Origin of the sequence: Parasphingorhabdus sp. (genome assembly GCF_039977335.1) — a bacterium.
Taxonomy (GTDB): Bacteria; Pseudomonadota; Alphaproteobacteria; order Sphingomonadales; family Sphingomonadaceae; genus Parasphingorhabdus.
In genome coordinates, this window is the sequence record NZ_JBDWDI010000001.1 from 56789 (window position 1) to 114459 (window position 57671).

At 52.0% G+C, this 57671-nt stretch carries 54 protein-coding genes and 1 tRNA gene (2 of these 55 running past the window's edge); 28 read left to right on the top strand and 27 right to left on the bottom strand.

The features are described from left to right. The 3 genes from ABJM21_RS00280 to ABJM21_RS00290 form a co-directional block, all read right to left on the bottom strand. Nucleotides 1–771 carry the 5' portion of a DoxX family protein gene (locus ABJM21_RS00280; protein ID WP_348301750.1) on the bottom strand. The gene continues 165 nt to the left of window position 1, outside the view, so 771 of the gene's 936 nt are visible here — the first part of the coding sequence; the start codon lies at nt 769–771; its stop codon lies off the left edge, out of view. A gap of 807 nt (nt 772–1578) precedes the next feature. Next, a complete protein-coding gene (locus ABJM21_RS00285; protein ID WP_348301752.1) occupies nt 1579–2028 on the bottom strand; it encodes a (2Fe-2S)-binding protein in 450 nt (149 codons plus the stop codon). Between the two features lie 3 nt (nt 2029–2031). Then, complete coding sequence (locus ABJM21_RS00290) at nt 2032–4428, bottom strand: molybdopterin cofactor-binding domain-containing protein (protein WP_348301753.1); 2397 nt, start codon at nt 4426–4428, stop codon at nt 2032–2034. 445 nt (nt 4429–4873) lie between these two features. On the opposite strand from ABJM21_RS00290, the gene ABJM21_RS00295 reads away from it, so the two are divergent. Next, nucleotides 4874–5050, top strand: coding sequence for a hypothetical protein (locus tag ABJM21_RS00295; RefSeq protein WP_348301754.1), 177 nt, complete (start codon nt 4874–4876; stop codon nt 5048–5050). A gap of 110 nt (nt 5051–5160) precedes the next feature. Here ABJM21_RS00295 and ABJM21_RS00300 read toward each other — a convergent pair whose 3' ends face one another. Further along, on the bottom strand, nt 5161–9732 hold the full coding sequence (locus ABJM21_RS00300) for an autotransporter domain-containing protein (RefSeq protein ID WP_348301755.1): 4572 nt from the start codon (nt 9730–9732) through the stop codon (nt 5161–5163). A 287-nt stretch (nt 9733–10019) separates the two neighbouring features. Continuing rightward, nucleotides 10020–10970, bottom strand: a complete 951-nt coding sequence (locus ABJM21_RS00305) for a LysR substrate-binding domain-containing protein (RefSeq protein WP_348301756.1) — start codon at nt 10968–10970, stop codon at nt 10020–10022. 252 nt (nt 10971–11222) lie between these two features. On the opposite strand from ABJM21_RS00305, the gene ABJM21_RS00310 reads away from it, so the two are divergent. Both ABJM21_RS00310 and ABJM21_RS00315 read left to right on the top strand, forming a co-directional pair. Further along, nucleotides 11223–11801 (top strand): methyltransferase domain-containing protein, encoded by a 579-nt coding sequence (locus ABJM21_RS00310; RefSeq protein WP_348301757.1) that lies wholly within the window; start codon nt 11223–11225, stop codon nt 11799–11801. Nucleotides 11802–11928: 127 nt separating this feature from the next. Beyond that, the gene (locus ABJM21_RS00315) at nt 11929–12879 is read left to right on the top strand and encodes a DUF547 domain-containing protein (RefSeq protein ID WP_348301758.1); all 951 of its coding nucleotides are present in this window, start codon (nt 11929–11931) and stop codon (nt 12877–12879) included. Here the strand turns inward: ABJM21_RS00315 and ABJM21_RS00320 are convergent. Then, on the bottom strand, nt 12876–14855 hold the full coding sequence (locus ABJM21_RS00320; protein ID WP_348376459.1) for a glycosyltransferase: 1980 nt from the start codon (nt 14853–14855) through the stop codon (nt 12876–12878). The two genes, ABJM21_RS00315 and ABJM21_RS00320, sit on opposite strands and share 4 nt — an antisense overlap. A gap of 38 nt (nt 14856–14893) precedes the next feature. Next, nucleotides 14894–15226: a hypothetical protein gene (locus ABJM21_RS00325; protein ID WP_348301760.1), complete on the bottom strand. Its 333-nt coding sequence runs from the start codon at nt 15224–15226 to the stop codon at nt 14894–14896. 194 nt (nt 15227–15420) lie between these two features. Between ABJM21_RS00325 and ABJM21_RS00330 the strand changes: the two genes are divergently transcribed. After that, nucleotides 15421–16005, top strand: a complete 585-nt coding sequence (locus ABJM21_RS00330; protein WP_348301761.1) for a TIGR04282 family arsenosugar biosynthesis glycosyltransferase — start codon at nt 15421–15423, stop codon at nt 16003–16005. After that, nucleotides 15984–16730: a glycosyltransferase gene (locus tag ABJM21_RS00335; RefSeq protein ID WP_348301762.1), complete on the top strand. Its 747-nt coding sequence runs from the start codon at nt 15984–15986 to the stop codon at nt 16728–16730. The genes ABJM21_RS00330 and ABJM21_RS00335 overlap by 22 nt, the downstream gene beginning before the upstream one ends. Here ABJM21_RS00335 and ABJM21_RS00340 read toward each other — a convergent pair. Then, nucleotides 16727–17809, bottom strand: coding sequence for an SDR family oxidoreductase (locus ABJM21_RS00340; protein WP_348301763.1), 1083 nt, complete (start codon nt 17807–17809; stop codon nt 16727–16729). The two genes, ABJM21_RS00335 and ABJM21_RS00340, sit on opposite strands and share 4 nt — an antisense overlap. 4 nt (nt 17810–17813) lie before the next feature. After that, on the bottom strand, nt 17814–18869 hold the full coding sequence (locus tag ABJM21_RS00345; RefSeq protein WP_348301764.1) for a methyltransferase domain-containing protein: 1056 nt from the start codon (nt 18867–18869) through the stop codon (nt 17814–17816). Nucleotides 18870–18977: 108 nt separating this feature from the next. Here ABJM21_RS00345 and ABJM21_RS00350 point away from each other — a divergent pair, with 108 nt between their 5' ends. Next, nucleotides 18978–19937: a radical SAM protein gene (locus tag ABJM21_RS00350; protein WP_348301765.1), complete on the top strand. Its 960-nt coding sequence runs from the start codon at nt 18978–18980 to the stop codon at nt 19935–19937. On the opposite strand, the gene ABJM21_RS00355 is transcribed toward ABJM21_RS00350, so the two are convergent. The 3 genes from ABJM21_RS00355 to ABJM21_RS00365 form a co-directional block, all read right to left on the bottom strand. Further along, nucleotides 19934–20803 carry an S-methyl-5'-thioadenosine phosphorylase gene (locus tag ABJM21_RS00355; RefSeq protein ID WP_348301766.1) on the bottom strand — a complete coding sequence of 290 codons (870 nt, stop codon included), beginning with the start codon at nt 20801–20803 and terminating at the stop codon, nt 19934–19936. The genes ABJM21_RS00350 and ABJM21_RS00355 overlap by 4 nt on opposite strands. 119 nt (nt 20804–20922) lie before the next feature. Beyond that, nucleotides 20923–21486 (bottom strand): rhodanese-like domain-containing protein, encoded by a 564-nt coding sequence (locus tag ABJM21_RS00360; RefSeq protein WP_348301767.1) that lies wholly within the window; start codon nt 21484–21486, stop codon nt 20923–20925. 9 nt (nt 21487–21495) lie between these two features. Then, nucleotides 21496–22437, bottom strand: coding sequence for a sterol desaturase family protein (locus tag ABJM21_RS00365; RefSeq protein ID WP_348301768.1), 942 nt, complete (start codon nt 22435–22437; stop codon nt 21496–21498). Nucleotides 22438–23019: 582 nt separating this feature from the next. Here ABJM21_RS00365 and ABJM21_RS00370 point away from each other — a divergent pair. The 5 genes from ABJM21_RS00370 (at nt 23020) to ABJM21_RS00390 (ending at nt 29568) form a co-directional block, all read left to right on the top strand. Further along, entirely contained in the window at nt 23020–23457 is a 438-nt protein-coding gene (locus ABJM21_RS00370) for a prolyl oligopeptidase family serine peptidase (protein ID WP_348301769.1), read from the top strand. After that, nucleotides 23454–24686 carry a DUF819 family protein gene (locus tag ABJM21_RS00375; RefSeq protein ID WP_348301770.1) on the top strand — a complete coding sequence of 411 codons (1233 nt, stop codon included), beginning with the start codon at nt 23454–23456 and terminating at the stop codon, nt 24684–24686. Before ABJM21_RS00370 ends, ABJM21_RS00375 begins: the two co-directional genes overlap by 4 nt. Further along, the gene (locus tag ABJM21_RS00380; protein ID WP_348377217.1) at nt 24683–24952 is read left to right on the top strand and encodes a hypothetical protein; all 270 of its coding nucleotides are present in this window, start codon (nt 24683–24685) and stop codon (nt 24950–24952) included. Before ABJM21_RS00375 ends, ABJM21_RS00380 begins: the two co-directional genes overlap by 4 nt. 108 nt (nt 24953–25060) lie before the next feature. Then, nucleotides 25061–25960 carry an ABC transporter ATP-binding protein gene (locus ABJM21_RS00385; protein WP_348301771.1) on the top strand — a complete coding sequence of 300 codons (900 nt, stop codon included), beginning with the start codon at nt 25061–25063 and terminating at the stop codon, nt 25958–25960. Between the two features lie 14 nt (nt 25961–25974). Then, nucleotides 25975–29568 carry a M1 family aminopeptidase gene (locus ABJM21_RS00390; RefSeq protein WP_348301772.1) on the top strand — a complete coding sequence of 1198 codons (3594 nt, stop codon included), beginning with the start codon at nt 25975–25977 and terminating at the stop codon, nt 29566–29568. Between the two features lie 526 nt (nt 29569–30094). On the opposite strand, the gene ABJM21_RS00395 is transcribed toward ABJM21_RS00390, so the two are convergent. Beyond that, complete coding sequence (locus ABJM21_RS00395) at nt 30095–30526, bottom strand: MAPEG family protein (protein WP_348301773.1); 432 nt, start codon at nt 30524–30526, stop codon at nt 30095–30097. A gap of 215 nt (nt 30527–30741) precedes the next feature. Between ABJM21_RS00395 and rpmF the strand changes: the two genes are divergently transcribed. The 4 genes from rpmF (at nt 30742) to ABJM21_RS00415 (ending at nt 34156) form a co-directional block, all read left to right on the top strand. Further along, nucleotides 30742–30921 carry a 50S ribosomal protein L32 gene (rpmF, locus tag ABJM21_RS00400; protein WP_229954500.1) on the top strand — a complete coding sequence of 60 codons (180 nt, stop codon included), beginning with the start codon at nt 30742–30744 and terminating at the stop codon, nt 30919–30921. A 68-nt stretch (nt 30922–30989) separates the two neighbouring features. Continuing rightward, on the top strand, nt 30990–32033 hold the full coding sequence (plsX, locus tag ABJM21_RS00405) for a phosphate acyltransferase PlsX (RefSeq protein ID WP_348301774.1): 1044 nt from the start codon (nt 30990–30992) through the stop codon (nt 32031–32033). Then, nucleotides 32030–33001 (top strand): beta-ketoacyl-ACP synthase III, encoded by a 972-nt coding sequence (locus tag ABJM21_RS00410; protein ID WP_348301775.1) that lies wholly within the window; start codon nt 32030–32032, stop codon nt 32999–33001. The genes plsX and ABJM21_RS00410 overlap by 4 nt, the downstream gene beginning before the upstream one ends. 114 nt (nt 33002–33115) lie before the next feature. Next, complete coding sequence (locus ABJM21_RS00415) at nt 33116–34156, top strand: helix-turn-helix transcriptional regulator (RefSeq protein WP_348301776.1); 1041 nt, start codon at nt 33116–33118, stop codon at nt 34154–34156. 18 nt (nt 34157–34174) lie between these two features. Here the strand turns inward: ABJM21_RS00415 and ABJM21_RS00420 are convergent. After that, nucleotides 34175–34249: transfer RNA gene (locus tag ABJM21_RS00420), tRNA-Val, on the bottom strand. 43 nt (nt 34250–34292) lie between these two features. Continuing rightward, a complete protein-coding gene (locus ABJM21_RS00425; RefSeq protein ID WP_348301777.1) occupies nt 34293–34670 on the bottom strand; it encodes a response regulator in 378 nt (125 codons plus the stop codon). A gap of 134 nt (nt 34671–34804) precedes the next feature. Between ABJM21_RS00425 and ABJM21_RS00430 the strand changes: the two genes are divergently transcribed. After that, a complete protein-coding gene (locus ABJM21_RS00430; protein WP_348301778.1) occupies nt 34805–35695 on the top strand; it encodes an N-formylglutamate amidohydrolase in 891 nt (296 codons plus the stop codon). A 396-nt stretch (nt 35696–36091) separates the two neighbouring features. On the opposite strand, the gene ABJM21_RS00435 is transcribed toward ABJM21_RS00430, so the two are convergent. Both ABJM21_RS00435 and ABJM21_RS00440 read right to left on the bottom strand, forming a co-directional pair. Continuing rightward, a complete protein-coding gene (locus ABJM21_RS00435) occupies nt 36092–36871 on the bottom strand; it encodes a SapC family protein (protein WP_348301779.1) in 780 nt (259 codons plus the stop codon). 48 nt (nt 36872–36919) lie between these two features. After that, nucleotides 36920–38380 (bottom strand): FAD-binding oxidoreductase, encoded by a 1461-nt coding sequence (locus tag ABJM21_RS00440; protein WP_348301780.1) that lies wholly within the window; start codon nt 38378–38380, stop codon nt 36920–36922. Nucleotides 38381–38521: 141 nt separating this feature from the next. Here ABJM21_RS00440 and ABJM21_RS00445 point away from each other — a divergent pair, with 141 nt between their 5' ends. Beyond that, the gene (locus tag ABJM21_RS00445) at nt 38522–39016 is read left to right on the top strand and encodes a hypothetical protein (protein WP_348301781.1); all 495 of its coding nucleotides are present in this window, start codon (nt 38522–38524) and stop codon (nt 39014–39016) included. A gap of 140 nt (nt 39017–39156) precedes the next feature. Continuing rightward, nucleotides 39157–40503 (top strand): DEAD/DEAH box helicase, encoded by a 1347-nt coding sequence (locus tag ABJM21_RS00450; protein WP_348301782.1) that lies wholly within the window; start codon nt 39157–39159, stop codon nt 40501–40503. 35 nt (nt 40504–40538) lie between these two features. On the opposite strand, the gene ABJM21_RS00455 is transcribed toward ABJM21_RS00450, so the two are convergent. Further along, a complete protein-coding gene (locus tag ABJM21_RS00455) occupies nt 40539–41153 on the bottom strand; it encodes a hypothetical protein (protein ID WP_348301783.1) in 615 nt (204 codons plus the stop codon). A gap of 72 nt (nt 41154–41225) precedes the next feature. Continuing rightward, the gene (locus ABJM21_RS00460; protein WP_348301784.1) at nt 41226–42653 is read right to left on the bottom strand and encodes a sigma-54 dependent transcriptional regulator; all 1428 of its coding nucleotides are present in this window, start codon (nt 42651–42653) and stop codon (nt 41226–41228) included. 179 nt (nt 42654–42832) lie between these two features. Here ABJM21_RS00460 and ABJM21_RS00465 point away from each other — a divergent pair, with 179 nt between their 5' ends. The 5 genes from ABJM21_RS00465 to ABJM21_RS00485 all read left to right on the top strand — a co-directional run bounded on the left by ABJM21_RS00465 (nt 42833) and on the right by ABJM21_RS00485 (nt 46637). Next, on the top strand, nt 42833–42958 hold the full coding sequence (locus tag ABJM21_RS00465) for an aa3-type cytochrome c oxidase subunit IV (RefSeq protein ID WP_348301785.1): 126 nt from the start codon (nt 42833–42835) through the stop codon (nt 42956–42958). 12 nt (nt 42959–42970) lie between these two features. Further along, complete coding sequence (locus ABJM21_RS00470) at nt 42971–44101, top strand: Re/Si-specific NAD(P)(+) transhydrogenase subunit alpha (protein WP_348301786.1); 1131 nt, start codon at nt 42971–42973, stop codon at nt 44099–44101. Between the two features lie 11 nt (nt 44102–44112). Beyond that, nucleotides 44113–44409, top strand: a complete 297-nt coding sequence (locus tag ABJM21_RS00475; protein ID WP_066743604.1) for an NAD(P) transhydrogenase subunit alpha — start codon at nt 44113–44115, stop codon at nt 44407–44409. 62 nt (nt 44410–44471) lie between these two features. Then, nucleotides 44472–45893 carry an NAD(P)(+) transhydrogenase (Re/Si-specific) subunit beta gene (locus tag ABJM21_RS00480; protein ID WP_348301823.1) on the top strand — a complete coding sequence of 474 codons (1422 nt, stop codon included), beginning with the start codon at nt 44472–44474 and terminating at the stop codon, nt 45891–45893. A gap of 48 nt (nt 45894–45941) precedes the next feature. Then, nucleotides 45942–46637: an amino acid racemase gene (locus ABJM21_RS00485; RefSeq protein ID WP_348301787.1), complete on the top strand. Its 696-nt coding sequence runs from the start codon at nt 45942–45944 to the stop codon at nt 46635–46637. 227 nt (nt 46638–46864) lie between these two features. Here ABJM21_RS00485 and ABJM21_RS00490 read toward each other — a convergent pair whose 3' ends face one another. Continuing rightward, nucleotides 46865–47362 (bottom strand): Lrp/AsnC family transcriptional regulator, encoded by a 498-nt coding sequence (locus ABJM21_RS00490; protein ID WP_348301788.1) that lies wholly within the window; start codon nt 47360–47362, stop codon nt 46865–46867. A gap of 81 nt (nt 47363–47443) precedes the next feature. Here ABJM21_RS00490 and ABJM21_RS00495 point away from each other — a divergent pair, with 81 nt between their 5' ends. Further along, the gene (locus ABJM21_RS00495; RefSeq protein WP_348301789.1) at nt 47444–48055 is read left to right on the top strand and encodes a LysE family translocator; all 612 of its coding nucleotides are present in this window, start codon (nt 47444–47446) and stop codon (nt 48053–48055) included. 45 nt (nt 48056–48100) lie between these two features. Continuing rightward, nucleotides 48101–49051, top strand: a complete 951-nt coding sequence (gene pip, locus ABJM21_RS00500; protein WP_348301790.1) for a prolyl aminopeptidase — start codon at nt 48101–48103, stop codon at nt 49049–49051. Between the two features lie 208 nt (nt 49052–49259). Here the strand turns inward: pip and ABJM21_RS00505 are convergent, their stop codons facing one another. The 5 genes from ABJM21_RS00505 to ABJM21_RS00525 all read right to left on the bottom strand — a co-directional run bounded on the left by ABJM21_RS00505 (nt 49260) and on the right by ABJM21_RS00525 (nt 52929). Further along, a complete protein-coding gene (locus ABJM21_RS00505) occupies nt 49260–49757 on the bottom strand; it encodes a DUF3299 domain-containing protein (protein ID WP_348301791.1) in 498 nt (165 codons plus the stop codon). A gap of 8 nt (nt 49758–49765) precedes the next feature. Continuing rightward, a complete protein-coding gene (locus ABJM21_RS00510; protein WP_348301792.1) occupies nt 49766–51046 on the bottom strand; it encodes an FtsX-like permease family protein in 1281 nt (426 codons plus the stop codon). Between the two features lie 3 nt (nt 51047–51049). After that, a complete protein-coding gene (locus ABJM21_RS00515; RefSeq protein ID WP_348301793.1) occupies nt 51050–51703 on the bottom strand; it encodes an ATP-binding cassette domain-containing protein in 654 nt (217 codons plus the stop codon). Nucleotides 51704–51707: 4 nt separating this feature from the next. Further along, the gene (locus ABJM21_RS00520; RefSeq protein WP_348301794.1) at nt 51708–52034 is read right to left on the bottom strand and encodes a hypothetical protein; all 327 of its coding nucleotides are present in this window, start codon (nt 52032–52034) and stop codon (nt 51708–51710) included. Between the two features lie 442 nt (nt 52035–52476). Continuing rightward, nucleotides 52477–52929: a MerC domain-containing protein gene (locus tag ABJM21_RS00525; RefSeq protein ID WP_348301795.1), complete on the bottom strand. Its 453-nt coding sequence runs from the start codon at nt 52927–52929 to the stop codon at nt 52477–52479. Nucleotides 52930–52955: 26 nt separating this feature from the next. Here ABJM21_RS00525 and ABJM21_RS00530 point away from each other — a divergent pair, with 26 nt between their 5' ends. Both ABJM21_RS00530 and ABJM21_RS00535 read left to right on the top strand, forming a co-directional pair. Beyond that, nucleotides 52956–54191, top strand: a complete 1236-nt coding sequence (locus ABJM21_RS00530) for a GTP-binding protein (protein ID WP_348301796.1) — start codon at nt 52956–52958, stop codon at nt 54189–54191. Further along, nucleotides 54188–54811 carry a DUF1826 domain-containing protein gene (locus ABJM21_RS00535; protein ID WP_348301797.1) on the top strand — a complete coding sequence of 208 codons (624 nt, stop codon included), beginning with the start codon at nt 54188–54190 and terminating at the stop codon, nt 54809–54811. Before ABJM21_RS00530 ends, ABJM21_RS00535 begins: the two co-directional genes overlap by 4 nt. Before the next feature lie 218 nt (nt 54812–55029). On the opposite strand, the gene ABJM21_RS00540 is transcribed toward ABJM21_RS00535, so the two are convergent. Beyond that, nucleotides 55030–55731, bottom strand: a complete 702-nt coding sequence (locus ABJM21_RS00540; protein WP_348301798.1) for a DJ-1/PfpI family protein — start codon at nt 55729–55731, stop codon at nt 55030–55032. 71 nt (nt 55732–55802) lie between these two features. Here ABJM21_RS00540 and ABJM21_RS00545 point away from each other — a divergent pair, with 71 nt between their 5' ends. Further along, the gene (locus ABJM21_RS00545) at nt 55803–56789 is read left to right on the top strand and encodes a DJ-1/PfpI family protein (protein ID WP_348301799.1); all 987 of its coding nucleotides are present in this window, start codon (nt 55803–55805) and stop codon (nt 56787–56789) included. 100 nt (nt 56790–56889) lie between these two features. Here the strand turns inward: ABJM21_RS00545 and ABJM21_RS00550 are convergent, their stop codons facing one another. Beyond that, nucleotides 56890–57671 carry the 3' portion of an acyl-CoA dehydrogenase family protein gene (locus tag ABJM21_RS00550; protein WP_348301800.1) on the bottom strand. Its footprint extends 481 nt past the window's final position, so the window shows 782 of its 1263 coding nt (coding positions 482–1263); its start codon lies off the right edge, out of view; its stop codon occupies nt 56890–56892.

Below are 57671 nucleotides of genomic sequence, written 5' to 3' on the forward strand. Positions count from 1 at the left end.
ATCGATCTTACCGAAGCAATAGTAGACAACGATCAGACCGGCGATGATCGCAAAGATGCGAGTGCCATGTCCGGCAACGAGGCCAATGCCAACCACTGCCAGCAAGAACGGCACGTCAAACCAAACCTTGATGTGGTCGTAGCCTGCAAAAAAGCCTGCAACCAAGAAAGTCAGGGCAAGCGAAACTCGCAGTACCAAACCAATATCATCCCATGTGGCTCGTTCAGAATGTGCGCCGCGTCCGAACAACTTCCGATCGAGTGAGTAGGCTCCAGAGCCCAAGGCTATCAGAGTGAGAAACATTCCCGACATTGCAATGTCTCGAATTTGCACAAGGATAGCAGGCGAGAAGTACCCAGCTTCGTCAGGGCCAGCAGAGCCGATCACATCAACTGGGAGAGCGATCACAAAAGTCCACAATAGAAATGCATATAGAATGCTGAGTGGACGAACCAGCAGTCCGGCCAATAGAAGAATGCCACACAGCAGTTCGAAGGCCGAGAGCATCGTCAAAAAACTCAGCGGTGTGAGAACAGCGTCTCTTGACGCAAACAGATAGTCAGCAAAGAAGCCGTTGATGTAACCATTGTCAGCCATGTACCGAGCAACAAAATCACCGGATTGCGTGGAATCAATGGCGCGTGAGAGTTTCCACCATCCCCCGGCAACAAATACGAGACCGAGGCCTACCCGTAGTATTGCGGCAGCCTTGTTGGTGATATCAGGGAGCGACGCAGGATTCTGTGTCTCACTCAAAAGTGATTTAAGCATTTTATTTTCCTATTCTAATTGTTTGAAACAAATTTGGCTTGTCAGCCACTCAGTTCAAACAATCAGACGTGGAGGCGGATAATCAGGTTGTCCGTACTTGTCCAACAGAGCGCTTAAGGGGCGCTGTACTTGAGGCTGGCGTAGAAAAGCGCCCGGATTTGACTGGATACTTGCAATCAACCCTGAGCAGAGGCTTTCATCACAGTCAGCGCCTTCGATCATCGTCGGGCATGGACAGATATCGTGCAATAGACTGGCAGACTTGCCTGACTTAGAAACTTCCATTTGCACCGATAAAGGCGTTGATTGATCGCTGCGGATGTGAGCGAATAGCGGCGCGGCCAGCAGGTTGAAAGCCAAAGCAAAAACCATAACCGAGGTTAACCAGGCTCGCTTGCCTCGACACCCAAACCCAGCCGCTGTGCCTCTCGCTCTATTCATGATTGAGTCCACCCCTCTTCATTTGCGTGTTGACGCCAATGTTATCAATTCGCAGTATTCCTTCAATTGGTTACAAAAAAACTCATTGCCTTGAAGACTGCTAGAACTGAGTAGAGACGGATCGTCAGCGGACTTAGCGTTTCAGTGTTTCTAACGTCCGCTTTTGCGCCCTTGACGGACGTTTAGAGAAGTAAGCCGAAATGTCCGAATTTGGGTCGTGAGCGGAATGGCAGCCTTCTTATCTGTAATGTCCGCTTTTGCGCCCATAGCAGACATTAACGTTATGACTATTCTATCCTAAAAAAGAATATCAAATAGAATTTCTAGACGACGTTGCAAGGCCGTCGCATCAATCCGTGAGCGGTTTTAGCCAGCCGCTTCTTTGATCGCCCGGCGGATGCTCATATAGGTAGCGCAGCGGCAGATATTACCGCTCATCGCAGCGTCGATATCTTCATCACTCGGACTGGAATTTTCCGCCAATAGCGCCGTTGCCGCCATGATCTGACCCGATTGGCAATAGCCACATTGCGGAACATCATTTTTTACCCAAATCTCCCGAATGGCATCAGCCGCACTTCCTGTCACACCTTCAATAGTTGTTACCTTAGCGCCTTCAAGTGAGTCATGCACTGTAATGCAGGACCGAGTTGGGGCCCCGTCAACATGCACGGTACAGGCACCACATTGCGCAACGCCGCACCCAAATTTTGTACCTGTCATTTTCAGATGATCGCGCAAGATCCAGAGCAATGGTGTACCAGGCGCTGCATCCACCGTTTCGTCTTTTCCATTGATGTTCAGTGTTGTGGTCATGACCTATTCCTCTACTTGTGCGGTTGCTTCAGTTGGCAAAGTCAGACGACTGCCGCTTGCGCCAATAATCGGTAGTTTTCTGATCCGATGGCCGGTGGCATTGAATATTGCGTTAGTCAGCGCTGGTGCGGCAGGCGGCGTTGCTGGTTCACCGACACCGGCGGGAGCGCTATTTGATTTGACGATTTCCACCTCGAATGCCTTAGGAGCCTCACCCATTCGTAGTACCCGCCAGGATGGAAAGTTATCCTGCACTACAGCGCCGTTTTTGGCGGTTATTTCACCGAACAGCGCGTTGGATAGGCCATAAATTGTGCCACCTTCCATTTGCGCGCGAGCGTGGCGAGGATTGATAACTGTACCGGAATCAACGGCAAGCCAAACACCCGGAATGGTCAGGGCGCCTTCCGGCGTGACTGCCACCTCAATTATGGTTGCGATGTAAGAAAGAAATGACCGATGGACGGCAATCCCTAAACCATGTCCAGACGGCATCTTGCGACCCCATTTTGCCATGCTGGAGACTCTGTTCACCACATTGGTAAGCCGTGCCGTTTCGATTGGATATTCTTCGAGAGAGGCGTCATAATTTGGGTAAGTTGCTCCTTCAGCATTAGGGTCTATCGTGCGGGCATCTCCAATTAGCTCCAGCAAATAGTCTTTCTGATCCTTCCCAGCCGCATGCGCCATTTCCGCAGCAAAGCTCTGGACCGCGAAAGCATGATAGATATTGGATACAGAGCGCAGCCATCCGATCCGGACATGGCCTTTCGCGTTACCGGATTCCACTTGTAGGTTGGGCATCGCGAACGGCACATCAGTCGCTCCCAAGCCCATTTCTCCATCTGTTGGTACATCCATGCCGGGCACGAAGGTGGAGGCAATGGGCGGAAAAACGGTGCGATGGAGGTAGGATGTACATTTTCCGTCTGTATCTAATCCGGCCTCGAGCCGTTGCGCACTCACCGAGTGATAATATCCGTGACGAACTTCATCTTCCCGTGTCCAAGTCACTTTGACAGGTTTACCGACTTCCTTGGCGATCAGCGCCGCCTCGACGACAAAATCCGGCTTGGATTTGCGACCGAAAGCGCCGCCCAACCAGGTAGCGTGAACAGTGATATTTTCTTTGTCGATTTTTAGCAGATCGGACAAGGTCTGGCGCGTCGCCTGTGGGTCTTGCACACAAGCCCAGCATTCCAATTTTTCACCATCCCATTCAGCCGTCGCCGCTGGCGGTTCCATTGGTGATTGTGAAAGATGCGGTGCGTAATATTCTGCTTCAACCCGCTGCGCAGCATTTGCTAGGCCCGAAGCCACATCGCCCCGTTTGCGCCTAACTGTACCAGACCGCTTTGCGGTCGTCTTCATCTGTTCGGCGAATGTTTCAGAATCATAACCAGCGTTGGGACCGTCGATCCAGTCTACCTCCAGTGCATTGCGCCCCTGAATGGCAGCCCATGTATCGGTCGCCACAACCGCCACACCGCCTAGTGGTTGAAAAAGAGCTGGTGGCTTGGCGTCGGGTAGCTTCACGGTTTGCAGCACCCCCGGGACCGCCAATGCGTCCGCGTCACCGACCGCACCAGTTTTGCCAAACAGTTGAGGCGGCCGGGCTACGACAGCGTAGACCATCCCTGGTCTATCAACATCGATACCAAAAGTGCCTTCTCCGCGAGTGATAAGCGGAATGGTTAGCGATGGGATTTCCTTGTTGATGTAGCGCCAGTCCTTAGGATCTTTGAGGGCAACATCTGCTTCCTCTGGAACTTGCAGTCTGGCCGCCAATTTCGCTAGATTGCCATAGGACAGAGTATCACTATTCTCGCTATTGCTGACGAGGCCCTGCGAAGCGGTGCATTGTGACGGTTTCATTTTCCAATAGGTTGCCGCTGCCTCGGTCAACATCTGTTTCATGGCAGCTCCAGCGATGCGCAACCGGTGGAAATTATATCGCACCGACCGCGACCCATCGGTATTCTGATCACCATAGCGTTCATGCCCCTCGGCTTGTACGATTTTGACTTTGTCCCACTCGGCCTCTAGCTCATCGGCAACAATCTGCGCCATTGCAGTCCATACCTGCTGGCCCATTTCCGAGCGGTGACAGGTGATTTTGACGGCACCGTTCTCTTCAATTGCAATCCACAAAGCCGGAGTCGCGTCGCCGCCTTTAACCTCCGTCAATGGGCTAGGGCCTGCTTCCGGCAAGTTTATCGCATCGGGGTCAATTTTGGGTTCTTCATAGCTGGAGCAGCCGACAAGAGCGACGCCGACGACAAACAGGCTGGATCCGACAACAAAACCGCGACGCGACAAATTTGTAATTGCGTGTTTGTCGGAACTTGGTGAGCTACCTTTTGTACTGTCGGGAATAATCCCGATATCGTGCAAGAACATGAATAGTCTCCTGTCTGGTGTGTCAGTCTGTCGTCAATATTGTTAACTCGCAATGGTTCAACGTCGCCGAATTGATATCTGAGCTAGAGAAAAATTCCAATTCAGGCGACCAATAATATATCCGTCTAAGAGTATCATTGATCACCCGCTCGAAGCAATGTCCGCTTTTGCGCTCAAAGCGGACACTAGTGTTTGGTTGAATCAATCTCCAATGGGCGAAGGAGTCAATCTAGCCGTTCCCACTACTGACGATTTAAACCGTCATCCCCGCTTGCGCCGACAATCCGAAAACTTGCGCTCAGGCCGCCGATGGCTCGCCAATTTCCTTGAGACGGCGGACAATCATATCGCCGCGGTCTGCCGATCCACTATGGTCGGAGGCGTGGTTCTTGAGTTCCGTTTCGTCAATCCAGCACAGGTCATCCAGGCCTAAAACCCTGTCATCATGTGCACGAATGGTGATCCGGCTAATCGGCTGACGGTCCTTGGCGCGGTAAATGTGTTGCGTAAAGATGCGACGCCTTTGGCAAAGCCCTATCGCGGTGATCTGGACGTTGTGCAGGTATCAAATGATGTTGGGAATGTGCGGAATAATTGTCTGGAGCTGCTGGTCACTATTTGAACTTTCGATGTTACAACCGCTACATTCCGAAAGCGGACATAGAAAAACCGGCTGATGCACTGCACCAGCCGGTCCCCCGTTCCTCTCCCGAGAACACCATATTGCTTTGATTAAAATTCAAAGCGGACCCGTATGTTACCCGAGTGAGATTGGTAATCAGAGGCGAAGCGGCCCTGATATTCAGCTCCGATGCTGAACCCGCCCTTGTTGACGAGGTTCAGTCCGGCACCAAGATCAAAACGGGATTCAGAAGGTTCTGCTGAGGTTAGACGGAATGTGTCGAGCCCGGCATTGAAGCTTCCGTTTACGCTCAGACCATCACCGATAAAGTCATAGACATAGGCGACGTTAGCGTAAGGCACGATGGACAGGTCTTTACTGTCATCAACCTTACCGGCCAAACGCAGACCCAATGTACCTTCGAGGAAGTCTGTACGATCCGTATCTAGAGTCAGCCCCAACCCGCCAGTCTCGGTCAACGCATCCTGAGACAGGCTGGCATAGCGCAGTCCGGCATGCGGCGTGATCGAGAATGATCCGGTTTCCAGCGTATATCCGCCGTTAACGGCGGCGATAACACCATCCACATCCGATTCACTGGAGATCAGACCGGTAATACCGTTACGGCGACTATCAACATCGCTGAATGAATATCCCAGTTCAGCATTTACAAAGGCAGCGCCAAGATCCAAACCAGCATAACCAGATATCTGATAGCTGTTTATGTCGCTTTCTGCGCCAACAACACCATCTGAATCCACATCGATATCAGAATAGTTGAGCAACAGACCAACAGTCAGCTTCTCGTTCAGTTTGGTGTCGAGCCCAAGGGTGAAGCCCAAGGCATCGCCATCATATCCAACCGCAGATTGACTTTGCGCGTCTCGGTCAGAGGTCCGGTAAAATGCCTGACCCCATATTCCGGTTGCATCACCATCTAAACGGCGTGAGAGCAAGGAGCTAGAGAAACGCTGGGTTTCAAAAATTTCCCTTGCAACACCATCATTGATAGCGGGCAACAAGCCAAGCGCCGATGCTTCAAATGCTGCCAGATCAGCCGAACTGTTTAGGCTGTTTGCTACGTCACCGGCCAAACGATTGTTGGACAATGCCGATGTCAGCGCTCCTCCAAAAGAAGAAATATTGGCATCAGCACTCACCGCAGACAGATCAACAGCAGTTGGCGTTACAGTCACCGAACCCAGTTGCACTGTGTAATCAAGCAGGAAGTCATCATCAGCCACATTCACGGTTAGACCATTATCTGTGAACGTGCCTGTTTCCGTTACCACATTAATTGGCGCACCAATGGTGAGATTGGCAACGTCCGTTGGAGTTTCAATATTGATCACACTGTCCGCGCCAAAGCTGCTGTTGCCAGCAATAGCCAGGCTATCATTGCCCAATTCGAACGCCAACGTACCATTGGATGTAAAGTCACCATCAACGGCCCGAATGCCCGAAATGGCCAATTCTGCTCCGCTATCCACAGTAACATCGACACCGCCTTGTACATCACCGGCCAAAGTCGACGAGCCGCTTGTAAAAGCAAGACCGTCGGCAAAAGCCGAACCAACAAAGTTACCATTAAGCGCACCGCCGTTTTGAACGAATGTTAATCCGCCTAATGCCGTCGATGCATCAACCGCACTCGTCCCGGTCAAGGTTCCGTTGTTGGTGAAAGTGCCCGTAAAATTGACATTCTCGATCAACAGTGCCGCCGCTGTTTCTGAAGTGATTGTGCCGCTATTATCAATGTCGCCATTGACCGTTACGCTGGTCCCAGCGCCCGCACCGTTGAATAACCGCAGACCGGCAGTCGCGCCAGATGCCAAGGCATCACCGCGACCGTTAATCGTTCCCGCATTGGTCAGTGAGATATTTCTCACGTCACCATCAGCATTACCAAGTTGCAGAGATACACCAGACCCCTGATTGCCGGCACCCGCGTCAATGATGCCGCTAGCAAGATTGTTCAATGTGAAGTTATTGGCTGTGCCATCGGCATAAACTGTACCATTGCGTTGGTTACCTGTTCCAAGAATGGAACCAGTGTTGTTTACAACCAGACCCGTGCCATCAATGTTCAGTGCGCGGCTGCTCGATGAGATAGTGCCCGCGTTGTTCACAACAGCACCGGTAAAGTCACCGCCGCCTGCTGGCGTTGCGTTACCGAAGTACAGGCCGTTTTGAATACCGGAAATCGTGCCGCCGACTTGATTGTCGATGGTTCCAGAGAATGACACTCCGTTCACAAAACGAACACCGGCAGTTGTGCCGCTATCGCCTTCACTGTCGATGGTTCCCGAATTGGTAATGTTGCCTGTGAACAGACCAACAGAGCTTCCGTCCAACACTCCGGCATTGCGAGCGCGTTCAAAACGCACGCCGTCGCCAGCAGCAGTCAAACCAGCACCGGCCGTACCGCGACCTTGAATGGTACCAGTGTTGTTAATGTCAAAAGCATTGCCTGTTGCCGAAAGCTCGACCGAGAAGCCAGCACCTTGGTTGCCAGCACCTGCATCAATGGTCCCGTCGTTGTTAAGAGTGAAGTCTTGAGCCGTGCTGTCCGCATAGACGGTACCGTTACGCTGGTTGCCTGTTCCAAGAATGGAACCAGTGTTGTTTACAACCAGACCCGTGCCATCAATGTTCAGTGCACGGCTGCTCGATGAGATAGTGCCCGCGTTGTTAACAACAGCGCCGGTAAAGTCACCACCGCCTGCTGGCGTTGCGTTACCGAAGTACAGGCCGTTTTGGACACCGAAGATGGTTCCGCCGGCTTGGTTTTCGATGGTACCGTTAAAGCTAACACCGTTTACGAAACGGATACCGGCGGTTGTGCCGCTATCGCCTTCACTGTTGATGGTACCAGAGTTGGTGATGTTGCCCGTGAACAGACCAACACTACTTCCGTCCAAAACACCGGCATTGCGGGCGCGTTCGAAGCGTACGCCATCACCAGCAGTGGTCAGACCAGCACCAGCGGTGCCGCGACCTTGGATCGTACCGCTATTGTTAATGTCGAAGGCGTTGCCTGCGGCAGATAATTCGGTTGAGAAGCCCGCGCCTTCCAGCCCGGCGCCTGCATCAATGATGCCATCATTATTCAGAACAAAATCCTGCGCAGTGCTGTCGGCATAGACCGTACCGTTGCGTTGGTTGGCTGTACCAATGATCGAGCCGGTGTTGTTCACTACCAGACCCGTACCATCAATGTTCAGCGCTCGGCTGCCCGATGAGATGGTACCAGCATTGTTCACGACAGCGCCGGTGAAATCGCCGCCGCCGGCTGGTGTTGCGTTACCGAAGTATAGGCCGTTTTGAACGCCAGAGATCGTGCCGCCAGCTTCGTTGGTAATTGTTCCATTGAAGCTTACACCGTTCACGAAGCGGATACCGGCAGTTGTACCGCTATCGCCTTCGCTGTCGATTGTTCCGCTGTTGGTAATGTTGCCCGTAAACAAACCAGTAGTCGCACCATCTAGCGCGCCAGCAACCCGCTCACGTTCGAAACGTACGCCGTCACCGGCTGTGGTAAGGCCAGCACCGGCAGTGCCGCGACCTTGGATGGTTCCGGTATTGTTGATGTCGAAGGCGTTACCTTCAGCAGCCAATTCAACAGAGAAGCCAGCACCTTCATTGCCAGCGCCTGCATCAATGATGCCGTCGTTGTTCAGGGTAAAGTCTTGCGCAGTGCTATCGGCATAGACCGTACCGTTACGCTGGTTTGAGGTACCGATGATTTGAGCACCGGCGATGTTGTTCACAACCAGACCTGCGCCATCAATGTTCAGCGCGCGGCTGTCAGATGAAATCGTACCAGAGTTGTTGACAATGCCGCCGGTGTGATCGGCATCATTACCAAAATAGAGGCCGTTATTTGCGCCTGAAATTGTGCCGCTATTGTCTAATGTGCCTTGGAAACCGATACGGTTGGCAAAGCGGACACCTGCAGTAGGACCTTGGAGCGATTCAGAGTTGATTGTTCCGCCATTTGTTATGTCGCCATTGTAGACATATTCAGGAGCCAATCCTGGACCGAAAAAGCGCAATCCGTCACCGGCAGTTCCGCCCGTTGGAGCCGCTTGACCGCGACCTTGAACAGTACCGTTGTTGACGATCGTGCCGCCACGTGGCGCTCCGCCACCGCCGACTTCAATCGCGATGCCAGCGCCTTCGATGCCTGCATCAATAAGGCCGGTTGCACTGTTGTTAATATTGATATTATTCGATGTCCGGTTGCCGTAAACGGCCCCGTTACGCTGACTACCGGTTCCGCGAATGATACCGTCATTGTTTAATGTCGCGTCCGTGCCATCAAAATTTACGACGCGGGAATCGGCCTCTAGAACGCCGGACACGCCATTGTTTATTGTCGCGCCAGTCGTGCCTTGATTTACCTGGATTGTTTGAGTCACACCAGTGGTACGCAAAGTGCCGTCATTGTTGACGGTTACATCATTATTATTGACGACAACCACAGGTGCGGCGTCGACGGCGCTAATAACACCAATGCCTGCGGTGATTGTTTCGCCATCAGCACCACTCGTGACGGTTATATTGTCACCATTGTTGATAATCTGTTGTGCCTGCGCAGGGATCGCGGTCATCGCGATGATCAAAGCGGCAGCCGATACTGATCTGTTAAATATTGTGGATCGGTTCAAAACGGGGGTCATTAGATTGTGTCTCCATAAAAATTGTAAAAAGAACTGATTGGACGGGAATGCCGATCAGATGCAGCAGCGTTTAAAGAGACAATTCAGAGTGCTCCAATTCCAATTTGAATTGGCGGTCATCACCAAAAGAAATGACAATAATATTCATATATATCATATGCTTATGGTGAAAAGACACGAAAAATACGCCCCGAGCGAGAGCGCATATTTCGTCTATATTTTTCTGCTCCGAAGAGCGCTTGATTTTCAAAGAATCGCGGTTCGTGAATCGCTAGCCATCGAAAAAATCAGGCGCCGATAAAGGAAATCACATCGTCAGGAAAAGTTTGTTTGACGGCGTCAACAATCGGCGGAATTAAAGAAGATCTCGGACAGCCCGTGCGATGTGCAAAGGCAATGGTTCTATTGAATCGATCTGAATCGATCTTGATGAAACGGCAATCCGGTTCATGTTTTGCATATCGTTGTGCGGCCAATGCGGGCAGCAAGGTGCAGCCAAATCCGTGCGCAACATATTGCACCACAGTTTCCATACTCGTCGCTCGCAGGTCCGTTGGAATATTCGATCCAACGCTATCATTATCGCAGAGGTTCAAAGCCTGGTCGCGGAGGCAATGTCCTTTATCAAGAAGGATAAGATCGCCGAGTGGTAATTCTTCTTCAGTAACAGAAGAGAAATTTGCCAAGCGATGGTCCTTGGGTACTGCAAGATAAAGGTTTTCCAGAAATATTGGTACGTTATCAATGCCTTCCACATTAACCGGAAGGGCAAGCATTGCGGCGTCGATATCCTTGGCTAAAATTTGCTCTATCAATTGTTCCGAATAGGCTTCGCTAAATATCATATTGATGCCATCGCAAGACTCTCGCAACGCGGTGCAAAGCAGGGGTACGGCATAGGGGGCTAATGTTGGGAAAAACCCCAGCTTGACGGGAATCGAGAGCGGATCCTGACACGCCCGAACTACGTCGGCCATATCCCGCATTTGACAAAGGACATCCCGCGCGGAATCGAGCACCCTTTGACCCGCCTGGGTAATTTGCACGCCGTTCTGCAATCGTTCAAACAGAACCAAACCGAGCCGTTCTTCAATTCTGCGCACTTGATTGGATAGTGCCGGTTGCGTGACGTTACATTGAAGCGCTGCGCTAACAAAACTGCCCTGTTCAGCAATGGTGGTTAGATATTCAAGGTCACGTTGATTAACGAGCATGTACGTCATGAAAAACTCCCTCAAACACAGCCGGATCGGTCGAGAACCGGCATCCTGATAAACAATGTTCGTGCGAGAAGAGTTTTTGGTTACAGCAGAGTTTTTCCAATGTCCGCGTTTGCGCCCAAAGCGGACTTTATACTTATCACCGTATTACCCTATGGCAGGTATATGGGACGCTTTGGAATCGCGCGAAAACTGCCCTATATCCTGAAAGTGAAACTAATGGCCCTTACGGTGCGAATATTAGTTGATATTATCACCAGGCGACACTGAATGCAGCTATTTTGGAAAATCCCTCTGATCGGCCCGGCCGTATTCGCCGTTTGGAAAATCGATGCCCAGCGGAAATATCGACTAACAAAAAACTGGATAGAGCCTCAAGATCATTTGCTTGAAGTCGGTTCTGGTCCGGGCAGTGTTGTAGAGGTTTTTCGCGAACAGGGGCTGGACGTTACCGCGCTGGATATTGCAGATAACAGTATTACCGACGACCTGAAGCCTATTGTCTATGATGGCGACGAAATGCCTTTTGAGAATCGGTCATTTGACGCTGCGTTGCTCCTAACCATGCTGCATCATACACCTAATCCGGAACATATATTGCGAGAGGCCGCCCGCGTGTCAAAGAGGTTGATTATCATGGAAGATATCTATGATACCCCGGTTCAAGCCGCTTATACCAAGCTGACGGACAAGATTACCAATATGGAATTTATCGGCCATCCCCACAGCAACCGGTCTCATGCTGAATGGCTGGAGACTTTCGGCCGGTTGGGTTTCACCCTTCGCCACTGCGAAATACATAAATTGGCGAAATTATATCAGCAGGCAGTATATGTGGTTGATACATGATGCAAAAAAACGAGTAACGACATAAAGGACTAGCCATTTTGTCACTCACTGTAACGCTTGGCGATTCTGGAGCGAATGTTGGTCATACACGCAAAACTGGTCACATAATCATCTTACAAGGTCCGACATGAAACATCGCTTGATTACGCTAGTATCCCTTCTCGTTTCCGTGCCAGCGAATGCTGCAGATTTTGATCATTCAGGCTGGAATGATCTTTTGTCCGACAATGTCGAAATGGCTCCTGACAACAGCTCGTCAACCGTGGACTATGGACAATTTCAAGAGGATCGCGAGGCGCTAAAATCCTATCTCGAGTTGATGTCAAAAGTCAGTCGCACAGAGTTTGATGCATGGCCGAAACCGGATCAGTTGGCTTTCTTGATCAATGCCTATAACGCCTGGACAGTCGAGCTAATTCTTACACGCTATCCGGATCTGACATCAATCAAGGAACTGGGAACTTTAACCCAGTCGCCTTGGCAAAAGACCTTTATCCCCTTGCTGGACCAGACATTATCGCTGGACAACATCGAACATGATATCATTCGCGGCAGCGGGCTCTACAATGAACCGCGCATTCATTTTGGCGTGAATTGCGCAAGCATAGGTTGCCCGTCCTTGCTCAACGAAGCTTTTGTCGGCAGCAAGCTCGACCAACAATTGGATATGATGACCAAAGGGTTCTTGAGTGATCGCAGTCGCAACCGTCTGGAAAATGGCAGCTTGGCTGTGTCGAGCATCTTCAACTGGTATGGTGATGATTTTGAACAAGGCTGGCGCGGCGCTGAAACGCTCGATGAATTTTTTGCTCTATATGCTGACAGCCTGGATTTGTCCGCCGATGATTTAGAAGCATTGGATAGCGGCGATATGGAAATCACATTCCTGGAATATGACTGGCGGCTCAATGACAGCACAGGACCGGGTACAGCCGAAAACTCCAACTTTATCTCGCCGATATGGTTGATAAGGTCAAACCCTGCTTTAGGGCTGGCCGCTGGCGGCATTCTACTGGTCATGTTTGGCGGTATCATATGGGTTATCCGCCGCCGTCGCCGGAAAACAGAGCAAGCTTAACGGCAGAAAGCTTCCCGTCCGATCACATATAAGATCTTGTGCCCGGCGAGCACCACGCCGCGCACTGTACCGGATATTTTTGAGACACCAATGCGGCGGCGGTAATTGGCCGGACGTTCAGCGATATGCATATCCTGCTGCACGGCTTTTACCTGCATCTCAACCGTCCAACCAAAATCGCGATCGACCATTTTCAGGCGATCAAGTGCATCGGCTCTAATGGCGCGATAGGGACCAAGGTCGGTCATTCTCTTGCCCCAAATAAGCCAGACCAGACGGGTTGCAAGCCAGTTGCCAAATTGTTGGGGGAAGGTCATGGCGCCTGCCTGCTTTTGCCCCAGCGCACGTGAGCCGATGACCAGTTCAGCCCTGCCGTTGATCAACGGTTCGATCAAGCCAGGCCCTTCTTCCGGTACATCGGCACCATCCCCATCCATGAACAGCAATATATTGGTACCTTGCGGAACGGCCGCTATGCCTGCCAAACAGGCGGCCCCATAACCGCGGTTCGGTTCGTGGACAATTTTCGCTCCAGCGGCCTTTGCTTGCTTGATGGTATCATCTGTAGAACCATTATCGGCAACAATGACGCAAGGCGGTGCAGGCCAATTTTGCGATTTAATCTCCCTAACCACGCCGCCAATCGAGGCTTGTTCGTTTAAGGCCGGGATAATGATTGCGATTTCGGGATGCGCTATTGGAGTAAGCGCAGCTGCCAACGGCTTGCTCGTTTTCCTGTCTCCGCGAAGGCGTAGATAGTCCCAGCAAACGGCCGCCAGCAATATCACAACTTGAGCGGCCCAGGCTAATCCGTGCACTTCAAAATCGCGTAGTGCGGGGTCCTCAAGGTTTAACCCTGTCAGGTAGCTAAGCGGTATTATAACCGCTGCGGCAAACGGCCAGATCATGCGTTCCTTTACGGCGAACGGCAATATCCAAAGCAGATACCAAGCGTTCACTGCGGGTGCGAACAATAATATGGCGCCGAATATCGTGGCAATGGGTGCCACATCCAAACTGCGCGTACGGGCGTGCAAGACCATGATGATGCCTATGCCAATCAACGCCGCACTTACCCGTGCAATTGGCGACGGTAGCAAGGCATCCAGCAGCGCAAAACCCATCGGATTATAATACCAATCGCTCGCAAAAACGCCGGTCGAATCAAATCCTGCGCCTTGCCCCTGTATGATGAAGATTCCATAGATAAGGGCCAGAACTCCGATAGCAGATGCCACCGCCCGCCAGCCCATTCGCAAGAGCAGTGGCCAAAGGGCGAGCGCGACTATTTTGGCACCTGCAGCAAACCCAAAGAACAAGCCAGCCGCCAACGGATAACGCTTTCCGATCAATATGCCCGCGAGTAGCAACATCGCCATTACCCCGTCGGGGTGAATGTGAATGATGGTTTCTGCCAATACCAAAGGACACCACGCAAATAATGCCGCTTTTTCAGGACTGGTCCATCGCAGCAGCAAAGCCACCATGATCAAGTTAATCGCTGCAAAAATGACTCTCAGTCCTACCGGATCAGTCCCTGCCAACAGATAGGCGAGCGAAAATATAAACTGTAGTGTCGGGCCGTATATTGTCGGTAGATGCGGATTGTTAACTCCGTCCAAGGTCATCGCAAGATCACCATCGGAAAGGGTTTTTCCAAAAAATTCCACAGGCGCGACACCATATGGTGAACCCGTTAGTGTCAGCCGCCAACCATCCCAGATGAACCGGAAATAGTCGTCTTCAAAAACCGCAAAGCCAAAGATCGCCGCAACGTGCAAGAGCAGGGCAACAACAAATACTGTCTTTGCTGTCAGTTCCCTTGATTGCCAAATACCAACAAAAACCGCCAGGCTACCAACACTTAGCCAGGCGACATAAAGCAAAATCCCAACGTCGTCGCTTCGCGATAACAGCACCAGTCCGACGGTTGCGATCATTGCGACGCCCGCCGTCAATATTGCTGGGAGCCCCATATTTTCTTGTTTGGGATACGCGTCGGCGGCTGGTTGGTTCAAATGACTATGCTATACCGTTCAGAGATATAGAATAGCACAGCTTGCCGCTGTTTCGTTTTGAGTTTGAATTCACCTGCTTTTACCTTTGCGGCAACTTCGCGTGCCGTTTTGCCGTCATTAACGCCACCACTATAAGCACATTTTTTGCAGGTGATGCGTTTTTTGAACGCCCTTTTACCTTTGCTATATGCCACTTCGCGAGGATTGCGTGGCTGAGACGCACCAAATCCGCCGCCGCTATATCCGCCGCCGCCACCACCGCCAGACGCTAATGCCGGTGCCGAAACCAATACCGCTGCTGCTGCTAAAACTAAACTCAGGTTTTTCATAACGCGCTCCTAAAAATTTGTCCGGAGGTTTTAATCCCTCAGCCGAATTTCGAGCCGACATCGCATTTCGTTACAGATCGGTTTGAAAATTACGAAATTTATGTAACGCTATGCTAGTCTCAACCGAACCATCGGCTGATCAAATGCCATGATAAGGAACACAAATATATGCCTAATTTGGTTCAGTCCGGTTCATGAACGACTTTCGATTAGTGCTCTTCACCCGTTATCCGGTACCCGGATCGGCAAAAACCCGACTAATCCCAGCCTTGGGGCCAGACGGAGCAGCTGCAGCGCATAAACGATTGACCGAGCGAACCGTGAAGACGCTCAAACATACAGGCCAGCGCGTTGAAATCCGTTACAGCGGCGGCAATGCTAAAGCATTTGCGCGATGGTTGGGAAGCGACCTTTCTTATGTGCCCCAGGTGAAAGGTGATCTGACCGACCGTCTGTTGGCCGCAATTGATCCTGCACCAGTCGTATTTCTGGGTTCAGATACGCCAGATCTAACCGCCGACCATGTGAATGCTGCGATTGACGCGTTGCAAAAATCCGATGTCGTGATCGGGCCAGCTGATGACGGCGGCTATTATCTTATCGGCATAGCAAAGCCCTATCCCTTTTTGTTTCAGGATATACGCTGGAGCACGGAACATGTTATGCCCGACACGCTCGATCATCTGCGAGCGCGCGATATTGGATTTGAGATGTTGGAAACATTGCATGACTGCGACCGTCCCGAGGATCTGGATCGATGGCCATGGCTGACCACATGAACCGGGTTACGATCCTTATCCCCATGCTTAACGAAGAACTGGCATTGCCCGGTACTTTGAATTGCGTCAGATCGCTGGACCCTCCTCCGGATGAAATTCTGGTTATCGACGGCGGGAGCACAGACAATTCTATCAAGCTGGTGAAGGCTGAGAATCTTCAGGTCTTAACTGCTCCGAAAAAGGGGCGCGGTGCACAGATTAATTTTGGAGTGGATCAAGCCCAGAGCGAAATTGTCTGCGTGTTGCATGCTGATAGCATATTACCGCCGGATGCCGTGGCAGTGATACGCAAGACGATGGCGGACGGGAAAACCGGCTTGGCCAGCTTTACACCGCGTCTTGCTGGACCGCAGGGGACGCGCTGGGGCTCGACCCTGCATAACTGGATTAAGACATGGTATGCGCCGTTGCTCACCCGGCCGCATCTGTTCATTCGCGGTGTACGACTGTTATTCGGTGACCATGCGATGTTTTTCAGGCGGGAACAGTTCCTTGAAATTGGCGGCTGCGACGAACGCCTGGTGGTGATGGAAGAAGCAGATCTTTGCATCAAACTGTCCCGCTTTGGCAAAATCCGTATGGTACCGCGCTGGGTCTGGACATCAGACAGGCGGATTACGGCATGGGGCCGGTGGCGTGCCAATTGGATATACTTAAAAGTCGGCATGATGTGGGCCATGGGAGCCCGCGAACGATTGGCCGATGAGTATCCGGATATTCGCTAGCCAGATATTTTCTGAGCCATTTTACTCTGCGCCCGGCCATCGCGGATGAAGCCGCTTTTGATACAATATTCGATCATTCTTTGCAGGGCCGCCAGATCAACTTTGGGGCAAGTGCGTCCGCTAACATGACGCAGATTCTCAGTCCCAAAATCAGGGCAGCGTTGAAGATAGCTGGTGTAGTAAGTGGTAACATGCTTGAAAAAACGGCGTTCCAACGCGGGCAATTCGTTCGGAGCGAAGATTTCAGGCGCCAATATTGTTGGCGGATCGAGATGATCAAACAGGCCAATCGCTTCGCCGAGCGCGGCAGCAGGAACAGCAGCCCCCGATGTCAGGTGAATGATTTTTCCCTCGGCTCTATTCCAGTTGTCGACAATGTCCGTCAGTCCGCCCGCCACATGGTCGATAGGCACGAAATCGAGCGTCGCTTGGTCGGAGACCGGCAACCGTGTGATATGGCCTTCAGCGATCAGACGGAAGAGCTGATAGAAACTATCAAAGCGGTGAAAGGCACCATCGTCATGGGCCCCAACAACAATGCTGGGCCGAGCAATAACCGCACGCCTTTCGGCTGCAAGTACCAGCGCCTCTGCCGCGGCCTTTGATCGTTCATAACCATTGGTGAACTTCTGATCAGCAGCGCAGGGTGCTTCGGCAATCGGTCCATCCTTTGGTCCGCACACATAGGCTGTGCTTATGTGGAGCAAACGGGCCTTGCGCAACGTGGCAAGAACATTGGCAACACCGCCAATATTGACGTTCCGATACACCGCTTCACTGACATTAAAATCTGTAATCGCAGCGCTATGAATGACAAGGTCGATCTCACGTTCAAACAATGCAATTGTAACGTCGTCCAGACCAAGGCCCGGCAGCGTTACATCTCCAGTCAGTTTGGATATGCAGCCCGCTTCGGGCATCACTCCAGCAAAATCACCAGCGGCAATTAGCCGCCCGTCATTCGCTTTGATGGTGCGCGTTTGCCGGATCAGTGCGACGACAGCATGGCCGGCTGCTATCAGCCGCGCAGCAAGTTCACCGCCGATTGTCCCTGTAGCACCGGTCAGCAATATATTCATGGCTTCAGCAACAAAATGTCGGTTCCGGTTCCACACCGCTCGCAACAGATGTGTATGGGTTTTGGGTGCCGCATCCTTCAAACACACCATAGTGCCGGGAAAAATCGCCGATAAAATCAAAATAGGGTGCGAAACGCGTATCGGCCAACATGCGCCACGAATTGCCACAAATCGGAAACACACGGCCAGCTTCGATGGCATGGCCTTTATCAAGTTCGAACACGCGCTCTTGGCCTGCTATGCCCCCTTTGTAGATAACGGCCTGACCATAGTCCTCGCACTCGGGCTCCAGTCCTTCCAACTTGAAAAGCCGATAGGTTGCCGAATGAAAATTTATGCCATCCAGCATCTCGGCAATGCGCGGATCGCCAATGCCGAGCACCCGATCGTTCACAAGCCGCGGGTCGGCGAAACCAACGCCCTTCGCCTGTGCCATGAAATCACCCCAATATAGCGCGCCGGAAAGGCATTCGCCGTGAAGAACGGGATCGTCCAGTAGATGCACTGGCACGCGGCGGTCGGCATAGACATCAGAAAAATACAGCTCGCCACCCGGTTTCAGCAAATCGAATGCCGCACGAAATACAGCGGCTTTGTCGGCTACCAGATTGATAACGCAATTTGAGACGATAATATCAAAACTGTTCGGTTCGAGATCCAATGCACCAAGCTTTTCAATATCACCTTCGATAAAATGAACGTTGCTTTGCGCATAGCCAAAGCGGTCGCGATGCCACTCGATATGCCGATTGGCGACTTCCAGCTGCGCGGGTGTGGCATCGACACCTACGACAGCACCATCTTCACCAACAAGCTGCGCCAGCAGATAAGCATCCTGCCCGGACCCTGATCCCAGATCGAGTATCCGCGCGCCGCCAATTACTTGCGGTGTTACCAGCCCGCAGCCATAATAGCGGCCTTTCACTTCTTCGTGCACATTGCCCAATGCCGCCTTCACTTGGGCATTCGGGGCATCGGCCATGGTGCAGGCATCAGTCAGCAGATCAGAAGACCCGCCTAAAACTTCGCCATAATAGTTCTGGCTGTTTTCAAGATTCATTGAGAGGCTCCGCAATTTAACACCACTGGTTCGCAGGCTGAAGCAAAGGGGTTACAGTTACCGGCAATGCCATGTAACAAACAGGCGATTTGTTACGAATAGAGGTATATGTCAGACCCTTCTCCCTTTTCCATCACTGATACGCAGCCACTGGACCCAAAAAAGTTCCTCGATCAGCATCTGACCGCCAAAGGCGAAACGCGCGCCAGCGTAGCGATGACCGGTCTGGACACATTGTGGATCAACACCGGTACGTTATGCAATCTGGCGTGCAAAAATTGCTATATTGAGAGTTCGCCGACCAATGATGCATTGGTCTATATCACGCTAGCGGAAGTGGAAGCATTTCTGGACGAGATTGCGGCGGACAATCTGCCCACGCGTGAAATTGCATTTACCGGCGGCGAACCATTTATGAACAAGGACATGATGCCGATATTGCGGCTATGCCTGTCGCGCGGATTTGAGGTGCTGGTGCTGACCAATGCCATGCGACCAATGCGGCGATTTGAGAAGGATTTGCTGGCATTGGATGGGCGCGAACGTATAACGTTCCGTGTCAGTCTTGATCATTTTACCAAACAAATACATGAAGCAGAGCGTGGACCCAATAGCTGGGATAAGGCGTTGGACGGACTTGATTGGTTATCCGAAAACAAATTTAACGTCGCGATTGCCGGACGGCGTGTGGCGGGTGAAAGCGAGGCTCAGGCACAGGCCGGATATCAAGAGCTATTTGCGGCGCGAGGGTGGAATATAGAAGTGAGTGATCCAGCCCAGCTAATGGTGTTTCCCGAAATGGATGCACAGGCTGATATTGCTGAGATTACGGACGCATGCTGGAGCATTTTAAGCGTCGATCCGGCCACTATCATGTGCGCATCCAGCCGCATGGTCGTAAAGCGTAAGGGCGAAGCCACCCCGCGCGTCGCCGCATGCACCTTGCTGCCTTATGATCCACAATTTGACATGGGTGGAACATTGGCTGAGGCAAGCCGCAAAGTGGCTTTGAATCACCCGCATTGCGCGCGTTTTTGTGTTCTTGGCGGTGCCAGCTGCTCGGCTTAATCGCCTAAAACACGCCCCGCCACGGCATCCAGCTTTGCAGTCAAGAGCGGGTCGCGCATCGCCGGATCGGTGATTAATGCGAAATCAAGCACATTATCTATCGGGCTAGGCTCCCGCTTTTCGGGCAGTGCAATCGCCAGATGTTCGACAAGCGCCCGGGCCGCCGAAGCATTCGCACCCAGCTGCGCAATTATTGCCCCCACTTCAACCGCCGCCTCATTTTCGCGCCAGCAATCATAATCCGTGACCATGCCAATCAACGCATAGGGCAGCTCTGCCTCCCGCGCCAATTTCGCTTCCGGCATAGCGGTCATACCAATGATATCGGCACCCCAGCTGCGGTACATATGGCTTTCGGCACGCGTCGAAAATTGAGGGCCTTCCATGGCGAGATAGGTACCGCCATCATGCACCTTGGCTCCAGCCGAACGCGCCGCGTCCGCAGCCAGAGCCGAAAGGCGCGGGCAAACAGGATCAGCCATCGATACATGGGCGACCAAACCGTCGCCAAAAAAACTTTTCACCCGAGCGAAGGTACGATCAATAAACTGGTCAACCACCACAAAATTTCCGGGGGCCATATCCTCGGTCAGTGAACCAACGGCTGAAATTGAAACGAGATCTGTTACGCCCGCCCGTTTCATCGCATCGATATTCGCTCGGAAATTCAGTTGGCTCGGCCCGACAGTGTGTCCACGGCCATGACGCGGCAAGAACACACATTTGACTGCGCCAATATGCCCCGTCAACAGCTCGTCGGACGGTGAACCCCAGGGCGTATCCATTGATATCCAACTGGCATCTTCCAGAGCATCCAGCTGATAGAGTCCCGACCCGCCGATAATGCCCAAGGTCCATTCGCTCATATTTCGGGCTCCGCTCTATTTAAACTGTTATTGGCCGGATATGACCAACGTCCGCTTTGGCTGCAAGTGTAATTACTATTCATGTGATTATGTTCTGAATCGCTGCATGGAGGCGGCGATCACTGATATTTGGTGTGTTCCTGATGTTTGACCATGCGTCCCCAAATCGGATCATAGGGATGCACATAACGGGTTGGCTTCGCGCTATTGTCAAAAAGTGGGCGGCGTTCATTGTGCCATGCGAAAATACCGCCCTCCAGATTATAGGCCGCTTTGGCACCTGAAGATAATAATGCACTCTGGACCCGGTCAGCAAAACTGGAAGATCGTTGCCCGACCGAGCAATAGAATATCACTGTCTTCCCTTTGGAAATATCAGAATATTTCTCGACAAAGGCGTGGCTCGGCATCTCTGGATCGACCTGAAACGCGCCCTTCAAGTGACTAACGGAAAATTCTGAAATCTCTCGTACATCGATCAGGACAATCTCCTCGCGGCTCAGGTTTGAAAGGCGATCACCGTCCATATGATTGACCTTTGCAAATTGCCGTTCGATCAGATTATGCACTCCGGCAAGGCTGGAACTATCGCCTGAACTATTGTTGGTTAAAAGCACATAGCCCGTGGCTGCGGCCGTTCCGCAAAGCAGCAACAGGATTGAAATTTTAACCAGCCAGCTCATCCCGTATTCCTATGCTTTCGGCCCAAAGGGCCGCGACATATAATCACGCAACGACCTGATCGGTGGATATCCGTCGATGCCCGTTTCTGGAAATTCTTCGCTTGCAGGCATATATTGTGTGCCAAATATTCGGTCAAAAAACGAAAAAAAGGATGCGTAATTTTTGCCGATATGGCGCACGTCACAAGTATGATGTTGGTGGTGATAGACATTGTCGGCAACGACATGGCGAAATGGCGCAGGGAATGAAAGTGCCGGTGCATCGGAATGCATGTAGTAATTGGAAATGATATAGAATGTCGTCACCAGCATGATATGCTGCTGCGGCGCGTCGATTAAAAGAATCAGCGGCGTGGTGATTAGTAAGATATATAGAATGTCTTGTCCGAAATGCGAATAGCTGCGGGCTGCGTTTAAATCTTCAATTTGATGATGGATGGCATGGAAGCGCCACAAGACATCATAATGGTGAAGCGCACGATGCAACCAATATTCCATCAACCCCAACAACAAGAGATAAATAAGAGGGAAAAGCACGAGCACGGGACCCAAGTCATCTGCTGCAAATAAAGGCTCCACACCCCATGATCGCAGCAGGCTGAATTCTGCCGCTTGAACCGTTATGGAAATGCCCAGCGCCGTCATACTGTAGATCAATCCATCTCGATATCTTTCGCCAAAATCCGAAAAACGCAATTGCCGCCATTCAATGATTACAAAAAGCGCAGCTACCGCCAAAAAAGTGAAAAGGCCGTTCGCGACGGCTACAATTGTGTTCGCAACCATCGGCGGGGCTTCGATATTCTGCAAAGACAACCAAAGTGGTTGCTGCATCTGCCCCGCGGCATAGAGCAGCAATTCCGCAGCGGTCAGCAATACAGCAAAAACCACGATGAAGCGCCAATAGCCGAGGCCGTCGACCTTCTTAGTAGCAACATTGGGACTGTTCACTGCCACTCCGTCATTACTCCACCCTCAAATTGAAGTTGTATAAAGCACTGTTCGATCGAAACTCCAAGAACGTTACAATGATCGTAGCTTTTGTAATCCGCCCGACTTGTCTCACTCTCACCCATTAGCCTGCAATTTTGTGCCTGCTTTCGAAAACGGAAAAGAATCCATGATGCATCACGTAGTATCCTTAGCGGACGTGTCATGCAGGAAATTCCTAACATCCCCTTTTGCGCCCATAGCGGACACTAGCGTTATGGCTGCTACATCCCGAAAGCGGACTCCAACCAACTATCCAAAGCTAAACTGATTCAGCAATATGCCTGATCGGAGAAGAACGCATGATCGCTACCTCGCGACATCATGATCTAAAATATTCGGTTTTTCGAGAATGTGATTGCGGATTTTTCGCTGCAAAGGGAGTTAAGGGATATCTAGCATAATGTGATCTTGCAGAAATCGCATGACACCATTCGAATTATGAATTGGTGGCAGGGATTGTTTAAATGCATCACATAGATGGTCTTTAGAACAGAAAAGCGAAGGGGGCTCCATGAGCATCGGTCAACTTAGGTTTGTAGCGTGCGACATAATCGCACACCGTGGTTTGGTGGCGCGCCGTGGCAGGAAAATGCACCGCTGGATAGCTATATTACCCAATCACCGCTGAAAGATGCGTGGAGAGTTAACACGCCGACCCTGTTCTTCAATGGCGGTGATGATGTGCGGGTTCCGCCTACGCAGCAGATCATGATGTACCGGGGTGTCCGGGCGGCCGGTGCGCCGACAAGCCTCTATGTCGCGAGGGGCGAACCGCATGGCTATCGCAAACCGTTTAATCAGCTGTTCAAAATCAATAAAGAACTTGCCTGGTATGCCAAGCATGTCCTTAATGAAGCCTATCAATCCGTACTGCCGCCGATAGAACCGGAGGTGGATGACGAAGAGGACGAAGTCGAAGAGGAAGAGGAACCAGAAATTCCAGAAGAACAGAAAGTTAGTGAAGAGGTCGTCCAATGACATTGCCGCTAGATAATGTCGCGAGTTTCGGTGTCTTATGCGCCATATTGGGTGTCCTGTTTTTCCTGAAAAACCGGGGCGGTTTCTGGGATCGGTTTTTCGTTTTCATTCCCATTGTATTGCTCTGTTATCTCATCCCTTCCTTACTTCGCAGCTTCGGTATTGTTGCGTCTGCTGATGATGGTTTGTGGCAGGTGGCCAAGGATTATTTCCTGCCAGCCGCATTGATATTGATGACATTAAGCATCGATCTGAAAGCCATTATGGGCCTTGGATCCAAAGCACTCATCATGTTCTTCACCGCCACGATCGGGATCGTCATTGGTGGTCCCATCGCTATTTTGATTGTGGGCTCGTTTAGTCCAGAAACTGTCGGCGGCGAAGGGGCGGATGCTGTATGGCGCGGTCTGGCAACTCTGGCCGGGAGCTGGATCGGCGGCGGTGCTAATCAGACAGCGATGCTGGAAGTCTATGGCTATAATCCAGAGCGTTATGGCGCGATGGTCGCGGTCGATATCGTGATCGCCAATATCTGGATGGTGTTTCTGCTCTATGGTGCCGGTAATGTCGAAAAAGTGGACCGCTGGCTAAAGGCAGATTCCAGTGCGATTGATAATTTGCGTGACAAGATGGCCAATTTCACTTTGTCCGTCGAACGAACCTCTACTACGCCAGAAATCATGTTGCTGCTGGCGGTCGCCTTTGGCGGTGTCGGATTTTCCCACCTCTTGGGCAGTTTCATGTCGGATATTTTTAGCGCTATGCCCGCTTTTGCCGCCAGTTTTCTGGCAGGTAAGTTTTTCTGGATTGTTGTGATTGCTACAACTTTGGGCGTGGGGCTCAGCTTCACCAAAGCGCGCGATCTTGAAGGAGCCGGTGCTTCCAAATTCGGTACGGTGCTAATCTTTTTGCTGGTCGCTATCATTGGCACAAAGATGGATATTTTTAAAATGGCCGAGGCACCGATGCTCATCCTCGTCGGTTTCATCTGGATGTTGTTCCACAGTATCTTGTTGATCGTTGTCGCAAAAATAATCCGGGCGCCATTTTTCTTTGTTGCGGTGGGTAGCAAGGCGAATGTCGGCGGCGCGGCGTCAGCACCCGTGGTTGCGGCGGCCTTTCACCCCGCACTTGCCCCGGTTGGGGTCCTGCTTGCCGTGCTGGGCTATGCGCTCGGCACCTATGGTGCAATCTTATGTGCACAGCTGATGCAGGCCGTTGCTCCATGACAGCTGTCCCCCAGCAATTTTTCGGGATAAGTGATCCTGCGTCGTTGTTTGTCGCCAATGATGTTGAACCTGCCATGGCGCACCAGCTGGTCAAATCCCATAATAAAAGGGTCGAAAAGTCAATATGTCCTCTTCATCTGCCGCCGGCGAACAAGATCGAGAATATCGTATTGAGCATGACTTTCTCGGCGATGTCCGGGTTCCAACCGAAAGCTATGCCGGCGCAGAAACCATGCGGGCTATCCGGAATTTTCCAATCTGCTTGAGGCCAAGCTCAACCCAAAAATTACGTCTGAATATAATCTTTATTTCAACCTCTTGCCATTGGTGTATTACATGCATATATCACCAGGATAGATTTTTGGAGGACAGCGATGTTAGATTTGCGTGAAGTTACCCATATTTACCCCAATGGAACAAAGGCGCTTGATAATGTTACGCTGTCTATACCCAAAGGAATGTTTGGACTGCTGGGGCCAAATGGAGCTGGCAAATCGACCCTGATGCGGACTGTTGCGACGCTGCAAACCCCCACGCATGGCAGCATTCAATTTGGCGATATTGATATTTTGAAAAACCCAGAAAGCCTGCGTGAGCGGCTGGGCTATTTGCCGCAGGATTTTGGCGTCTACCCTCGCGTTTCGGCCTATGACATGCTGGAACATATGACGGTGTTAAAAGGCATTGCATCAAAAGCGGACCGCAAGGCAACGGTCGAAACTTTGCTTAACCAAACAAATTTGTGGGATGTTCGGAAGAAAGCCATAGCCGGTTTTTCTGGCGGTATGCGTCAGCGTTTTGGGATAGCACAGGCGTTGATCGGCAATCCGGAGCTGATCATCGTCGATGAACCCACAGCAGGCCTTGATCCTGAAGAACGCAATCGGTTTCTCAATCTGCTCGCGGAAATCGGCGAGAATGTCGTCATCATCCTATCGACCCATATTGTTGAAGATGTCGCTGACTTGTGTCCCAAAATGGCAGTTATTGCCAATGGTCGCATTCAGTTAGAAGGTGCACCGCTGGATCTTATCGGCAAGACTAAAGGGACAATCTGGTCGAAGACCATAAAGCGCGAGGAACTGGAAGAATATCGGGCGAAATATGAAGTTATTTCCACCCGCTTATTCGCTGGCTCCACGATCATCCATATATTGGCGACGGACAATCCAGGGGACGGATTTGCTGCCGTCGAAGGAGGGTTGGAGGACGTATATTTCTCGACCCTCGCCGCGACCCGCCGGGGTGCCACAGATTCTTCCCAAGCAGCTTAAGCGGAGAAACCGATATGTTCGCTAAGATTGCTGCTTTCGAGCTTCGCTATCAGTTTAGAAATCCGGTTTTCTGGGTTGTCTCGATATTATTTTTCCTGCTTACTTTCGGTGCGATGACCGTTGACGGTATTTCGATTGGTAGCGGTGGTAATGTGAATGCCAATAGCCCGGTTGCCATTGTGCAAATTCACTTGATCCTGACGTTGTTCTTCATGTTCGTGACGACGGCCTTTGTTGCCAATGTGATTGTTCGGGATGATGAAAGCGGCTTCGGACCGATGGTCCGGTCAACGCGGGTAAAGAAATTTGACTATCTGTTTGGCCGTTTCACCGGTGCTTTCATGGCGGCGGGCATTGCGTTTCTAACCGTGCCATTTGCCATCTGGCTAGGCTCGCTCATGCCTTGGCTTGATCAGGAAACATTGGGGCCAAACCGACTGCAATATTATGCCTACGCGTATTTTCTAATGGCGCTGCCAGGTATATTCCTTACGTCCTGCATTTTCTTTGCTGTAGCGACACTCACGCGATCGATGATGTACAGTTATTTGGGCGTCGTCGTGCTGCTGGTGCTCTACATTGTGTTCAATATCAGCACGGACAATATGCCCGAGCTGCGTGAATTTACCGGCTATGCTGACCCCTTTGGCTTTGCGACCCTCAACAATGTTATCCGCTATTGGACGGCATCTGAATCCAATAATTTGCTGCCAGCCATTGAAGGTGCGATTGTCTGGAACCGGTTGATCTGGATTGGCGCTGCACTCGGTGCTCTGGCGCTCGCCTATCGCTGGTTCAGTTTTGCCGATCGCGGTGTTTCGGCCCGCAAGGCACGGCGACAAGCGAAGAAAGCAGCCAAGCTGGCATCCGTTGCTCCGCAGACGGTCGATAGTTTGCCAGTCACCAGCGAAAACGGAACGGCCTGGAGCCGCCTGGTGTCGCGAACCAGTTTTGAAATGACCCAGGTTTTCAAAAGCCCGGCCTTCATCGTGCTCGTGCTCATCGGATTGTTCAACGCCAGCGGTGCACTTGCTTTCGGTAACGAGATTTATGGCACGCCCGCTCGGCCGCTGACGTTCACTCTGCTGCTCACCCTAATGGGTTCATTCGGGATCATCCCCGTCATCATCGCGATCTACTATGCGGGAGAATTGGTTTGGCGCGACCGTGACCGGAAAATGCATGAGATTATCGATTCCACGCCTTTGCCAAACTGGGCCTATATGGTGCCCAAGACCATTGCGGTTTCGCTCGTGCTTTTCGCAACCGTGTTTATCTCCGTGGTTGCGGCCGTTCTGATCCAGCTGTTGCGTGGTTTCAATGATATCGCTTTGGATCAATATTTCCTTTGGTATCTGCTGCCATGGGGCGTGGACATGATCATCCTTGCTGTACTGGCCGTATTTGTTCAGGCGCTGAGCCCCAATAAATATGTCGGCTGGGGTATCATGGTCATATATCTGGTGGCCACGATAACCATGGCGAATATGGGTTTCGAGCATCCACTCTATCTCTATGGCGATGCGGCCCCGACGCCTTTATTCTCGGACCTCAATGGGAATGAGGTTAATGGTTCGGTAGGCTGGTGGTTGCGCCTCTACTGGGGGGCTTTCGCCGTCATTTTGGCTGTTCTGGCCCATCTGCTATGGCGCCGTGGCACTGAGACCAGCCTGATGCCACGTTTGCGTCAATTGCCACGCCGTATGAAAAGCGTTGCGGGATTGATAATCGCGGGCGCTGCGGTCACCGCAGCGGCCAGCGGTGCTTATGTCTTTCAGAACACGAACGTGATGAACCAATATGTCACGCAGGATGATCAGGAAAAGCAGCTAGCGGACTATGAGAAGAAATATCTCAAATATGAATCACTGAAGCAGCCGTCTTTCACCGATTTCAAACTGAACGTGGATATCTATCCCGAACAGCGGATCATGAAGGCAGCAGGGTCGATCGGCATAATCAACGATACCGGGGCTCCGGTTGAGGTTCTGCATGTCCGCTTTCCGGACCCTGATATAAAGATTGAAGCAGTTGAAATTGCGAATGCAACGCTGGAGATGAATGACGAGGCGTTGAAATATCGGATCTATCGCTTGGAGACACCCATGGCGATCGACGAGCAGCGGACAATCAGCTTCAAGTCCTCACGGTCGCAGCGCGGTTTCAAGGCTAGCGGCAATGACACACGTCTGGTTAAAAATGGTACATTTTTAAACAATAGCGAATTTGCACCGCAATTGGGGATGGACCGCAACGGCTTGTTGACCGAGCGACAAACCCGGCGTGAATATGATCTACCATCCGAACTGCGCCTGCCAAAGCTGGAGGATGAGTCGGCGCGTGAGAAAAATTATGTCGGCAATGCCGACTGGGTGATGGCGGACATCACGGTCAGCACGAGCAAGGACCAGACGCCGATTGCCCCCGGCAGCAAGGTGTCGGATGAGGTCAAAGGCGACCGGCGCATTGCACGCTTTGTTTCCGAAAACCCCATCCTGTCTTTTTTCTCCATCCAATCCGCCGAATATGCGGTGAAGAAGCGGTCGGCAGATGGCGTGGATATGGCGGTCTATTATCACCCTACACATGATTATAATGTCGATACAATGCTCGATGCGACCGAAACTTCCTTGGCCTATTTCAAGGAAAATTTCGGACCATATCAGTTTGATTATGCTCGGATTATCGAGTTTCCCGGCTATCAAACCTTTGCTCAGGCCTTTGCCGGCACCATCCCGTTTTCTGAGCGGATCGGGTTTATCGCCGACAATAGCGATCCCGATGAAATAGACTATGTAACCTATGTGACGGCGCATGAATTTGGCCATCAATATTGGGCCCATCAACTGATCAGCGCGGATCAGCAGGGCGGCACCATGTTGGTTGAAACTATGGCGCAATATTCGGCGCTAATGGTCATGAAACAAATATATGGCGAGGACAAAATCCGCCGGTTCCTGAAATATGAGCTGGACCGTTATCTGAGTGCACGTGGCAGTGAGGCGATTGAAGAATTGCCTCTAAACCGGGTCGAGAACCAAGGCTATATCCACTATCGCAAAGGTGCAGTGGTCATGTACTTGCTGCAGGACCGGTTAGGCGAAGACCGCGTCAACGTGATGCTGGCCGGTTTGTTGGATCGCTATCGTTTCAAGAGCCAGCCTTATGCCAACTCGTATGATTTGGTTGATGGCTTTAAGTCGCTCGCTCGCAATGACGCGGAACGGCAATTGATCAGTGACCTGCTTGAAAAGATTACCATCTACGACATGAAAGTCGATGAAGCGAATATGCGTAAGCTGGACAATGGCCAATATGAAACGACACTGACCATCTCTGCCGAGAAATTTTACGCCGATGGCCAAGGCAAAGAAACCAAAGCCAAGCTATCTGATGAGATTGAAGTGGGGCTGTTCACGGCGCGCCCTGGTTTAGGGGCATTTGGTAAGGAGGACGTGATCTCGATGGAGCGCAAACCGATCAAATCCGGGAAACAGGTGATTAAGATATTGTCATCCAAGAAGCCGGAATTTGTGGGCATTGATCCGTACAATAAATATATCGACCGGAATGGCGATGACAATGTGATCGCTGTGTCAGCTTCATAGCGGTTAATTAACCGGTCGTTGTGATAGAATTGATTTCCGCTGTCGCATCAGCAGTGGACATTGGCGCTGTGACTATTTTATTCTGGCGGTGGGCTGTTGAGCGACTGATCAATTCAAGGATCGGCGGAATTTTCTGCGCTCGAACCAGCTATACGAATTGAAGTAGCATCGGGCTTTCGAGCAAAATGGTACGCCAGTTGAAGCGATCTTGGTCCATGGTGTCTATAAAATCGCACTAGACGTGGCTGATTTTACGGTTACGCCGCATCCAGCCCTGTTTGAAGCCTTGAACAAATACCCGGTCAGTGCCGAATCATTTGATACATGGTTTCTTGATACACCGCCGAGTGGGGGCGATTTGGCTGGCACAGACATGGCACCCATGTGATCCCCTAGCTGGTTCCGATTCCAGTCAGGATGTTGTGGATTAAAAACGCATGCAATTCTGGCGCTTAGTGTTCGAGTAAGATCGTCTCCAAAAGCTCCATCATCAATGCTCGATTCTCCTCTTATGAGATACCAGCCGTCAACGCGCCTGGACTGTTACCGGGGCAGTGCTCGCATCAGTTGTGCTGAAGTAAGGGATCGAAATGGCATAAGCGCCTAAGCCTAACGTGATGAGCAGGGTCAGGATCGTTCCTACCATCCGGCCCTTACCTAGCGTGCCGCCGTCCATACCTATACCATGAGCTATCCGGCCCAGCATATAGACGCCGCCAACAACCCAAAGCCATGTGGGTGAGCCGCTTGCGAGTTCTATCGCCGCAATCAGGATCAAAACGATGGGAAGGCTTTCGCCATAGTTAGCATGTGCTCGCATGCGGCGGATGACTTTTTCATTGCCGCCGTCGCCGACGCTTACTTTTTCGGATGTGCGCACTTGCCCGACACGGATCATGAGCCAGATATTGACCAGTGCAGCGGCACCGGCAATGGTAAGTGTAATCGGTAAAATCATGGTTCCCCCAAATGCTATGATGAATATCCAGTACCTATAGATGCACAATGCTTGCAACGCACAGGAAAATCGTTATACGCGCTCCTTCGCGTGCAATATGCTGATCGTAAGAGCCTAGTGATTCTCTATAAATATAGAGGCTGGCTTGCTCAAAATGCGCATTTGGCTTAATGTACAGATATATGAAATTTGAAATTTAAAGAACAGGCTGAGCAATGGCTGTCCCTAAACGAAAAACTACGCCGTCCAAGCGCGGAATGCGCCGTTCCCACGATGCTTTGAAAGTCGAAGCTTATCAGGAATGCCCGAATTGCGGCGAACTGAAGCGCCCACACCATATGTGTGGTTCTTGCGGCCACTATAATGGCCGTGAAGTCATGGCTGTCGATCTATAGTCTTTTTGACCTTAATCGACTAACTTCACGACTATCACACAGCTAATCAAGGGGAATAACCGGTGGGGATGAGGCCGCGAATCGCAATTGACGCGATGGGCGGCGACGTTGGCGCGCGCGTAATGGTCGCAGGCGCGGCTCTTGCGCGGCACCGGCACGAAGGCTTTCAGTTCCTGTTTGTTGGTGATGAAACCCAAATCAAAGAAGCGCTGAAAAATCACCCGAACCTGAGTGCTGCCTCCGAAATATTGCATGCCGAAGATATCGTCGCTGGAGACGCCAAACCGAGCCAAGCGCTGCGCGGTTCGAAAAAGACATCAATGGGTATGGCGGTTGGTGCAGTAAAATCCGGCGAGGTGAGCGCGGCGGTGAGCGCCGGCAATACCGGTGCATTAATGGCTATTTCAAAACTAGCGCTGCGCACTATGCCGGGCATTGATCGCCCTGCGCTGGCTGCTTTGCTGCCGACGATGAAAGACAGCGATGTCGTTATGCTGGACCTTGGTGCTAATGCCGAGTGTAACAGCCGTAATCTGGTGCAATTTTCGGTGATGGGCGCTGCCTATAGCCGAATCATGCATGATTTTGAAAAGCCTACGGTAAAATTGCTGAATATCGGCACTGAAGATGGCAAGGGCACTGGAGCGCTTCAAGTCGCAGCCGATGCTTTGAAGAGCTCCGACAAATTGGCTATGGATTTCCAGGGGTTTACGGAGGCCGATAAAATATCAACTGGCGAGGTTGATGTTATTGTCACGGATGGGTTCTCCGGAAATATAGCTTTGAAGGCGCTCGAAGGGACAGCGCGGTTTGTCACCGATCTATTGAAGCGCAGCTTTTTGAGTTCTTTGCGGTCCAAAATCGGATTTCTCATTTCTCGGCCAGCAACGGAGTTACTCAAGGAGCATCTGGATCCGAACAACCATAATGGTGCGGTATTTCTGGGTTTGAACGGCGTGGTTGTGAAAAGCCATGGCAGTGCAGACGAAAAAGGCGTAGCTAATGCCGTCGAAGTAGCAGCACGTTTGGTAGAGGATAGCATCTTGGAACGCATCAGCGAAGATTTGGAAAAGATCAGCAGTGTTACACCTCTGGAAGCAGCAGCGAAATGAGCGTGACGACCGCCCGCCGTGCGGTCATTAAAGGGACCGGTTCTTCCCTCCCGCGGACGAGAGTTTCCAACGCGGATCTTGCTCAAAAAGTCGATACAACTGACGAATGGATTGTTGAGCGCACTGGGATAAAATTCCGCCATATCGCAGAGGATGACGAAACAACCTCCAGTTTGGCTACCGAAGCTGCGCGTAAAGCGCTTGCCGAGTCGGGTTTGGCCGCGCAGGATATTGATCTTATTGTTCTGGCAACGGCCACTCCAGATCAAACATTTCCAGCCACTGCGACTATTGTACAAGACCAATTGGGTTGCAATGGTTGCGTCGCTTTTGATGTGGCGGCGGTATGTTCGGGCTTCCTCTATGCGCTCTCGGTTGCGGAAAGTATGATTCGTGCAGGAAGTGCGCAAAATGCCATAGTAATTGGTGCAGAGACATTCAGCCGTATTCTCGATTGGGAAGATCGCGCGACATGCGTCTTATTTGGCGATGGCGCGGGAGCGATCATCCTCTCTGGCGAGGAAACAGATAAAGGTGTTTTGTCAACGCGCTTGCATGCTGACGGCGAGCATAACCAATTGCTCTATGTAGATGGCGGTGCTGGAACGACGGGGACAGTGGGTAAGCTGCGTATGAAGGGTCGTGAAGTTTTTCGTCATGCAGTCGTCAATCTCTCTTCTGTGCTGCAAGAGGCGTTGGATGCAGCCGGCGAGGATATGGAAAATATCGACTGGGTCGTACCGCATCAAGCAAATGCACGGATACTCGATGCTACAGCTAAGAAGCTTAAGCTAGCGCCTGAAAAAGTGATTAAGACGGTTGATCAGCATGCCAATACATCTGCTGCCTCTGTGCCCTTAGCGCTCGATACTGCGGTGCGGGATGGCCGCGTGCAAGAGGGTGATCTACTGGTTTTAGAGGCCATGGGCGGCGGATTTACCTGGGGCGCGAGCGTGATCCGCTACTGATCCCATCAGCGTCTGCATTTCTTCCATGCAGCGTAACTGTCCCATTCGTCGCTGATATTACACCTTGGTCGAAAGTGCGTTGAGCTTTTCAACACTCTGCTCCTAGCTGTTGTCATGGGGCAGATTAATTTAGACGACATAAGCGTTTCGTCACAATTTTTATTCCAGGTTTTTCGCGGTTGCCATGACCTCGGCGCGCGAAAGCCAGTTCTTTTGTCCGTCCTAGATATAGCGGATTCAAAGTTGCGTGATCCCGAAGCCCGCTTTGATAGCGATTCGATAAGCGCGCTGTATAAAGCCACTGTTCATGAGCTTGGCCGCAGCAATATTTACTCTGAAATTGGCGAGGAAATGATCCCGACCGGATTTTCGGATATCGGTTATCCTGCTATATTTGGTGAAACGGTCGAGGATGTGATGCAAGCGGCGGCGGCCGCACTGGATTTTGGTACGAATAGATCCATGTTGAGATGGGAGAGAACCGCATCGTCCTGTCGTTTGTTGTGCGATTCAGCTTCTGACGACGCTCAAGATCTGACTCGGATTATTTTTTCCATGTTGTCCCACATCGGTAACCGGATCACCAACGGCGGCCCAATCCCCATTAAAGCAACCCATTTCAGAACGCGCGAACCAAAATGCTGCGATGAAGTGTTTCGGACTGAGAGCCACTTGGCAAAAATGCCATGTTACTTCAATCAATCTCAAACCTATCTGGAATTCCATCGTGATTTGGTACTTCTTCCAAATCCGCTTCGTAATAGAATTGTGTTACAGGCCGCCGAAGGGTGCTCGAGCGGATCTCGAGTTGATGCAGAACAGGCAATTCCCTTAGCGAATCTCAGCTATGAGTATCTGTTCCACTTGTTGGATAAGTCTGGACTTAGTTTGGACGCTGCTGCCGAAACTTTTGGCATGGCGGAGCGGACGTTGCGCCGGAAATTGGTGGCTGAGGGTGCATCATTCCGTCAAATATTGGAGCGGGTGCGCAGAGATGCCTGCCAGCTCTATTTTCTTGAAGGAACCCGGTCGCTGTCTGAAATTGCCACGAAACTCGGCTATAGTGAACTGAGCGCTTTTACTCGCGCCTATACGGCATGGCATGGCCGTTCCCCAAGTCGGGACCTGGCTGCACATATTGCACTTGCTGCTTAGTCAAAAAATCCCGAAAAATGGTGGGCGTAGAGAGAGTTGAACTCCCGACCCCTTCGATGTCAACGAAGTGCTCTACCACTGAGCTATACGCCCACGCTGCAGGCCGTCTAGCCAGCCCCTAGACAGGGTGCAAGACTTAATTCAATTCGCCGATACTATCGGGTTCAAATAGTCGCTGCACTTCAAGAACCAGGTCCTTCAGATGGAAGGGCTTGGATAGAATTTTAGCCTTCGGAACGGACTCACCGGCGCGCAGGGTCACACCTGAAAATCCGGTAATGAACATCACCTGGGTTTCGGGAGATACTTTGGCGCAGTGCTGTGCCAATTCAATTCCATCCATTTCAGGCATGACAATATCGGTCAGCAGCAAGTCAAATTTTTCCGCCTCTAAATAAGGAAGCGCTGCTGTCCCGCGATCAACCGCGACAACGTCATAGTTGGACTTTTTCAATGCGCGGGTAAGATGTTCGCGCATTGCCTGTTCATCTTCGGCAAGGAGAATTCTGATCATCTGTTCGGCCAATCCTTATCGTCTTAAAATTTCGGCGTTTATGCCTAAACTTAACCATAGGCGCAAATCTCTTAATATATTGGTTCTGCTTAGTCCTTTTATGCGATATCGAGAGGTGTAACGAACGGGATAGAATGACTAACCAGCCAGTCGATAATTTAATGCCAACCGAGCCCAGTGATAGGCCATTTTTGTTGCATAATGCTGATGATCTGCAATTTCCGCTTTTGATCAGTGTTCCACATGCCGGGCGCGTTTATCCTCCAGAAATCAAAGAGAATTTAGCTGTGCCCGCCACGCATTTGCTAAGGTTGGAAGATCGTTACGCGGATCGTCTTGCTAGTTCAGCTATTACCGCAGGTTTTCCGGCCATTATTGCACACCAGCCAAGGGCATGGGTGGACCTGAACCGCAACCGGACTGAAATTGATACGGATATGGTTATCGGACTGTCCTCGTCGGATTTGCCGATGCCCAGCCGAAAGGTGCGCGGTGGATTGGGCGTTGTTCCGAGCCGTTTGCATGGCATTGGCAATTTGTGGCGGAAGAAATGGCAATGGGACGATATTAGTAGCCGACTGACCTCCGATCATGAACCCTATCACCGCAACATTGCCGAGATTCTGGAATATATGCGTCTGAAATTTGGTGGTGCAATCCTGTTGGATTTGCACAGTATGCCGCCGTTGGATCAAGAGCCGGATGGCGTCGATATCGTCATAGGCGATCGCTTCGGTCGCAGTGCAGGATCTCGCTACTCTGAGCTTAGCCTGTCGTTCCTTCAGCAATCCGGTGTGAAAACGCGATTAAACCACCCCTATGCGGGCGGATATATATTGGAGCGGCACAGCAAGGTTGAAAAGAATATTCATGCTTTGCAGCTGGAAGTGGATCGCAGCTGCTACCTCAACGAGGATTTACGTGAACCGAGTGACCAGATATCTGTCATGGCGGACCATGTTGTGAATTTGGCTAGGCAGTTGATTGATCAGATCAATAACCAATTTCTTCTTGCTGCTGAATAAGCCTGAATCTGACTGTATCAAAAAAAACCACCCCGCCGTTTCGGCGAGGTGGCCAAGGTTCAGGGAGGTGGCATTCTAAGAATGCCCGTACGGATCCAATCGGGGGATGTGGACCGGTACGACTCATAATGTGGTCGCTTGCGTAACGAGTTGCAAGGCCCAATTGTGAATTTATTGATCCGATCTTGAGCAAATATTGCATCTGGTTGGTGCAAATATGCGGATAACCGAACGATGACGAGCGCGGCAAACCTAAGGATCGTTGCTGATCCTTAGAGGATTTGACCAATCTATATTGGTGATGATGAGAATTGCGATACTCCGCGAGACCAAATTGCCGTTTTGTTAAGCCTTGATCCGCGCGAATATCACGTTCCCGTCATTTGATCATGTTGTCTATACGCTAGGGGCCTCGGTAACCTGAGGTACTTTGCCAGCTTCAACCTGCTTGGCAAATACTTCCCGCATGATTTGTAGCGAGAAGAGATGCGCATAAATCAACGGTAGCATACCGTTTTGATTGATTTTGCGCAGTTCGTCGCCGCGCATTTCGCGCAGCTTTTCTTCATTGACCATCTGAAAGCCGCGATAGACAAAAGGTTTTTCAACTCCTGTCTGCTGGATAGCGACTTCGCCTTCCATCAACAGGTCCAATTTCTTAAGTTCCTCTATAAACTGACCCGTGCGTTGGCCTGCTTGTTCAAATTGTTCGCAAAATTCCAAGATGCTTTTGGTTTTTTCCGAAGGTTGATCCTTATCAAATAATGGATCACCATCCTTATACTCACCAATAGCGCCCGTTGTTGGGTCAAAACAGAGCGACAATTCATCGGCGTCAGGTCTCAATTTGGCGAGCATGAAGGGGTAGCGGCGAACATAGGCTGGCACATAGGCAGGTTGATTGAATCTGCCATCTTCGCCCATGAAAGTGTTCACGCCTTCATTCAGACCCATAAGAATCAATGGAACGCTATTGTCGCCAACCGAGAAGACAATCGGATAGTTACGGGCTGCGTTGGAAAATTCGTCAACCGTGATAGGAATCGCGTGCTGTTCCTGCATGAACGATGCATTGTCGAGACCTTTGACTCTCCATTTGGCATGCTCCTGAGAATTGAGCGGAACAAGATCCTTGTAGAACATAGGAAGAGCTTGGGCTTGAGGCGCGCTGGCCATATGAATTCTCCGAAAATAGATTTGAATATATAATTTGTTGCAGTGGCTTTAAGAGGCTGACGTGCTCGACGCAAGAGGAACTAGCTTACCCGGATTCATAATATTCTTGGGATCGATGGCAGTCTTTATGGCGCGCAGTGCCAATAATCGTGCATCCCCTGACAGGCGTCCAAGTTCATCCCGTTTGGATTGGCCAATGCCATGCTCTGCCGAAATGGAGCCATTGGAGGCGATAACCAGATCATGAACCATTGGTGATATGGTTTGAGAGCATTGGGACATCCACTCACCCGCCTTTGGAGACCCCTCGAGTCCGGGCGGGGCTTTGACATGAAAATGGACGTTTCCATCACCCATATGGCCAAAGGCGGCCACCGCAGTGCCGGGAAAACTGGCTTCGATTTCTTTGCCGGCATCGGTAATAAAATCAGCCATCTGAGCGACAGGCACGCTAATATCATGTTGCAGAGCAGGGCCACCGGCTCGCTCGGCCTCTGAAATAGAATCGCGGATCTTCCAAAAGGCTTCGGCCTGGCTTTCGTTGGCGGCGATTGCGGCATCGCTAATCAGATCCTTACCCATCGCTTCAGCCAACAGGGTTTCGACGGATTCGCGCGGGTCGGTCGCATCGGGCCGATCACGGACAGTTTCGATAAGTACATTCCAAGACGCGCTTTGCTCGAGCGGCGCGCGGGTATCGGGAATATGCTTGAGCACCGCATTCAGACAGGACTTCGGGATGATCTCAAATCCTTCCAACGACTGGCTATCGCGCGCATTGAGGAACTGGAACAGCTTATACGCGGCCTGGGGGGAAGACACACCGGCCCATGCGACGCACCGATCGATCAGCGCGGGAACCGTTTTGAGCGTTGCCGCCGTTACAATGCCTAAGGTCCCTTCCCCGCCCACTAGCAATTGTTTCAGATCATAGCCGCGATTGTCTTTTTTGAGCGGAGCCAGTCCATCATAAATGGTTCCATCCGGCAAAACCGCTTCTAGCCCGGCCACCAGCGCCCGCATTGTTCCGTGCCGTAATACCTGCGTGCCACCGGCATTGGTTGATACCAGGCCGCCGATTGTAGCGGACCCCTTGCCGCCTAATGTTAGGGGGAAGCGTTGGCCATGGTCATCCAGGGCTTCGTGAAAATTTTGAAGAATGACGCCAGCATCACAGATCGCCAGCTGATCCCCTGCAGAAATGCTTCGAATCTGGTTCATCCGGCGCAGCGATAACAGCACAGATTGCCCTTCGCTATCCGGCGTAGCGCCGCCGACCATTCCGCTATTTCCACCCTGGGGCACTAAGGCAACCGAATGAGCATCGGCAATTTTGACAATACCGGCCACTTCCGCCGTGGATGCTGGCGAAATGAGTGCAAGCGCCTTGCCGGTATAGCGGCCGCGCCAATCGGTCAGCCATGGCTGCATCTCGTCTTCTGCGCTGGTAAAGCCCCTATTTCCGACGATTTCTGCCATGCTATGCAGCCAATCGGGTGTGTCCGACATTATTCGCTCCGATATTTTTCGAGAATGACTAAGAATATAGATGCTTTACGTGAAAACACCAATATACCAATAGAGACGATAGTTCATCAAATGTTCAATCGGCGTTGTTATAGGCTTGGCGATGATAACTAGGGGTTTTCAGTGAGTCTTTTGCTCTACGGATCATTGCTGTTGGCCGCACCCGTCGCAGAAGAGCCGCCGATGACTGGCGGTGCCTCCGATATAGATGGTATGTTTGTTGCTCCGGTAGCAGAGCGGTTCGCTCAGGTTCGTATCGAAAAACGCATCATTATCCGTGTGCCTCGGCGCCGACCGGCCATGTCTTCTGCTTTAGCCGATATCACGCGTCGTTCCAGACCAACCAAATTTACCCAAAAGAAAATCGGTAAATGCCTGCCCATGAACAATATCCTCGGTGTTCAAAGATTTGGTGAGCGCTATGTTGACCTCGTGACCAAGGATCGACAGCAAATTCGGGCCCGGCTTGAGAAAAAATGTCAGGCGCGTAACTTCTACTCCGGATTTTATATGGAAAAATCCCGGGACGGAAAAATTTGCGCCGACCGGGACATATTGCATTCCCGTACCGGATCAAAATGCGAGATTGATCGATTCCGGTTGCTGGTTCCCGAATGATGGCCGCTGCCGAGGCGCCGGCCTGCCGAGGTCAACACGCTAGATAACTTGACAAAAGACACGTTTGGCACCATCCCTCGACGCGGCTTTTACAAGCCTGTTGATCGTGCGACAATGCACCGTTATTTTCCGGAAACACTATGAAATTTGCCGACCTCGGCCTCTCTGATGAATTGCTAAAAGCCGTAGCTGATGCGGGCTATGATGAGCCGACGCCCATTCAGGCCCAGGCCATTCCGCCCGTCCTGATGATGAAGGACATAATCGGCATCGCCCAAACCGGCACTGGTAAGACAGCGAGCTTTGTGCTGCCGATGATTGACATTTTGGCGCACGGCCGGTCGCGGGCCCGGATGCCGCGTTCGTTGATCCTGGAGCCAACCAGAGAATTGGCAGCGCAGGTCGCCGAAAATTTCGAGAAATATGGCAAAAATCATGATCTCAGCATGGCGCTGCTCATCGGCGGTGTATCAATGGGCGATCAGATCAAGGCTTTGGAAAAAGGCGTTGATGTCCTAATCGCGACCCCAGGCCGATTGATGGATTTGTTTGAGCGTGGCCGGATTTTGATGTCGGGCTGTGAGCTGCTCGTCATTGATGAAGCCGACCGCATGCTCGACATGGGCTTCATTCCCGACATTGAACAAATTTGCTCGAAACTGCCATCGACGCGGCAGACGATGCTCTTTTCCGCAACGATGCCGCCGCCGATCAAGAAATTGTCGGACCAGTTTCTCAACAATCCGAAATCGGTAGAAGTGTCGCGGCCTGCCACCGCCAACACCTCAATTGATCAATCGATCATAAATGTCGCGCCAAAAGCCAAGCGCACGCTGCTATATGGCATATTGGACAATGAAGGCGTCGACACCGCGATCATCTTTTGCAACCGCAAAACCGAAGTGCGCGACCTGTGCCTGCAGATGCGCAAAGATGGTTTTGATGCCGGGCAAATTCATGGTGATATGGATCAAAGTTCGCGCCTTGCGGAACTGGATCGCTTCAAGTCGGGCGAAATCAATATATTGTGCGCGTCCGATGTTGCTGCCCGCGGGCTCGATATCAAGGGCGTCAGCCATGTCGTCAATTACGACATTCCTTGGCATCCCGATGATTATATCCACCGCATCGGTCGAACTGGCCGTGCTGGTGCTACGGGTGTTGCGATCACATTTGTCACCAAACGCGATGATGAACATGTCGACAGCATTGAGAAGCTGACCGGGACCAAGCTTCCCGTGCGGGACAGCAAGTCGGTCAAACCGGAGAAAAAGCAGGGTGGCAAAAAGCCCGCTCCGGAAAAGCCCAAGGGCGAAAAACCGAAAAAACAACATTCTGATGAACGGCCGGCCCAGTCCAAAGAGCGTCCCGAAAAATCAGTAAAATCACCTAAGCCGGCGCCCAAGCCACAGCCCGTTGATAACGCGGATGATGATGGTTGGAATGGACCAGTTCCAGGTTTTCTCGACGCAAAACTGGATCGCTAAATCAGGCTTTTTTGCTGCCGCGCTGATAAGAAATTCTATTGCAGCGTCAGACTGTCCAATATCTGTTGTGCCAGCGGATCCACTGTTTCCGCACTGTCGGCCGGATAAGTTATCGCGGCCTTGATCATGGTGCCATCTGGTTTGCGCAAGATCCGCTGAGCGGTCTTGCTGCCTTCTGCGATCAAGCCAGAGGCGCGATATTCGTTTTCATTGACATAGTCGCCGGTCATGCCTTCTCCGGCATCTTCCAGCGTTTTAACCGCAGCGGTCAGGTCGGCATCTTCGCGATTCTCTATCCAGCCAGCGGTTAGTGTGGCTTTTGATTCGGCGTCGTTTAATACTTGACCATTGTCATCGCTCGCGGCTTCGTCGACGGCCCAGTTTTTCGGAACCATGATGGAAAATCCGCGCAGCGCGTTGGCGTAGCTGATCATTTCGGCGCTATCAACAACGGGAGCATCTTCCGCCCCGGCCGCAGCTCCGGCCGCAGCCTCTTCATCGCGAATGGCTTTACTGGCAGCATCAGCCTGTTTCGCCAGTTCTTCGCTGGAAGGAACGTCGCCAACGGCCTCTTGTTTGCCGCAAGAGGACAGAAGCAGGGCTGCTGAAAGAGCAACGCCAATCGAGAATGGGGATCGTATATGTGTCATATTCGCTAGACTTAGGGAGTAGAGACTTAAACATCAACTCAGAAGATGATGCAGTCTTGTTACGCTGTGCGATTAGGCAGCGTTGTCTATCCCCAGATCGGCCAGCTTGCGATATAGCGTTGACCGACCAATGCCGAGACGGCGTGCCACTTCGGTCATCCGGCCGCGATAATGGCCGATGGCCAGACGAATGACATCTGCTTCTATCTCTTCGAGCGGACGCAAATTGCCGTCTTCGGAATATAAGGTGATGCCAATGCCTTCCGGGCTGTTGGACATATGCGGCTGGGTTTCACCGGATTCAGCCACAAAAGAAGCAATCTGGGGAAACTCATCGCAGGTCAGTGCATCGCGGTCGCACATGACAGCGGCACGGAACAATACGCTTTGCAGCTGACGGACATTGCCGGGCCATTGATAGCTGCGCAGCAAGTTTAACGCCTCATCGGTAATGCCGAGGCTGCGAAGTCCGGGTTGCAGTGCTAGGCGCGACAGGAAATGCCGGGCGAGCGCTGGAATGTCACCGGTGCGATCACGCAACGGCGGAATCGTGAGCTGCACCACATTCATCCGGTAATAAAGATCTTCGCGGAAGCGCTCTTTGTGCACTTCCTGCTCCAACTGCCGGTTGGTGGCGGCGATAATCCGGACATCAATCTGATAGCTGTTGGGGCTACCAAGCGGCTGAATTTCTGATGTTTTCAGGAAACGGAGCAAGCGGACCTGTGTTTCAGGAGGAATACGGTCGACTTCGTCGAGGAATATGGTGCCGCCCTCGGCCTGTTGGAGCAGGCCAATTTTGCGGTCAAAGGCACCGGTAAAGGCCCCCTTTTCGTGGCCGAAGAGAATGGAATCGAGCAAGTTGCCGGTAATGGCACCGCAGTTGATCTTCAGCATGGGCAGCTTCGAACGTGGACTGGCTGCGTGAATAGCATCGGCGATGACTTCCTTGCCAACGCCGCCTTCACCTTCAATCAAAACCGGTACGCGCGCACGGGCGGCCTTGGCTGCGATAGCAAGCGCAGCGCGAAAGGCCGGGGCTGCGCCGACAATCTCTTCAAATTCCAGCGGCGCCGAAATCTTTTCGGTCAGCGGTTGTAGCTCGCCTGTCTCTTTGGAGCTTTCCACAGCGGCGGAAAGCGCTTGCAGCATCTGTTCGGGCGCAACTGGTTTGATGAGGTAATCGGTCGCACCGGCGCGGACGGCATCGACAGCTTCGGTGATCGAACCAACCGCGGTTAGCATCAATATCGGCAAGGCAGGGCGTTGGGATTTGAGCTCGGCAATCAGTTCGGTCGCTTCGGAACCGGGAACCCAATGATCGAGGATGATGGCATCCAGCATCATACCGTCCTGTGTGCCCAATGTCGCAATGGCGGTCTCGGCATCGCGTGCAAAGATGGTGCGATAGCCAGCCCGCGAAGCCAGTGCCGAAATCAACCGGCATTGTGCCGGCTCATCATCGATTAACATCAGCAATTTTGTGCCGTTTTGAGCCATTTTTATCCCATATGTGCCAGAATGAACCAATTCTCTAACAACGAGGGGTAAAGACCGGATTAAGAACCGCTGATATTTTCTATCACTCTTATTAGGATAAATCAGTCCGCGGGGCCTTGAGCGATGCGATATATATGGTTAGAGCAGCGGCAATCTTTATTCGAATATTTGGAGGAATCATGGCTTCTGACAATAATATGAAATCTGCAGAAGAGACTTATGGGCGCTTTTTGTCCTGGCTGAAGATCGGATCGATCATCACGGCCCTGGTGACGATATTGGTCATCATTCTTCTTGTTACCTGATTGGAATAATCCTTGAAAATAGCGGTATTGAAAGAACTCGCCGACGGTGAGCAGCGGGTTAGTGCTTCTCCGGAAACGGTGAAGAAGTTCACTGGCCTTGGGGCGACGATGGCGGTGGAAAAAGGGGCTGGCCTGTCCGCTTCGATTGCGGATGCGGATTATGAAGCACAAGGGGCCAGTATTGGCACGCGTGCAGCGGTCTTGAAAGATGCCGATATTGTGCTGGGCGTTCAGGGTCCGGAGCCTAAATCGCTCAAGGGTATGAAAAAGGGCGCGTGGCTGGTGGCCAGCCTCAATCCTTTTGGCGAACGGGCACGGGTTGATGAATATGCGGGGCTCGGCATTGATGCGCTGGCGATGGAATTCATGCCGCGGATTACCCGGGCACAGTCAATGGATATCCTGTCCTCGCAATCAAATCTTTCAGGTTACAAGGCCGTCATAGAGGCGGGTTCGCATTATGGACGCGCTTTCCCGATGATGATGACGGCGGCTGGCACGGTGTCGGCGGCAAAATGTTTCGTCATGGGCGTCGGCGTTGCCGGTTTACAGGCGATTGCGACAGCTCGCCGTCTTGGAGCTCAGGTATCGGCAACCGATGTACGGGCCGCGACCAAGGAACAGATTCAATCGCTCGGCGCGAAGCCGATTTTCGTTGAGGATGTCGCTGGTATCGAAGGCGAAGGCACAGGCGGCTATGCCACCGAAATGAGCGAGGAATATCAAAAGGCGCAAGCTGAACTGGTATCCAAGCATATCGCCAAGCAGGATATTGTGATTACCACCGCGCTGATCCCCGGACGTCCGGCACCGCGACTGATTAGTGATGCCCAGATCGCAACCATGCGGACGGGCAGTGTGATCGTTGATTTGGCCGCCGAACAAGGCGGCAATGTCGAAGGCGCTGTGGCTGGCAAGGTTGTTGAGAAACATGGTGTCAAAATCTATGGCGCGAACAATATGCCATCGACCATGGCGGCCGATAGCTCGGCTTTGTTTGCCCGCAACCTCTATAATTTCCTCAGCGCCTATTGGGACGAAGAGGCCAAGCGGCCGGTACTACCCGATGATGACGAGGTGACACTGGGCATCCGTCTGACAAAAGACGGTAAAGTTGTGAATGAGCGCCTTCTGGCGAACTAGGAGGCATTAAAATGGACTTTATATCAATTCTCTCAATTTTCGTGATGGCCTGTTTTGTAGGCTATTATGTCGTCTGGTCGGTGACACCGGCTTTGCATACGCCGTTGATGGCGGTGACCAATGCTATCTCCTCGGTGATCATTGTCGGGGCGTTGATTGCGGCGGCGGCGGGATCGCAGGCTGATGGCGGTCAGACCGCGAAATGGCTGGGTCTGGTGGGCGTTGTTCTGGCCAGCGTGAACATATTTGGCGGCTTTGCCGTGACCGAGCGGATGCTCGCCATGTACAAGAAAAAGGAGCGCAAATAATGCGCGGATTATTGGGGCCAGTTATCGGGGGCGCAGCGGCGCTATTCTTTGCCACGCCAGCAATGGCTGCATCCGGCGAAGCGGTAAATCCATGGGTCGCCGTGGCATATCTTATCTCGGGCGTGTTGTTCATTCTGGCCCTGCGCGGCCTGTCATCTCCGGAATCCAGCCGGGCGGGTAACCGCTATGGCATGATTGGTATGTTGATCGCTGTGGTCACCACGTTGATCACCCATGATGTCGCCAGCCTGCCGGAAATCGGTGTGGCGATTGCTATTGGTGGCGGTTTCGGGTTCATCGTCGCACGTAAGATCGCGATGACCGATATGCCGCAACTTGTGGCCGGTTTTCATAGTCTTGTCGGTATGGCCGCGGTGCTGGTTGGCGTCGCTGCCTATCTCAATCCCGGTGCCTTTGGCATATTGGATAGTGCAGGCGAGCTATTGGTCGTCAGCCGCATCGAACTCGGCCTGGGTGTTGCCATTGGCGCGATTACCTTCTCCGGTTCGGTTATCGCCTTCCTGAAACTCAACGGCAATATGTCCGGTGCGCCCATCATGCTGCCGGGCCGCCACGTCATCAATCTTGGCGTGCTTGCCGGCATCATCGGCTTAACCGCCTATTTTGCGATCCTGCCAACGGCGGAAACGGCGATGGTCTTCTGGATCATTCTGGCGCTGGCTTTTATCATCGGCTTCCTGCTGATCATCCCCATTGGCGGCGCGGATATGCCGGTCGTTGTGTCGATGCTGAACAGCTATTCCGGCTGGGCCGCAGCGGCAATGGGCTTTACGCTTGGCAACACCGCAATGATCATTACCGGGGCGCTGGTTGGCTCCTCCGGTGCGATCCTGTCCTACATCATGTGCAAGGCGATGAACCGCAGCTTTATCAGCGTGATAGCTGGCGGCTTTGGCGCCGCTAGTGGCCCGGCGGATGGTGCAGAGAAGATCGATCGGCCGTATAAACGGGGCTCTGCCGAAGATGCAGCCTATATGATGAAGCAGGCCGAGAGCGTGATCATCATTCCAGGCTATGGCATGGCGGTTGCGCAGGCCCAGCATGCTTTGCGGGAAATGGGTGATATGCTCAAAGAAGAGGGCGTGAACGTCAAATATGCCATTCACCCAGTGGCAGGCCGGATGCCGGGCCATATGAACGTGCTGCTTGCCGAAGCCAATGTGCCTTATGACGAGGTGTTTGAGCTGGAAGATATTAACAGCGAATTTGCGCAGGCCGATGTCGCGTTCATTATCGGCGCCAATGATGTGGTCAACCCGGCAGCGAAGACGGACAAAGGCTCGCCCATTTACGGCATGCCGGTTTTCGATGTCGACAAGGCCAAGACGATCTTCTTCATCAAACGCTCTATGGGCGGCGTCGGCTATGCCGGTGTCGACAATGAAGTATTTTACATGGATCAGACCATGATGTTACTGTCGGATGCAAAGAAAATGTGCGAAGATATCGTGAAATCGCTTTAGCAGGACCTAATTCTGGCAAAGCGGATAACTTTGTCAGGGACAATATTGATGCGTAAAATTGGTTTGATTGGCGGGATGTCGTGGGTTTCGACCGAGCGCTATTATCGCCGAATCAACGGCGAAGTGCAGCGCAAGCTGGGCGGCTTTGCCAGCGCGCATCTGTTGATGGAAAGCGTCAATTTCAACGACTATGCGCGGCTGCAATCCAATGACGACTGGGATGCGGCGGCTGGCCTGATGACGCGTTCTGCCAAGCGGCTGGAGCAATCTGGGGCGACCGCGATCCTGATTTGCTCCAACGCAATGCACAAAATTTATGAACAGGTCGCGCCCGAAGTCGGCGTGCCGGTTATGCATATTGCCGACTTAGTGGGCGACAAAATGATTGCAGACGGGGCGAAAACGGCAACCCTCATTGGTACGCGCAATGTGATGACCGAGGGCTTTTATCGCAAGCGTTTGGTCGGCAAGGGCATCACTCTGACCCCGCCTAATGAAGACCGGGTCGAAGAGATTGACCGGATCATCTATGAAGAATTGATGTTCAACAAGGTCACTCGGGATTCAGAACGCACGTTGAAAACCTTCATCACCGATATTGCCAAGCAGGAAGTAGATGCGGTCGTTCTGGCATCAACAGAATTGGCAATGATCGTTGATGCGAAAGCGAATATCCTTCCGATATATGACAGCACGGAAATCCACGCCGATGCGGCAGTGGACTGGATTTTGGGCGGCGATTAGCCAGATTGAACCCAAATCGGGAAAAATTCCCATGGATTTCGGGCATGAAAAATGGACCGGGAAGCCTGACGAATGTCCATCGCTGAGAGAGCAACGCGAAAGTAATTGGTCTGGCTTGTGTAGAAAAGTGGTTTGTCTGGACGGAGTTCGCGTGTCCGCTTTATCCCGAAAGCGGACACTAGCTTTCGTCTTTTTTACGGCGACTATTGGGGTGGGAAGCGGACCCTTTAATCCAAGATCGGCTGCGGTCCACGCTCGAGCAAGGTCGTCAGAACAATATGACTGCGCGTGTTGGTGACCTCGCCAAACTCCCGCATCCTGACCAAGAGCTCATCAAGTGCATTGGTGCTTTCACACCGCGCCTTTATCAAGAGGCAGGAATCTCCTGCGACGCTGTGAATTTCTTCGACATCTGCGTCCTCATGCAGCTTGGCAAAATTCTCTCTCGCCTTGGCTCCAGTGTAATTCACATGGATAAAGGCCAGAAGTGGACGCCCAATTTTTGCGCCGTCTAAGCCTATCGTGTTCTTGGTAATTACGCCAGCGGCTTTCAATTTCTTTACCCGCTCATGCACGGCTGGTGCCGAAAGATGCACTTTCGAGCCAAGGTCGGAATAGGATTGCGAGGAATCTTCCGAAAGCGCGCCTAATATTTTTCGGTCGGTATCATCAACAACCAGCTGCGATGCCCGTTTCTGCTGAACGTCATTCGTATCTTTCTCCATAAGTCTAAAACTCCTTGATGCCGAATATTATACGGCCATAACCATAAACAACTATACAATGTTCAGCAATAGGAGGCTTCCATGGAACTGGGAATCTATCTCATTTTCTTTTTCACCACGGCCGTTGTGATTTTTGTTCCGGGCCCCGCAGCAATCGCCATCGCAGCTCAAGGTGCAGGCAATGGCCACAAGCGCGCCACATTTGGTGTCCTTGGCGTGGCCTCGGCCAATGCAGTCTATTTCCTGCTGTCCGCAATGGGCATCGCATCTCTGCTGATCGCATCCCCGCTCATTTTCAATGCAATCAAGTGGGTCGGAGTAGCCTATCTGGTTTATCTCGGACTATCGGCCATTTTCAGCAAATCGGGCGGTATTCAATTCCCGACAGGTAAGCTGCAATCCGCTGCCTCACTGTTTGGCAAAGGGTTTCTGGTTGAGTTCGCAAACCCAAAAGCACTTCTGTATTTTGCGGCTATTCTTCCCCAGTTTCTGGATGCGTCACGACCTATCGTGGTCCAAATGCTGATTATGGGCCTAACGACTGTGATCCTCGATTTCATTTCCTACGCTCTTTATGCATATGCCGGCGATCGATTGACTAGTGGCCGTGTCAAAGAGTGGATTGTCCGACTGATCAATCGCATTGCTGGCGGTGCCCTTTTGTTGGCAGGCGCACGGATGGCCACCGTTTGAACAACAGTTTGAGTTTATAGATTAGCGTGCACGAAAAGGAATAAGATGACCGACCTATTCCCCTCTATAGAGCCCTATGCAACGGCGCTCTTGGATGTTGGTGACAGCCACAAAGTGTTTGTTGAACAATCCGGCAACCCCAACGGCAAGCCGGTTGTTTATCTGCATGGCGGACCCGGAGCTGGGAATTCTCCTGCAACGCGCCAGTTCTTTGATCCTGAAATTTACCGGATTGTCCATTTCGATCAAAGAGGCTGCGGCCAAAGCACGCCGCATGCATCGCTAGAAGCCAACACGACCTGGCATCTCGTCAGCGATATGGAGATCATCCGTCAACACCTAGGCATAGCTGCGTGGCAGATTTGCGGCGGTTCGTGGGGCAGTACTTTGGCATTGGCCTATGCGCAAACACATCCTGAAAGAGTAACAGAACTGATCCTTAGAGGACTATTCCTTGACCGAAAAAAGGAAATGCGTTGGGCAATGCAAGAAGGGCCTAAGGCGGTCTATCCTGACTATTGGGAGGCTTTTGAGGCGCTAATACCCGAAGAGGAAAGGGGCGATATGCTGTCCGCCTATTACCGCCGTGTCACGGGAGATGATGAGGCAGTGCAATTGGCCGCAAGCCGTGCATGGTGCCTATGGGAATTTGCGATCATGACCCTGGTTCCCAATCCGGATTATGTCGAGAACCTGACCGATGAATTTGCGCTCGCGATGGGCCGGACTTCGTGTCACTATTTTCATCACGCAAGCTTCATGGAATCGGATGATCAATTGCTCGATGGTATCGATACAATCCGTCACATTCCGACGGTCATGATCCAAGGGCGACATGACCTTGTTACACCAATGCTGACGGCATGGGAGCTTCACCAGCGGTGGCCAGAGGCTAGCTTACAGATCATTGATGGCGCGGGCCATTCCGCTGCCGAACCTGGTATAGCGACAGCTATTATGGCAGCAGCAATGAAATTCGCTGTCGAAAGAGAATGAAGTTAACATTGGTGTCCGCAATTGGGTCGTGAGCGGAAGGGCTGCTTCTGCTTTTCTAATGTCCGCTTTTGCGCCCAAAGCGGACATTAGATCTGTGGAGCTTCATCGCGAGCGGACGTTAGCTTGCACGCATTTTGCTGTGAATAAGGCACTGTCGTCCAACGCACGAGAAGCGGAAACAGAATGCATCAAAATGGGTTATCCAGCTCTATGACGGGCTCGCAGCTTTGAGGCGGTAGAAAATTCCGCTTTCGTCCTGGCCGGTGAGTTCAAGAATGCCGCTGACAATATGCATCTTCCTCTCGTCCGTGGGGAAGGGAATGTCGGCCAGTACTTCAATAAACTGGTTCGGCATCGCGTGGAAATGGAAGGGACATCCCGGAGGATAAGCAAGCAATACGAACCTCTTCTGTTTTGCGCCTTTTTCCAGTGGTGTCATCCAACCGGCCACCTTGATACGCTTTCCTGCAAGGGATTTCACGGCTGGTGTAAATAGAGGTTTTGAGTAGATATAACCGTCTTTACCCTTTCGCGTTTTCTCTTTTGTTCCTTCCAGAACAGCCCATGATGTTCCGCCTTTCGGGGTCGCGGCGGGTTTCCAGACGTCTTTTATAGGTGCCTTACCGCCATCTTGCATGGCGGCGGGCACTGGTGCAGCGGTTAAGGAAAGTGCTGATGCGAAGACTATGGCGTAAAGGATTTTCATGGACAACCTCATGATGTTCGGGCGAGGGTATTCGCCAGGTTAATGCGGAAAATGCGCGCTGCGGGGATAAGCGCGGCGATAATGCCGATCAGCAGAACAGCGGCGAAGATCCCAAGCTCAGCGGGAAGAAACAGTGTGGCGCTGAGCCCGAGATCACTGAGTGTCTGAAAACTGCGAGTGGCAACAAAAAGCGCTGCGTGTGCGGTTGCTATCCCCAGCACCGCTCCGGCCGTAGCGGTTATCAGGCCTTCCAGTAATATAGTACCAAAAACCTGGACCTTGCTGGCTCCCATTACCCGCAATAGCGCAAGGTCGCCCTCACGTGCGCGGGCCATGTTCAACAGCGCTATAAAAATGGCGAGGCCGCCAGTGGCCGCGAGTATCCAGGCGAATATCCGTGCGCCCTCTATTCCTGCACCAAATAAGGCTAGCAAGCGCGCCGTTTCTACTGCTGGTGTTGCGGCTTGCATCTCGGTCTGGCGGTTGATCATGGCAGGAATGCGGATAGCTCCTGCTGCATTGCGATAGCTTACCAATATGGCAGTGAGTTCGGGTTGCAAGCCACCGCGCGCGGACAGCGTCTCGTCATCGGTATCATGATCATGGCCCCCATCGTGGTCATGGTCGTGTCCGGCTTTTTCGTGATCTTCATGTTCGTCATGATCATGTTCTATACCGTGGACGTCCCAGACACTCTCAACCGAAGTTAGGATAAGGCGGTCGATGACGGTGCCCGTTGGGGCCAATATACCAACGGTTTCAAAAGGCGCATGATCGTGCCCCTGTCCATCGCCTTCTTCCGTTTCCAGGCCATGGCTGCCAATAAACTGCTGTCCAAGCTGCGCGCCGGTTGTTTTTGCGACCGCAGCACCCAGAACCGCGTCCATTGGCTTTTCGAACATTTTTCCTTGTGCGATTTCGCCGTCATAAAACGCCGCATAGGATGCGTCTGTTCCGACGATCCGGTAACCATCAAAATTATCCCCCAGTGCCAAGGGAATGGCCGCTTTTACCGCCGGATCACGGCGCAACATGTTAAGGCTTTCGAGCGGGATATTGCCGGTCGGCTGGTCGATATGAAAAATGCTCGACAGGATGAGTTGTAGCGGCGAGCCCTTCGCGCCCACGACCAGATCAACACCTTGCGCATCGCGGTCGAGACGGCTGGAAAGCTGGTTTCCAAATTGCACCAGCAGGACCAGCATGGCCACAGAAATTCCGAGCAACAGGATGTTGAGTGCGGTGGTGAGACTTCGATCACGCAAATAGGCAAGAGCGAGTCGAAACATGGATCAGGCCGCTTTCAACATATGTTCTGTTAGAGCAATGCGATTAGGAAACAGCGGAGTCAGCCGGTCGTCATGGGTGGCGATGAGCAACGTGACACCATAGTCCGCAGCACATTCCAGCAAGAGATCGGCGACCTGCCCGGCATTGGCCTCATCAAGCGCTGAGGTTGGTTCATCGGCAATAAGCAGCCGGGGCCGGGTAACCAGTGCTCTGGCAATTGCAGCCCGCTGTGCTTCGCCTTGACTCAACTGATGGGGCTTCGCTTTGGCGCGGTGCGCTATGCCGAGCCTCTCTAACAGAGAAGCGATCAACGGCGCATCGGTGGTGCCACGCGACAGGCGCTGAGCCAGCAAAAGATTGGCCGACAAATCCAGCGCAGAAACCAGCCGCAACGTCTGGAAAACAATCCCGATATGTTCGCGCCGGATTTTATCCCGCCCGCTTTCGGAGATCGCTGCCATATCATGGCCTGCCACTCTGATAGCCCCTTTTTCCGGCGACAACAGGCCGCAAATCAAATGGATGAGTGTTGTTTTTCCTGAACCAGAGGGGCCGGTGAGAAGATGATGATTTTGTTCCTCTATTGAGAGCTTAAAACCCGAAAACAACGGCTTTTCATTAATATTATAATCAAGATTCTCAATTTCAAGCAACATGGTTTTAGTGAAACAAAGCCTTGTCACCAGACGGATCGCTGGATGTACCCGATGTCAGGCTTTGCCGTTCATCTTCCTTCTGCTTGTCGTTCGATGTTTCGTCGGCAGGCGCGTTATCTGGATCCTGCGTTTTCGGTATTGGGGTCATCTTTCTGTGTTGGTTGAGGCTGGCATTCCATGAGCTGCTGTTGTCATATGGTTCTGCTTGAAACGGACTAAACCGTTGCATGCCAAATTCGTCATGAAAACGGCAAGCATGTGCCGGTGTGCCAAAGCTCACCATTGCCAGAGACAGAATCGCGATAGTTCGAACATTTTTAGTACCGATCATAAATGATATGATACATCATCTCTATTGTTTGTCCAAGCCCAATCTGATTGGATATAGTCGATCCAGTATCCCCATCACTGACGGCAACCCCGACAGGTCCCGGTCATTTCAAGAAAGATCTGACTCATCTGAAAACTACGCTTGTCGCAATGTCTTCCCAATCCTTCGATTGCATCGGGGCTTTCAAGCAATTTAAATTCACCACATTTTCGGCAAATGACTATTACATTGGTTTTGGGAGATGCTGCAACAAAAGCGTTACGCGCAGCTATCCGTTTTGCTTTGCCGGTTGAGACGAGACGTTCAAGAGCCCGGTATACTTGTGACGTTGCTGTCGGGGGTATCATATCGGCTATTTGATATGCGCCGACGGGCCGGGTGCTGTTGATCAGAATTTTCCAGACCTGTTCATCTACAACAAAGGCTTTCCGGCGCTTCAATTTCAAACACCGCTATCGGCTGCGCATCGCGAACGACGCTTCCAGTTATTGATATGGGCAAAGGCCACAATCATGGCGCCGATACTGCTCAGGATAATTTCATCGCTATGATGTTTCGCGGTAAGGGCGACTGTCATGGACAAAAGCCCTGCAGCGCCCACTGCCAATGGGATGACAGACCTATGCTGACACGCACCATATGCAAGAACCGACAGGCTTAAAGGCAAAGCGAGCAAGACTATATAAAAATGCACTGCTTCGGGTAATGCCAAGACATTGGCCAGTGCAGGAATGGCAGCCAAAAGCAGCGGAATGCCTAAGCAATGGATAACACAAAGACCTGACAAGAGTAGCGCGGAAGTTTCAAACCGATTGGTATATTGTGGGAGCACTTTTGTATTTTCCTTGCAGGCATCGCGACTAGAATTTATGACGCAGATGATATGATACAACATAACATGATTCGCAAGGGTGCAGTTCTATGATTTCAGATTCCAGCAAGCGCTTACCCGTAACCGTCCTTTCCGGCTTTTTAGGAGCCGGTAAAACAACGCTGTTGAACCACATTCTCGGCAACCGTGATGGCAAGCGGGTTGCGGTAATTGTAAATGATATGTCGGAAGTGAATATCGACGCGGATCTCGTGCGAGGCGGGGAAGCGGCTTTGTCGCGATCTGAGGAGACGCTGGTTGAAATGACCAATGGCTGCATCTGCTGTACGCTGCGGGATGATTTGCTGCTTGAGGTGCGCAAGCTGTCAGAGGAAGGCCGCTTCGACTATCTCGTAATTGAAAGTACGGGCGTATCCGAACCGTTACCAGTCGCAGCTACTTTCTCGTTTCGCGATGAGGAAGGACAATGTCTCGGCGATGCTGCCAGGCTCGATTGCATGGTGACCGTGGTCGATGCGGTTAATCTTCTGAACGACTATTCCAGCCATGATTTCCTTGCAGATCGCGGCGAAACCGCAGGCGAAGGCGATGACCGTCGTCTGGTGAGCCTGTTGGTGGAACAGATTGAATTTGCTGATGTCGTTATCGTCAACAAGGTGGGTGAAGTATCCGCTGAACAGCTGGCCGTCGTCAAACAGGTTGTCGCCTCGCTCAACGCCGATGCCAAGATCATCGAAGCAAATTATGCAGAGGTTGAACTTGACGAGATACTCGATACCGGCCTTTTTGATGATGAAAAGGCGGAAATGCATCCGCTATGGGCCAAAGAATTATACGGATATGCAGACCACCGTCCCGAGACCGAGGAATATGGTGTCGAGAGTTTTGTTTACCGCGCCCGCCGCCCATTTGATCCCTCGCGCTTCTATGATTTTCTGACACAGAATGGGCTTGATACTGTTATTCGGGCAAAGGGCCATTTCTGGTTAGCCACTCGCCCCAATTTTTTGGGAGAGCTTGCTGTAGCTGGCAGCCAGACAATTACTGTGCGCATGGGCCGCTGGTGGGCAGCCGTTCCGAAAAACCTGTGGCCGGAAGATGGTTCATTTGAAGAATTTGTCATGAAGCACTGGGATCCAATATGGGGCGACCGGCGGCAGGAGCTGGTGTTCATTGGTATCAGCATGGACGAGGCGCGTATCCGCCGCGAGCTCGACGCCTGCCTGATCAAAACTGATGCTTTTACGCCGGAGCAATGGGACACACTTGCCGATCCCTTCCCGGCATGGGAAGCGCCGCAACCTATGCTGGAGCCGGCCGAATGAGCGTGGATATGAAAGAGCGTTCGATTGCGCTGATTGCCGGGAAGGCTAAAGTCCTGAGCGCGATCCGAGATGAGGGCGTGTCGATTGCTCTTTGGGAACGATCAGCACCACAAAGCCTGTCGGAGCTTAAACTGGACGATATAGCTGATGTCCGCTTCACCGCGAGTGTCAAAGAGCTTCCTGACATGCTCATCAATGCTCTGGATGATGCCGGGCATGAAACAAGTGTTGCTCGGGATATGTTGCAAATCGATATTCTCGCGCTCGCCAATCGCTTCGCTCAGGTCATGCAGACCGAGCTTGTTGAAATCCGGCTGGAGCATGTCACCACAAATGCCTGCAAGAAATTCCATACGGATTATGTCACAGCGCGGCTGATAACCACTTATCTAGGACAGGGAACACAATGGCTTGACGGTGAGGACGCAGCCGATTGCGATTGCGGTGATCCCCATAATATCCAGCAGATGAAGGCAGGCGATGTTGCCCTGTTCAAAGGCCGTCTGTGGTCACAGGACGTACCCGCCATCCATCGTTCTCCACCCATTGAAGGCACCGGCGAAGAGCGGCTGATCCTTGTAATCAATCCAGCGCAATTGAGGCCAGCGCAATGGAGCTGAGCAAAACCCATCTGCCTCTTCGCCAAAAATTTCAGGCTTGCCAGCATCCTTGCCGTCCGGGTCGTCAGGCCGTCAGCGATTTTTTCAATTTAGGTGTCCAAATCGGCCTGAAGGGAGATGAATAAATCACCTCCCTTCAGCAGGGCGCTTACATGGACTTCTGACCGCCCTTCTTAGCGCAGTTCAATACGGGTCATATCCATCACTTCCCGCCTTGCTCAATTGCTGTGCCGGCTCTGATAACGGGCTGTGCTACTAGCTAATAGTTCTGCCCGGCGATCAGAACGCTCGGCATTGAAAAATGCCGTTACTGATTCAAGGACATCGGGCGCTGCTTCTTCTGGCGTGCCTGAGGAAAATGGCGGGTTGGGAGAATATTCCAGCATTAACTGCACCTGCTGCGCCAGTTTTTCATCTCCAGAAATATGTGCCATTAGTGCCAGGCCAAAATCTATTCCGGCCGTTACCCCGCCACCCGAAGCGCGGTTGCGATCAATGACCCAACGGCCTTCTGCGACCTCTGCGCCGAAAGCGGGGAGCATGTCTCGCGCCATCCAGTGGGATGTCGCCTTGTATCCGGACAATAATCCTGCGGCCGCCAACAAGATGGATCCTGTGCACACGCTGGTGATCCATTTGGCCGAACCACCTTGTTGCTCCAGAAAGGTAAGGATGTCCTCGTTGCCGAGTAATGCAAAAGTGCCTTCGGTGCCGCCTGGTACGAAAAATATGTCTGGGTTCTCCCAGGCTTCATCAAGGACATGTGTGGGATTAACGCTTAGAGCGCTATCGGTCGGCACTGGATCCATGGACTGGGCGATAACTTGAATTTCTGCACCGGGCCAAGCGCTCCACACCTGCAATGGGCCAAGCAGGTCGAGCAGCGTCATGCCCGGATAAATGAACATCTGAATTTTCATGATTCTGTCTCCTTCATATTTTCCAAGACAGAGGGATAGATATATTCCGATATGTCCGTTATGACATAGTTATGTCCATAACTGCCAAAACAGAACGCATCCTATTTGTGGGGTTTGAAGGGTTGCAAATGCTCGACTTGGTGGGGCCTGCCGACGTGTTCTCCATTGCCAGTATGCGCGTGCCCGGGTGCTATGCGGTTCACTATGTCGGCACACAGGCCAGTGTCAGGGCATCGAATGGATTGGTGTTTCAGCTCGAAAATTTACCCAAGGTGCGATCGACCGACACCATCATCATTCCCGGCGGCATCTCCAGATCCGTTTTCAACGCGCTTGCTGATGAAGCATTGTTGGTATGGCTGGCCGAAGCTTCCTCAATCGCCCACCGTGTCGCTTCCATTTGCAGTGGCGCCTTTGTGCTCGCACATCTCGGGCTATTGGATAATAAGCGCGCCGTCACCCACTGGTCGGCTGTCGACTATTTGGCCAAGATGGCGCCCAATACCGTGATCGAAAAAGATGCGATTTTTGTCGAGGACGGAAAAATCTGGACGTCGGCCGGCGTTACCACCGGGATTGATCTTGCGTTGGCGATGGTCAGACGGGATATTGACGAAATGACGGCGCTGCAGATTGCAAGGGACATTGTTGTGCATGTCATCCGTCCGGGCAATCAATCACAATATTCAGCCCCGCTAATGCTGCAAAAGCGGGCAGGGCCAAATCTGGACAGGCTGATCCCCTGGCTCGAAAGTCGGCTCTCCGAAACCACCAGCGTAACTGATATGGCGATCGAAATGGGTTTGAGCGAGCGGCAGTTTCACCGTCAATGCCTGTCGCAATTCGGGCGCACGCCGGCCAAATTGGCGCTGGAGTTGAAACTGGATCATGCTCGAAACTTCCTGCAGGATGATCATATCTCTATTGCGGTCATCAGCGAAATTTGCGGATTTTCGGATAGCACGGCTTTCTCGAAAGCTTTCAAAAAACAATTTGCAATTTCGCCGGCTATGTTTCGCAATCATTGGAAAGTGAGTGGCCTAACACAGAAGGCGTAAGCGTACGGCATGACCTTCTGAGCTTCATGGCCGCATATTAGATGCCCCAAATAAACAAGGCCGGAATCTCCTCCGGCCTTGTGTGATTATTTGTGTTTTTTTAGCGCTGCGGCTTGTAACCGGCATTGGCCATTTCATTCCGGCCAACCACCATATGATGGACCTCATCCGGCCCGTCGGCGAGACGCAATGTCCGCTGATTGGCATACATGCGGGACAGAGGCGTCCATTGCGATACACCAGCGGCGCCGTGAATCTGGATAGCTTCGTCAATGATCCGGCACGTAATCTCTGGCACATAGGCTTTGACCATCGAAACCCAAACGCGAGCCTGTTTGTTGCCCATCACGTCCATTGCCTTGGCGGCTTTCAGGACCATCAGGCGCATGGCTTCAATATCAATGCGGGCGCGTGAAATGACTTCGAGGTTCTTGCCGAGCAGGGCCAAAGGCTGACCAAAGGCTTCCCGGCTGCCGCCGCGATGGATCATCAGGTCCAGCGCGCGTTCCGCTACACCAACAGAACGCATGCAGTGATGGATACGTCCCGGTCCAAGGCGAAGCTGGGAGATTTCAAAGCCGCGCCCTTCGCCGAGCAGGATATTTTCCTCTGGCACGCGCACATTGTTAAACTTGATATGCATATGGCCATGGGGTGCATCATCATCGCCGAATACGTGCATGGGGCCGATAATCTCAACGCCCGGCGTGTCGATGGGCACAAGGATCTGGGATTGCTGCGAGTGGGATGGGCCATCGGGGTTGGTGCGCACCATGGTGATCATGACTTTGCAACGCGGATCGCCAGCGCCGGAAATGTAGAATTTCTCGCCGTTAATGACCCATTCGCCTTTTTCGAGAACCGCTTCGGTCCTAATATTCC

Bases quoted from the DNA above. Each gene is read 5' to 3' on its own strand.
- ABJM21_RS00425 (WP_348301777.1), bottom strand. From the start codon at position 34,670: ATGATCAGAATTCTCCTTGCCGAAGATGAACAGGCAATGCGCGAACAT.
- ABJM21_RS00540 (WP_348301798.1), bottom strand. From the start codon at position 55,731: ATGAAAATTCAGATGTTCATTTATCCGGGCATGACGCTGCTCGACCTG.
- ABJM21_RS00430 (WP_348301778.1), top strand. From the start codon at position 34,805: ATGACTAACCAGCCAGTCGATAATTTAATGCCAACCGAGCCCAGTGAT.
- ABJM21_RS00355 (WP_348301766.1), bottom strand. From the start codon at position 20,803: ATGAGCGAATGGACCTTGGGCATTATCGGCGGGTCGGGACTCTATCAG.
- ABJM21_RS00480 (WP_348301823.1), top strand. From the start codon at position 44,472: ATGGCTGCATCCGGCGAAGCGGTAAATCCATGGGTCGCCGTGGCATAT.
- ABJM21_RS00485 (WP_348301787.1), top strand. From the start codon at position 45,942: ATGCGTAAAATTGGTTTGATTGGCGGGATGTCGTGGGTTTCGACCGAG.
- plsX (WP_348301774.1), top strand. From the start codon at position 30,990: ATGAGGCCGCGAATCGCAATTGACGCGATGGGCGGCGACGTTGGCGCG.
- ABJM21_RS00295 (WP_348301754.1), top strand. From the start codon at position 4,874: ATGTGCACGAATGGTGATCCGGCTAATCGGCTGACGGTCCTTGGCGCG.
- ABJM21_RS00525 (WP_348301795.1), bottom strand. From the start codon at position 52,929: ATGTTGTATCATATCATCTGCGTCATAAATTCTAGTCGCGATGCCTGC.
- ABJM21_RS00285 (WP_348301752.1), bottom strand. From the start codon at position 2,028: ATGACCACAACACTGAACATCAATGGAAAAGACGAAACGGTGGATGCA.
- ABJM21_RS00475 (WP_066743604.1), top strand. From the start codon at position 44,113: ATGGACTTTATATCAATTCTCTCAATTTTCGTGATGGCCTGTTTTGTA.
- ABJM21_RS00460 (WP_348301784.1), bottom strand. From the start codon at position 42,653: ATGGCTCAAAACGGCACAAAATTGCTGATGTTAATCGATGATGAGCCG.
- ABJM21_RS00345 (WP_348301764.1), bottom strand. From the start codon at position 18,869: ATGAATCTTGAAAACAGCCAGAACTATTATGGCGAAGTTTTAGGCGGG.
- ABJM21_RS00410 (WP_348301775.1), top strand. From the start codon at position 32,030: ATGAGCGTGACGACCGCCCGCCGTGCGGTCATTAAAGGGACCGGTTCT.
- ABJM21_RS00290 (WP_348301753.1), bottom strand. From the start codon at position 4,428: ATGTTCTTGCACGATATCGGGATTATTCCCGACAGTACAAAAGGTAGC.
- rpmF (WP_229954500.1), top strand. From the start codon at position 30,742: ATGGCTGTCCCTAAACGAAAAACTACGCCGTCCAAGCGCGGAATGCGC.
- ABJM21_RS00465 (WP_348301785.1), top strand. From the start codon at position 42,833: ATGGCTTCTGACAATAATATGAAATCTGCAGAAGAGACTTATGGGCGC.
- ABJM21_RS00395 (WP_348301773.1), bottom strand. From the start codon at position 30,526: ATGATTTTACCGATTACACTTACCATTGCCGGTGCCGCTGCACTGGTC.
- ABJM21_RS00505 (WP_348301791.1), bottom strand. From the start codon at position 49,757: ATGAAAATCCTTTACGCCATAGTCTTCGCATCAGCACTTTCCTTAACC.
- ABJM21_RS00325 (WP_348301760.1), bottom strand. From the start codon at position 15,226: ATGAAAAACCTGAGTTTAGTTTTAGCAGCAGCAGCGGTATTGGTTTCG.
- ABJM21_RS00340 (WP_348301763.1), bottom strand. From the start codon at position 17,809: ATGAATATATTGCTGACCGGTGCTACAGGGACAATCGGCGGTGAACTT.
- ABJM21_RS00380 (WP_348377217.1), top strand. From the start codon at position 24,683: ATGACAGCTGTCCCCCAGCAATTTTTCGGGATAAGTGATCCTGCGTCG.
- ABJM21_RS00415 (WP_348301776.1), top strand. From the start codon at position 33,116: ATGGGGCAGATTAATTTAGACGACATAAGCGTTTCGTCACAATTTTTA.
- ABJM21_RS00530 (WP_348301796.1), top strand. From the start codon at position 52,956: ATGATTTCAGATTCCAGCAAGCGCTTACCCGTAACCGTCCTTTCCGGC.
- ABJM21_RS00510 (WP_348301792.1), bottom strand. From the start codon at position 51,046: ATGTTTCGACTCGCTCTTGCCTATTTGCGTGATCGAAGTCTCACCACC.
- ABJM21_RS00385 (WP_348301771.1), top strand. From the start codon at position 25,061: ATGTTAGATTTGCGTGAAGTTACCCATATTTACCCCAATGGAACAAAG.
- ABJM21_RS00490 (WP_348301788.1), bottom strand. From the start codon at position 47,362: ATGGAGAAAGATACGAATGACGTTCAGCAGAAACGGGCATCGCAGCTG.
- ABJM21_RS00300 (WP_348301755.1), bottom strand. From the start codon at position 9,732: ATGACCCCCGTTTTGAACCGATCCACAATATTTAACAGATCAGTATCG.
- ABJM21_RS00435 (WP_348301779.1), bottom strand. From the start codon at position 36,871: ATGGCCAGCGCGCCTCAAGCCCAAGCTCTTCCTATGTTCTACAAGGAT.
- ABJM21_RS00335 (WP_348301762.1), top strand. From the start codon at position 15,984: ATGGCCATGGCTGACCACATGAACCGGGTTACGATCCTTATCCCCATG.
- ABJM21_RS00330 (WP_348301761.1), top strand. From the start codon at position 15,421: ATGAACGACTTTCGATTAGTGCTCTTCACCCGTTATCCGGTACCCGGA.
- ABJM21_RS00455 (WP_348301783.1), bottom strand. From the start codon at position 41,153: ATGACACATATACGATCCCCATTCTCGATTGGCGTTGCTCTTTCAGCA.
- ABJM21_RS00390 (WP_348301772.1), top strand. From the start codon at position 25,975: ATGTTCGCTAAGATTGCTGCTTTCGAGCTTCGCTATCAGTTTAGAAAT.
- ABJM21_RS00320 (WP_348376459.1), bottom strand. From the start codon at position 14,855: ATGGGGCTCCCAGCAATATTGACGGCGGGCGTCGCAATGATCGCAACC.
- ABJM21_RS00360 (WP_348301767.1), bottom strand. From the start codon at position 21,486: ATGAGCTGGCTGGTTAAAATTTCAATCCTGTTGCTGCTTTGCGGAACG.
- ABJM21_RS00545 (WP_348301799.1), top strand. From the start codon at position 55,803: ATGTCCATAACTGCCAAAACAGAACGCATCCTATTTGTGGGGTTTGAA.
- ABJM21_RS00495 (WP_348301789.1), top strand. From the start codon at position 47,444: ATGGAACTGGGAATCTATCTCATTTTCTTTTTCACCACGGCCGTTGTG.
- ABJM21_RS00350 (WP_348301765.1), top strand. From the start codon at position 18,978: ATGTCAGACCCTTCTCCCTTTTCCATCACTGATACGCAGCCACTGGAC.
- ABJM21_RS00310 (WP_348301757.1), top strand. From the start codon at position 11,223: ATGCAGCTATTTTGGAAAATCCCTCTGATCGGCCCGGCCGTATTCGCC.
- ABJM21_RS00440 (WP_348301780.1), bottom strand. From the start codon at position 38,380: ATGTCGGACACACCCGATTGGCTGCATAGCATGGCAGAAATCGTCGGA.
- ABJM21_RS00315 (WP_348301758.1), top strand. From the start codon at position 11,929: ATGAAACATCGCTTGATTACGCTAGTATCCCTTCTCGTTTCCGTGCCA.
- ABJM21_RS00535 (WP_348301797.1), top strand. From the start codon at position 54,188: ATGAGCGTGGATATGAAAGAGCGTTCGATTGCGCTGATTGCCGGGAAG.
- ABJM21_RS00515 (WP_348301793.1), bottom strand. From the start codon at position 51,703: ATGTTGCTTGAAATTGAGAATCTTGATTATAATATTAATGAAAAGCCG.
- pip (WP_348301790.1), top strand. From the start codon at position 48,101: ATGACCGACCTATTCCCCTCTATAGAGCCCTATGCAACGGCGCTCTTG.
- ABJM21_RS00450 (WP_348301782.1), top strand. From the start codon at position 39,157: ATGAAATTTGCCGACCTCGGCCTCTCTGATGAATTGCTAAAAGCCGTA.
- ABJM21_RS00375 (WP_348301770.1), top strand. From the start codon at position 23,454: ATGACATTGCCGCTAGATAATGTCGCGAGTTTCGGTGTCTTATGCGCC.
- ABJM21_RS00520 (WP_348301794.1), bottom strand. From the start codon at position 52,034: ATGATCGGTACTAAAAATGTTCGAACTATCGCGATTCTGTCTCTGGCA.